This window comes from Polaribacter septentrionalilitoris, assembly GCF_009832745.1.
Lineage (GTDB): Bacteria > Bacteroidota > Bacteroidia > Flavobacteriales > Flavobacteriaceae > Polaribacter > Polaribacter septentrionalilitoris.
In genome coordinates, this window is the sequence record NZ_VRMJ01000005.1 from 1 (window position 1) to 57,671 (window position 57,671).

The following is a 57,671-nucleotide window of genomic DNA, read 5'->3' on the forward strand; positions in this document are numbered from 1 at the left end:
GCTAACAAAATAAGCTATAAAACCGCTAAAAGAAGATTTAAAATGGAACTCAGAAATTTAGCTATTGCCTTGATAGTTCTAAAATGTGAAGGAAATTTAGACCATTTTGAAACCTAAAAAAATGGCCAGAATTTCTTCCGACCATGACTAACTAAATTGTCGGACTTTTTAAATTGCTTGATTTTATATTGATATCATCAAAACATATAAACAGACCGATTTTTGTGAATTTGAATCCACGATAATTTGGTAATATATGTAATGACTTTCCTCATTGTTATTTAATTGATGCATCAAAACTACATAAAATTATTTGATTATTGTATTTTTGATTTTTAAAAAAATTCTATGAGAAATTTAAAAACCAAGGTAATATTCTATTTTATTTTATCATTTTTAGCGCTAAGTTTTACTAACTGTGCTTCGAAAAGTAAGGCTGTAACAACTAAAAAAGAGACTATAAAAATCAATGCAAAAGAATCTATAAATGATAAAAACATCCTTTATCTAGTAGACGGAAAAGAGTTTCCTGCAAAGGATATTAATTCTTTAGATGTTAATAAAATTCACTCAGTTACAGTTATTAAAGGTGAAAATGATATTAAAAAATATACTGACAAAAAGTATGATGGTGTCATTATTATTGTGCTAAAAAAATAATCAGATTCTCAAATTCATTAATTTAAAAATCCTAAAAAAACTAGAGTTTAACACTTACTACGCTTCAATGAAAAAAACATTCTTATACTTAATTTTACTATTATTTTTGGCAGCATGTAACTCTCAAGACAAACGTCCAATAGCAGGAGAATCAGCATATCAAATAAAATTAAATACTAGCTATAAAGATGCTTCAAAATCGCCATTAAAAAAGAAAGATTTAAAGAGTTTTAAAGGGTTAGATTTTTTTCCAATCGATTCCACATTTATTGTAAAAGCTAAACTTACAAAAACAGAAAATGCACCAATATTTGAAATGGCTACAACAACAGATAGAAAGCCATTGTATAAAGAATATGGACTGCTAAACTTTACCTTAAAAGGCATTGATTGTGTTTTAACAATCTATCAAAGTCAAGATGATTTGCGTGATGAAAAATACAAAGACTATTTATTTTTACCTTTTACTGATGACACTTCTGGTGAAGAATCTTATGGTGGTGGACGTTATATGGATGTGATGATTTCTGACATTTCTGATGACAATACCATTACATTAAATTTCAACAACACCTATAACCCTTATTGTGCCTATAACGACAAGTATTCTTGTCCGTTAACACCAAGAAAAAACCACTTAGATGTTGCTATTAAAGCAGGAATTAAGACGTTTAAAAAAGACTAATTACTTCATATTTTTGTTGGTCATGTACAAACCATAAAGTGTACTAAAAACAACTTTATAACCAAAGAAGGTTTTCCATTGGTCACCTGCAAAGTTATTTTGATATAATGCTTTAAAGTCTCCTGAAAAAATTTCTGAAGAGCTATTTATCAATAAAGAGATGATAGTTACGATAACAAAAAAAGGAACAGCTACTTTGGCAAAGTTTATCCAAAACTGTCCGTTTTGTATTTTTTCAAAAAATGTCATTATTTTAATTTTTGATTGTTGTGATGACGATCATGATCGCGTTTAGTTTTAATATCTAATTTTTTTTCAAAAGCCTCTTGTAAATCCACACCTGTTTGATTTGCTAAACATAACACCACAAATAGCACATCTGCCAATTCTTCTCCTAAATCTTTGTTTTTATCAGACTCTTTTTCACTTTGTTCACCATAACGTCTTGCTATAATTCTAGCAACTTCTCCAACTTCTTCTGTGAGTTGCGCCATGTTGGTCAACTCGTTAAAATAACGAACTCCGTGATTTTTTATCCAATCGTCTACTTGTTTTTGTGCGTTTTGTATGTTCATCTTTTTAGGTTTCAAAGTTATAAGGTTCTAAGAAAAAGCAGATACTTGCTCCTCAACTTTTTCCCATTCTTCTAATAAAGTATCTACTTTTGCTTTTTTGGCTTTGTAGGTTTCAAAGAAATTAGGTTTAGATGATACTTCATCATAATTCTGAGCAAGTTCTAAATCTATTTTTTTTATTTCTGTTTCTAAATCAGCAATTTCAGTTTCTATTTTAGAAAGTCTATTATTCAATTTCTTTAACTCTTTTTCCTGCTCTTTTGAAAACTGATAAGCTTCCTTTTTAGAAGTATCTTTATCTTCGGCAACCACAGTTCTTTTTTCAGCATCCCGTAAACTTTCCATTTTATGCTGCTCTAAGAAATAATCGATATCTCCTAAATATTCTTTAATTTCTTTGTCTTTAAATCCGTAAACAGTTGTGGTTAACCCTTGTAAAAATTCACGGTCGTGAGAAACCACTATCAACGTTCCATTAAAATTATTTAACGCTTCTTTCAATACAGTTTTTGAAGCAATATCTAAATGGTTTGTTGGCTCATCCATTATTAATACATTGAATGGCTGTAATAATAATTTACATAAGGCCAATCTGTTACGTTCTCCTCCAGAAAGCACTTTCGCTTTTTTATCTACAGCATCTCCACCAAACAAGAAAGAGCCTAACATATCTCTAACACGCATTCTGTTAGAATCTGTAGCAGCATCTTCCATAATTTCTAATACTGTTTTTTCTGGTGGTAAATATTCTGATTGATTTTGTGCAAAATAACCTACCTCAACATTATGACCTAGTTTTAAATGTCCTTCAAAAGGAATTTCACCCACCATCATTTTTGCTAAAGTTGATTTTCCTTGTCCGTTTTGGCCAACAAAAGCAATTTTACTATTTCTTTCAATCAATAAATCAACCCCTTCTAAAACATCTTTATCTCCATAACTTTTAGACAAATTTTCAGCTTCAACAATAATTTTACCTGGTTCTTTTGAAATTGCAAAACGTACATTCATTGCAGCATTATCATCTTGGTCTACTTCAATCAACTCTACTTTATCTAACTGTTTCATTAGAGATTGTGCCATTGAAGCTTTACTCGCCTTTGCCTTAAACTTATTAATAAGTTGCTGTTTTTGTTTAATTTCTTTCTCTTGATTTTTCTGAGCTTGTAATTGCTTTTCTTTGATTTCTGCTCTTAACAACAAAAATTGTGAATATGGTTTTTTATAATCGTAAATCTGTCCTAAAGAAATCTCAATAGTTCTATTGGTTACGTTATCTAAAAACATTTTATCATGCGAAACTAATACTATAGCACCTGCATAAGATTTTAAAAAGTTTTCTAACCAGATTATAGATTCGATATCCAAGTGGTTGGTAGGCTCATCTAACAGTAAAATATCATTATTTTGTAATAATAATTTTGCGAGTTCTATACGCATTCTCCATCCACCTGAAAAAGTATCTGTTAGTTTATCAAAATCTTCTCTTTGAAATCCTAAACCTTGTAAAATCTTTTCTGTATCTCCTTGGTAATTATACCCTCCTAATAACTCGTAACGTTCTTGAAAGTCTGTTAAATCATGAATCAGTTGAGAATAAGCATCACTCTCATAATCAGTTCTTGTGGCTAATTGCGTATTAATTTCATCTAATTTTAGCTCAATTTCTTTAATTTCTTCAAAAGCTTGGTATGCTTCTTCTAAAATGGTTCTTCCTTGAACAAAATCAATATCCTGACGTAAAAAGCCAATTCTTACATCTTTATCAAAAGCCATTGTACCACCACTACTTTCAATATCTTTAGAAAGCACTTTTAAAAGCGTAGATTTCCCTGCTCCGTTTTTTCCTATTAAACCAATTCTATCCCCTTTATTTAATTTGAAGGTAATTCCAGAAAAAAGATCAGTTCCCATAAAAGAAACCGTTAAATTGTGTACGTTTAACATGAATTGTAATAATTGTTACAGATTAAGAATGGTAAAAAATTTACCTTTGCAAAAATATGTAAATTAAATCTTGTAATGTTAAAAAAAGGAACAAAGCTATATAGTATTGCAAAAGGAAAATGTCCGAGGTGTCATGAGGGTGAATTCTTTAAATATGGCTTTACCTTTAACCCTACAAAAATTACACAATTGCACGATAATTGTCCTAAATGTGATTTAAAATATATGATTGAGCCTTCCTTTTTTTACGGAGCTATGTATGTAAATTACGGTATAATTGTGGCCCTTTTTGTGGCTGTTTTTATTATTTCTAAACTAATTTTAGGTTTAACTATTATACAAAGCTTTGTTGCTATAATAATTGCTTCTCTAGTTCTTGCTCCATTAAACTTAAGGCTTTCTAGAATTATTTGGATAAATATGTTTATCTCTTATCAAAAGATAATTGAGACGACAAAGAAAAAGAACAACTCTAAAAGCTAGCTATTTTAATTTTTTTAAAAAGAAAATCGTTTTATAAAAAACGATTGATGTCGATTTCTTCATCCAATTGTTCTTTATATTCTAAGTGATTGAATAAGTTTTTAGCAACAGTTGGCGCAATCATTACTCCACGAGTTCCTAAACCATTTAAAACACATAATTGCGAGTGTTTTTGATGAACACCAACCAATGGTCTTCGATCTTTTACAGTAGGTCTAACTCCTGCAGTCTGATTGATAATTGTATACGGAACGTTGATTACTTTTTTTAATTTGGCTACTAACTCTTGTTTCCCTTCTTTAGATGGTAAAGAAGTTTTGTCTTTCCAATTAAATGTTGCACCAATTTTATAGTGATGATTTCCTAACGGAAGTACAAAAAGAGTAGATTTTAAGAGAAAATCAATATCTAAGTCTGGTGCGTGTATTGTAATTAACTCTCCTTTGGCTTCGTTTAATGGTAGATGATTAAAAAACGGATTTTCTTTAATACCAAAACCTTCAGCAAATACTATTTTATGACTTTGGATATTATGATAAACAACTGAATTATCAGAAATTTCTAAATTATCATATTTAAATTTCTCGAACTTAATGAGTTCGTTTTCATTGAGGTAATTACGGTAAGCCTTAACCAATTTTAACGTATCAATTCTACCAGTCTGTTTTACATTTCCAAAATTATAATCCGCTAAAACTCCAGGATACTTTTTTGTATCTAATTTGGCCTCTAAATACTTATTTAATTTTGGTTTATCTAAAGCTGCAAACCAATTATTCTGGTCTTCTATAGATTTAAATGATTTTTTAGTAATGAATTTTTCATCAATAGTGATATTCAGTTTTTTTTCTAAGCTTTCATAAAACGGAAGCGCTAATTCTAATTGCCTTTCAGCATTCCAAACAGGCGTAAATCTTTTTAAAATTACAGGATTATAAACACCACCAGCTACCAAAGAAGAAGTTTGAGAGTCATCTTCAAAAACAATAAAACTTTTATTAGCAGTAATCAATTCCTCACAAAATGCCAAACCTGCTAAACCTAAACCAACTATAATATAATCTACTTTCACTTTATAAAAATACTCTTTTTCAACAAAAAAGCATTCCTGAATTAGGAATGCTTTTTTTATATTTTTTTTAGAATATTAGTAATTCCACATGTCCATTTCTTTATTTCTGATATTTTCTTTAATCTTATTTGCTTCTAATAATTGGAATAAAGAATTACCTCTTACGTAATCTGCAATAGCTCTATTGCCATAGATATTTTCTTCTCTAACAATTACAGAACTAAATCTTCTTGCGTTTAATAAATGATCGAAAGAAATAGGTTGTGATGCATTTTTAGGATTAAAGACTTTAGCATCGTGCAACACTTCTCTTGCAGATGGAAAGAAAATCCAAAATAACTCATACAAACTATCATCCTCTATGTCAGCAACTCCAATTGTTTGAACATCTTTACCCATTGGTGCTAATGCCAATAATCTGTACTTTAACTCACCATGGCGTTTATCAAAATACCACATCCCTTTAAGCATGTAACCTTCAACATCTTGCGTTTGTAGTCTTATGGTGTCTGTGTACCCATTTTGTTCTCTGATACTCGTTAATCTTGTGTCAATTTCACTTTTTGTTATTTTAGAAGTGAAAAAAGAATCTGAATACGCATCTTTAATTTTTCCTTGTTTTATTCCTTTGATTAACGTATCAAATAAAGATCTTCTGTCGTTTGAAATATTAGTGGTATCGATTGGAAAATAATAAGGTAAATTTATTTTTTGGTTTAAATCTACAAACTCCCAAACTACTTTAGACCACAATACATCTCTGTCATCAATATATCCATAAGGAATTGGACCATCATTATCTGATGCCAATTGTTGATCGCTTTTCTTTCCGATTTCATCAACAGTTTTAGCATTCAATAAATTTGCTTGCGCATATATTGAGCTACTCATAATTGAAACGAAAATTAATAATAAACAGTTTTTAAACATATTTTATTTTTTTACTTCTAATTTGTTAATTCTATATTAACTGGTAACACTTGTTTAAGATCATATCCATTAGCAGAAGCTTTAATACCGTAAATATTAATGATATCGCCTCTTTTTGCTCTAGATAGCTTTTGTTTGGCTGCAGCAGTTAATTTTGTTCCATTAACTAATATAGTTAATTGACCTGGTACTTTTATTTTAAAGCTTTTTACTTTTATTTTTAAATCAAATTCAAAGTCAGGTAATCCAGCTGCAATTGGTGCATTAGCTAAACCAGATTTTGGCATTCTAACAGTACCATATTGACCACGAACTGACCCCATAGCTGCAGGAATGTCCTTAATTCTAAAGGTAGCCTTAGAGTTTACAGTTTTACCACTACTTAATTTTGCACTTACATTAATTGTGGCAAGATTTCCAGCTCCAGGTCTTATACTATATTTTCCTCTACTCCCTGTTAATTTTCCACCAGAAGCAGAAACATTTAAATTATTATCTCCAACACCTGGCAATGAGACTGATATTGGGTTGTCTAAACCTCTGTAAACCACATTCATTTTATCAGCAGAAACTACAGCATTGCTTGGTTCTGGAATAACAGAGTATGAACTTTCGAAAGGAACTTCTACAGGCTCACCTCCTTGTGTAAATGTTATTTTACCTTTAATATCATGATTTCCTACATTACCAGCTGGCATGTCTACAATAACTTGACCTGCTTCAATGTTATCATAGTCTCTACCATTTAAAATTACTTTATCAGGAACCATGGTAGCATCATAACGTCCAAGAACAATCTTACCTGTAACTTTTTCTCCTGCAAAATATGCGTTCTTATCTAAAGCAACAATACCTTTATAATTAGTTAAGGAAACTTCGCTTTCTAGTTGACCTCCTAATAAAGAATTCAAAATATCAGATTCTGTATTCTTTATATCTGCTTGCATTTGAGTTAAATTTGTTAAAGAAGCAACTAGAGGAAAACCTTTGTAACGGTAATCCAACCATTTAATTGTTTTACCATCTCTATTAGTCTGCTCTTCAGTACTAAATCTATCTTTAATTATTGGTGCAAATTTAGAGTCGGTCCCCAAAACATCTATTAATTCTGTTCTGTAGCTATTGATTTCATTCAAAAATTCTTGTCCTTCTGGAGTATATTTGTCTCCTTTAAAGAAATACTCATCTAAAAAGGAGGTCTTATCCATTGTTTCGTAATCTTTCTTATCTTCAATATCTGCAGTCATTTTATTTTTTAGATCTGCTAAATAAGAATAAAATTCTGACGAAGATTTTTTTATTTTATCTGCTTGAGCTTTTAACGGACCAAACTTTGCAGTTTGCTCTGATGCTTTTGTTGCTAAATTTGCATAAGCTTCATTATTTTTCTCAGTTGTTGAAATATTGTTTACAGTTAACTTTTCATTCATAAAACCAAAAGCAGATAAAACTTCTTTACTCATATTTAAAGCTAACATTGCAATAAATACAAGGTACATTAAGTTTATCATTTTCTGTCTAGCAGACATTTTTCCTGATGCCATAATCTAATTAGTTTTTTAAGTTAATATTCATTTTATATTTAACTAATTAGTTTTTATTCATTGCAGAAAGCATTCCTCCATAGACTGAGTTTAAAGAAGATAGGTTTTGCGCTAAAGATTGCATTTGTTCTTGAAGTTTTTCTGTATTTTGAACAACGGCAGAATTTAAATCAGCTTGTTTACTTGTATTTTCTACTTGAACTTTATATAGATTATTTAAAGACTCCATTTGAACAGCTGCTAGAGACATTTGCTCATTGTATTTGTTTGTAGAGGCAACTGATTCTGAAGCAGCTGACAAGCCTTCTGCAGCCGATTGAAAGTTTTTCATACTATTTCCTAAACTTCCCATTAATTCTGCATCGATATTTGCTTCTTGCAATAAATTATCTAATTTCTGAGACAATAAACCTTCGGCACCTACTTTCTCATCAGAAATAATACCATCTTCTCCTAATTCTGGATATACTTTCGACCAATCTAAGTCATCTTCTGGAGCATCAAAAGCAGATACAGCAAATACCAATGCTTCAGTTACCAATCCTATTGTTAACATCATTCCTCCTGTGATTCCAAAAATTTCAATATGCTGAATTTTGAATAAAGCTCCAATAATTACTACTGCTGCTCCCATTCCGTAAACGAAGTTCATTGTCTTCTTGTAAGATCTTGATTGTGCCATAATTTTTTTTCTAGTTTTTTTTTGTTTTATTTATTTGTTTGAAGTACCAATATAATTTTGAACGGTTCTAAACCCAATGTAACTTCTAGCGGTGTCTGCATATTCATAATCTCTAGAACCTACTTCTAAAAAGTATGCTACATCTTTCCAAGAACCACCTCTTATTATTTTTCTTTTATTTTTTCTATCTTCTACGTTTGGGTTCATTGTTGCTGCCATATAGTAAGAAGATGTATTATAAGCAGTGTTTGTCCATTCAGAAACGTTACCAGACATATTATACAAACCATAATCATTTGCATTAAAAGATTTTGCTTCCATGGTATACAAAGCTCCATCTACAGCATAATTTCCACGAACTGGTTTAAAGTTAGCTAGAAAACATCCTCTGTCACTTGTAGTACTTCCAGTACCCCAGGGATAAGTAGCAAATTCTAAGCCTCCACGTGCAGCATATTCCCACTCAGCTTCAGTTGGCAATCTAAAATCTGGAACAGACGTTGCGTTCTTTTTACTTCTTAAATAATCGTTTTTCTTTTTGGTTCTCCAATTACAAAATGCATTAGCTTGTCCCCAAGTTACTCCAACTACGGGATAATCTCCATAAGATTGATGATAAAAATAATCTTGATGCATTGGGTCGTTATACGAATAATTAAAATCTTTAACCCAGACAGTAGTATCAGGATAAATGTTTAAAACTTCGGTTTTTACAAAATCTTTTCTATTTCCTCCTTGTCTTGCTGCATTATCTCTATCAAACCAAGAATATCTATACTTTAAGAATTTTGTATTGAAGGTTCTAACTCCATCAACAGCTTCTTCTCTTGGAATAAAAAGTGAGTCCATCACCTCTACATAATCGATATCTGGAAACTCATCTTTTTCCCAAATAATTTCTGGTTCCCAATTTAATGGTTTTATAGAATCTAACCCATCTCCCAAACTCCAATAGTTTTCATACATGTATTTTTGATATGCTGTTGCTTCTGTTGTATCTGCAACTGCAAATGCATATTCATGAATTCCTCCAGACAGAGGTGTTCCATCAGGATTAGCTGTCCCAGACATTTCAGCAAACTCTTGTTGATACCCTAATCTGGTTCTTACAATAGAATCTCTTACCCAAAAAACAAACTCTTTGTATTCATTATTTGTTACTTCAGTTTCATCCATATAATATGGTCTTACTGTTACAGTTTTTGTAGGTGAACTCATTGTACCAATCAAATCTTGATCTTGTTTACCCATTGTAAATGAGCCTCCAGGAATTAAGGCCATACCAAAAGGTTTTTCAGAAAACCATTTTTTCTTAGACTTTACTCCTACTAATTCTCCTCTATCATTAGAGCCACAACTGTAAAAAACTGCTATTAAAAGTGCAAATATTGCTGCTTTTTTCATATTCTAATATATCTTTACTAAAAAGTTCGTAAACCTATTATTTTTTTTGCTAAAATACAATGTTGATAATGCATTTTAACGTTATGTTTTTTGATTATTCTGTATCTTACACTAATTTTCTCATCGCTTTATACCATTTTTCTGGTATAATTTGATTTGTAGCCTCAGTGTAATCTCTATATGTACATGGTATTAACGCATGTCTTTTGTATTTATTATCTGATAAAATATTTATCTCCATCCACCATCTTCCAGATTTATTACTTTTGTAAAATACTAAGGGATCATCGTTTTCTAAAAGAACCGTAAACTTCTGATAGTTTTCTCTACCTGAAAACGGATAATCTTTAACACGATAATTTACTCCTTCTATAAAATACCATATCATTTGAGCAACTAAATTTGCAGTTTGGTGGTTGTTATCGTACTTAGAATTGTATTCATAAATCCCAAAAGATGATACTTTATCACTTAAACCAGCATACCTTGATATAGCGCAAATTTCTTCTCCATAAAAACCATTAGGTGAGGCATTATTATTTGCAGGAGCTTCACTTTGTCTTACAGAACCTAAATCTATAGAAACAATATCTGCATTTCTAAAAGCGGGTTCTATATTTTCTAATTCTTTTGCCTTTCCTAATCTGTATGCATCAAAATTCAAACTTTCTAATAATGCTATTTCTTCTTGAGAGTTAAAATAGGTCTGATAGCCTACGTTACAATAATTAAATAGATTATTTGGTTCTTGCATTATAATTTTACTCAAATAGGATTGAGACGTTAACTCATCATCTAAATTACCAATATCAAAACGGCTATCAACAGCAGTAATATTAACAGTTTGCTCTAAAACGTCATAAGCTCTGTAATTGATATAGGTAATGTCTTGACCTCCACCTATTATTATTGGTATAATATTAGTTTTAAGTAAGTCTGTAATTATTTCTTGAACGGCAAAATAAGTGTCTTTAACAGAGTTTCCTTTTAAAACATTACCTAAATCAGCAATTTCTGTCTCCCAGTTTCCTGGAAATAATTGGTATAGTTTTCTTCTAATAAATTCAAGTTGATCACCGCAACCAAAATTATTTTCAGAATTTCTATCTTCTTGAACTCCAAAAATGGCAATTTTTACATTTTGTAAGTCAGGAAAACCTTCTTGAGATGAGTGAAACCGAATTTTTTTTCCTAGGCATAAGGAGGACTGCAACACTAAATGTGCCACAACCGAATCTTTTATAGGGGTTAAAAAATCTTGGTTCATCAATTTTTTTTAAAAAACATATGCAATATAGGAAATACTTATTTCTTTTTAGTAGTTTTTTTTGCTGTTGTTTTTCTTTTGGTAGTTTTTTTCTTTGGTGTTTTAGCTTCAATCATTTTAACAGCTTCTTCTTTCTTCAGTTTTTCAATTTTAGTAGTTTTTGGCAACTCTACCTTAATCTTACCTTTTATAACATTAAATCTTCCCCACCTTGCTTTTTCAACCTTAATTCCAACATCTTCCCAATTATGGATAACCTTATCAATTTCTTTTTGTTTCTTTTCTTCAATTAAAGTAACAATATCATCATCCGAAAGATTATCAAAATCATATTTCTTATTCACGTTGATAAACATTCCATTCCATTTTAAGAAAGGCCCAAAACGTCCAACTCCTTTTTGAACTGGTAAATCTTCATAATGATAAATTGGAGCGTCTGCTTTTTGCTTTGCTACAATTAGCTCTTCTGCTCTTGGCAAATCTACCTCCATAGGGTTTTCTCCTTTATCAAGAGAAACATACATCTTACCAAATTTCACATAAGGTCCAAAACGTCCATTAGAAACAATAACTTCTTCACCTTCATAAGTCCCTAAGGTCTTAGGTAGTAAAAATAACTCTAAAGCTTCTTCTAATGTAATTGTTCCTAAATGCTGATCTTTATTTAAACTTGCAAACTGCTTTTCTTCATCTTCTGGTGCACCAATTTGTGCAATTGGTCCGAATTTACCTAAACGAACCAAAACAGTTTTTCCACTTTGTGGGTGTTTTCCTAAAATACGCTCTCCACTTTCTCTTTCTGCATTTTCTTTTACATCTTCAACATTATCATGAAATTTGGTGTAGAAACTTTTAATCATTTCTGTCCAGTTTTCATCACCTTCAGAAATATCATCAAAAGAATTTTCAACTTTGGCAGTAAACCCAAAATCTAGAATGTTAGAAAAGTTTGCCACCAAAAAGTCGTTTACAATATTTCCAATATCTGTAGGAACTAACTTGTTTTTATCAGAACCTGTTTTTTCTGTTAGAGATTTACTTTTTACTGAACCGTCTACTAAAATTAATTGTTCATATTTACGCTCAACACCTTCATTTTGTCCTTTTTCAATATATCCTCTTCTTTGAACTGTAGAAATTGTTGGTGCATAAGTTGATGGTCTTCCTATACCTAATTCTTCTAATTGTTTTACCAAAGAAGCCTCTGTAAAACGATAAGGCGGACTCGTAAAACGCTGTGTAGCATTAATAAAACTATAATCTAATTGATCATTTACTTTTAAGTTAGGCAACATTCCTGCTTGTTCTTCTTCTTCATTATCAGTTCCTTCTAAATATACTTTTAAGAAACCTTCAAACTTTATCATTTCTCCATTGGCAGTAAATATTTTATCGTTTTTAGAATTTTCAATCTTTACGTTAGTTCTTTCAAGTTGCGCATCACTCATTTGAGATGCTAATGTTCTTTTCCAAATTAAATCATACAACCTATTCTGATCATATTCTGATGAAATAGAATGCATTTTCATATTTGTAGGACGAATCGCTTCGTGAGCTTCTTGAGCTCCTTTTGCTTTCGATTTAAAAACACGTTGTTTACTGTATTCTTTTCCGTAATAATTTACAATTTCTTCTTCAGCTTCATTTCTTGCATCTACAGATAAATTTACACTATCTGTTCTCATATATGTGATTAACCCTGCTTCATACAAACGTTGTGCAACTTGCATGGTTTTCCCTACTGGAAATCCTAATTTACGAGATGCTTCTTGTTGTAGTGTAGATGTTGTAAATGGTGCTGCTGGTGATTTTTTTGCTGGTTTTTTTGTTAAATCAGCTATTGAAAAATCAGCATTTGCACAAGATTTTAAGAAATCTTCTGCTGCAGTTTTAGAATCAAAATTTTTAGGTATGGTTGCTTTAAATTTTTTACCTTCATTATTTTTAAATTCTGCAACAACCTTATAATGTGTCTCTGCCTTAAATTCTAAAATACTTCTTTCTCTTTCTACAATTAATCGCACAGCTACAGATTGCACTCTACCTGCAGATAAACCTCCTTTAACTTTACGCCATAATACAGGTGATAACTCATACCCCACTAATCTATCCAAAACTCTACGTGCTTGTTGCGCATTGACCATATCATAGTCGATATCTCTAGGGTTTTCAACTGCTTTTAAGATGGCTTTCTTAGTAATTTCGTGAAAAACAATACGTTTTGTATTTTCATCTTTTAAGCCTAATTGCTCTTTTAAATGCCATGCAATAGCTTCTCCTTCTCGGTCTTCATCACTTGCCAACCAAACAGTTTCTGCTTTCTTTGCTAAAGACTTTAATTTCTTAACAACAGGTTTTTTATCATCAGAAATAATGTATTTTGGACTAAAATCTCCTTCAACATCAATCCCTAACTCTTTGGATGGTAAGTCTGCAATATGCCCATAACTCGATTCTACTTGAAACTCTTTTCCAAGAAATTTTTCGATGGTTTTTGCTTTTGCTGGTGACTCAACTATTACTAAATTCTTTGCCATTTATCTTCTTTTATCACTGAAAACGCCCTAAATCCGTATGATTTGGGACTGCAAAAGTAGTTAGTTTTTTGGTAAAAAAAATTATTTCTTCAAATTTCAATCAATTATTAACAGAATTACAACATTATTTTTTCTGCCAATTTGTCATAAAAATACAATTTTGGTTGTATCTTTGCCCACCTTCTAATGATAAATTGAAAGATGGAACACGTAGAAAAAATTATCGACGAAAAAATACAAGGAAAAGCACTTGTAACCGAAAATAAAAAAGAAAATACTAAGAAATTATTCATTGAAAGTTACGGCTGTCAAATGAATATGAATGATAGTGAAATTGTTGCTGCTATTTTAGACAAAGAAGGTTACAATACTACTCAGATTTTAGAAGAAGCTGATTTGGTTTTGGTAAATACTTGTTCTATTCGTGAAAAAGCAGAAACTACAGTTAGAAAAAGATTACAGAAATACAATGCTGTAAAACAGGTTAATAAAAAAATGAAAGTAGGCGTTTTAGGTTGTATGGCTGAACGCTTAAAAGAGAAGTTTTTAGAAGAAGAAAAAATTGTTGACTTAGTTGTTGGACCTGATGCCTACAAAGATTTACCAAATTTATTAGATGAAGTTAGCGAAGGTAGAGATGCTGTAAATGTAATTTTATCTAAAGAGGAAACGTATGGAGATATTTCTCCTGTTCGTTTAAATTCTAATGGCGTTTCTGCATTTGTATCCATTACTAGAGGTTGTGATAATATGTGTACTTTTTGCGTGGTTCCTTTTACACGTGGACGTGAGCGAAGTCGTGATCCAAAAAGTATACTCGAAGAAGTTCGTCAAATGGTTGACAAAAACTTCAAAGAGATTACTTTATTAGGACAAAATGTTGATAGCTATCTATGGTATGGTGGAGGTTTGAAAAAAGATTTCAAAAAGGCATCAGAAATGGCACAAGCCACAGCAGTTGATTTTGCGCAGCTATTAGATATGTGTGCTACTGAATTTCCGAAAACTCGTTTCAGATTTTCTACTTCTAATCCTCAGGACATGAGTTTGGATGTAATTCATACCATGGCAAAACATAAAAATATTTGTAAATACATTCATTTACCTGTTCAAAGTGGAAGTAACGCAATGCTAAAAGCCATGAACAGACAACACACTCGTGAAGAGTATATGGAATTAGTGGATAATATTTATAAAATCATTCCAGAAATGGCTTTAAGTCAAGATATGATTGTTGGTTTTTGTGGTGAAACAGAACAAGATCATCAAGACACATTAGATTTAATGGAATATGTAAAATATGACTTTGGATTTATGTTTGCATATTCTGAAAGACCAGGAACCCTAGCTGGAAAAAAAATGGATGATGATGTTCCTGCTGATGTAAAAAAACGTCGTTTAACAGAAGTTATCAACTTACAACAAAAGCACGCATTATATAGAACTCAGCAGCATTTAGGGAAAGTCGAAGAGGTTTTAATTGAAGGAACTTCTAAGAAAGACCCAAATCAATGGAAAGGAAGAAACACACAAAACACCGTTATTGTTTTTCCTAAAGAACATTATAAATTAGGTGATTTTGTGAATGTGAAAGTTGAAGATTGTACTTCTGCCACTTTAATTGGAATTGCAGTGGGGTATTCTGAAAATAATTAAAACTGTTAAAAAAGTTAGAAAGTGGAAAGTAGAAAGTTTAAAAGCAACTTAAGAACTTTTAACCCCTTTAACTTTAAAACTATATAAATGGAAAACATACAAGCAATAAAACAACGTTTTGGAATTATCGGTAACGATATTCACCTAAATCGTGCTTTAGAAAAAGCGGTAAGAGTTGCTCCTACTGATATTTCTGTTTTGGTAACTGGAGAAAGTGGTGTTGGTAAAGAAAATATTCCTAAAATTATTCATTCTTTATCACATAGAAAACACGCAAAATATATTGCTGTAAACTGTGGTGCAATTCCAGAAGGAACTATAGATAGTGAGCTATTTGGTCATGAAAAAGGCGCGTTTACAGGTGCTACTCAAGACAGAAAAGGGTATTTTGAAGTTGCAGATGGTGGAACCATTTTTTTAGATGAAGTTGGAGAATTACCACTAACCACCCAAGTACGTTTGTTGCGTGTTTTAGAAAATGGTGAGTTTATTAAAGTAGGTTCATCTAAAGTATTAAAAACCAACGTTAGAATAGTTGCTGCTACTAATGTAAATATGCGCAGTGCTATTGAAAAAGAAAAATTTAGAGAAGATTTATACTACAGATTAAGTACCGTTGAAATTCACTTACCTCCATTAAGAGATCGTAATGAAGATATTCACTTGTTGTTCAGAAAATTTGCAGCAGATTTTGCTCAGAAATACAGAATGCCAGCTGTTCGTTTAGATGAAACTGCTGTAAAAATATTGTTGAATTATCGTTTCCCAGGAAATATTCGTCAGTTAAAAAACTTAGCTGAACAAATTTCTGTTATTGAAGAAGAAAGAACTATTTCTGGTATAAAATTAAAACAATATTTACCTGATAATAATGGGAATTTACCTGCAGTAGTTGGTGGAAAAAAAGAAAATGATTTTTCTACAGAACGTGACATTATGTATAAGATTTTATTTGATATGCGTAATGACATCAACGACTTGAAAAAGTTGACTTTAGATTTGATGAAAAGCGGAGATGTAGAGGAAGTTCAAGAAGAACATCATCAATTGATAGAAAAAATATACGGAGATCAAGATTCACAAAAAACAAGTATCGAAGTATTGAATATTCCTCAGAATTCATCACCTAAGGAAAAAGATTATGATTTTATTGAGACTATCGAAGAAGACGAATCTTTATCTTTACAAGAGAAAGAAATAGAAATGATTAAAAAATCTTTAGAAAAAAACAACAATAAACGTAAATTGGCCGCTAAAGAATTAGGAATCTCTGAAAGAACCTTATATCGAAAAATTAAACAATACGACTTGTAAGCAATGAAAAAATTAGCATTTATAATTCTATTTTCGATTAGTTCTCTTTTGTTTATTGCTTGTGGAGCTTATTCTTTTACTGGTGGAAGTACAGGTACTGCAAAAACCTTACAAGTTGATTTTTTCCCAAATCAAGCGCCTTTAGTAGAACCAAGTTTAAGTCAGCGATTTACGTTAGATTTACAAGATTTATTTACACGTCAGACAAATTTAACCCCTACAAAATCTAATGGTGATTTATACTTTAGTGGAGAAATTACAGATTACAGAATAACACCAATGAGTGCTTCTGCAAATCAGACTGCAGCGCAAAATAGGCTAACGATTACTGTAAATGTGAGGTATGTCAACAAAACTGACGAGAAAAAAGATTTTGAAAAAAGTTTCTCTTTTTATTCTGATTTTGCCGCTAACGCACAACTTTCTGGTAGTATTCTAGAAACTGCTTTAGATGAAATATTAGAAAGAATTACTCAAGATATTTTTAACGCTTCAGTTGGAGAGTGGTAAAAGAAATTGGAAGTTAAAAATTACAAATTTGAATAGAGATAAATTCATATCAATTTTAGAACAGAAACAAAATATTCAGCAATTAGAAACTGCTGAGTTAAAGTCTGTAATTGAAGAATTTCCATATTTTCAAAGCGCAAGAGCATTATATTTAAAAGGATTAAAAAATCAGGATAGTTTTAAATACAACAACGAGTTAAAACATACTGCAGCATACACTACAGATAGAACTGTTTTGTTTGATTTTATCACGTCTAATAATTTCAATCAAAAAGAAGATATTCATCAACAAATTTCTGAGAAAATATTAGAAGACAAATCTATTCCTTCGATTGAGAAAGAGATAGTTCTAGAAAAAACAATTAATCAAGAGAAAGAAGAAGTAAAACAAGAATTAGAGATTGGAAAACCCATTTCATTTTCATCTTCTGAAGGACATTCTTTTAACGAATGGCTACAACTCTCTGTAAAAAAACCAATAGTTAGAGAAGTCAAAAAGAAGGTAGAATCACCTTCTAAAAAAGAAGATTTAATTGATAAGTTTATCGAAAATAACCCTAAAATAGAACCTCTAGCAAAGACCAAAAATATCTCTATTCCTGTTAAAGAAAACAAACAAGACGCCTCTTTAATGACAGAGACTTTGGCAAAAGTATATTTAGAGCAAAAAAAATATGAAAGTGCGGTTCAAGCATATAGAATTTTAAGTTTGAAATATCCAGAAAAAAGTGGTTTCTTTGCAGACCAAATTAAAAGAGTACAAATTTTACAAAAAAATAAATCATGAGTTATACAGCATTTTTAATCTTAATTTTGATTGTAGCTATCGCTCTAATCTTAATAGTTATGGTTCAAAACCCTAAAGGTGGAGGATTATCTTCGTCTTTTGGAGGTGGTGGAGCACAATCTTTAGGTGGTGTGCAAAACACAAATAACTTTTTAGACAGAACTACTTGGACATTAGCTATTGCAATGTTTGCTTTAATTTTACTAGCAAACTTTGCTATTCCAAGAGGTGGTGATGAAGGTTTTAAATTAGACAACACCTTAGATGGAGTTGAAACTTCTACTCCTGTTGATAACACAACACCATCAACTACTAAAGATAGTATCTAAAGAAACAACAGATAAAAAAAATTAAAATGCCAACGAAAATGACACGTTGGCATTTTTTTTTGGAGAAATTTTCGACTTTAAATTCAATCCAAAGAAAAATTGTCAGTTTCATTGCATTGGCACAATTTCTGACACTTGTTAAAAAGTAAAAATTAATTTATTTAATCAAAAAATTATATAAAAATGAGTTTAAACATTAAACCTTTAGCAGACAGAGTTCTTGTAGAACCTGCTCCAGCAGAAACCAAAACAGCTTCTGGAATTATTATACCAGATAATGCCAAAGAAAAACCACAAAAAGGAACTGTTGTAGCCGTTGGAAATGGTAAAAAAGATGAGCCATTAACCGTTAAAGTTGGTGATACAGTTTTATATAGCAAATACGGTGGTACTGATTTAAAATTAGAAGGTACAGATTACTTAATGATGCGCGAAAGCGACATTTTAGCAATTATTTAAAATTGCTTATAGCTATTAGTATTTTACATATAGCTTACAATAAAACAATTAATTAACTAAGCCAATAACAAATAGTTAAAGGCAAAAAGCTAAATTATAAAAAATGGCAAAAGAAATAAAATTTGACATAGAAGCAAGAGACGGATTAAAACGTGGTGTTGATGCATTAGCAAATGCAGTAAAAGTAACTTTAGGACCAAAAGGTAGAAACGTAATTATTTCTAAATCTTTTGGGGCACCAACTGTAACTAAAGATGGTGTTTCTGTTGCAAAAGAAGTAGAATTAGAGAATGAGCTTGAAAACATGGGAGCTCAAATGGTAAAAGAAGTAGCATCTAAAACCAACGATTTAGCTGGTGATGGAACTACAACTGCTACTGTTTTAGCACAAGCTATCGTTAAAGAAGGATTAAAAAATGTTGCTGCAGGCGCAAATCCTATGGATTTAAAACGTGGTATTGACAAAGCTGTAGAAGCAATTACTGAAGATTTAGAAAAACAAACTAAAAAAGTAGGAAACTCTTCTGATAAAATTCAGCAAGTAGCTTCTATTTCTGCAAATAATGATGCTGTTATTGGCGATTTAATTGCAACTGCTTTTGGTAAAGTAGGTAAAGAAGGTGTGATTACTGTAGAAGAAGCAAAAGGAACTGACACTTATGTAGATGTTGTAGAAGGAATGCAGTTTGACAGAGGTTATTTATCGCCTTACTTTGTTACAGATGCAGATAAAATGATTGCAGATTTAGAAAACCCTTATGTGTTATTATTCGATAAAAAGATTTCTAACTTACAAGAAATTTTACCAATCTTAGAACCTGTTTCTCAATCTGGTCGTCCTTTATTAATTATTGCAGAAGATGTAGATGGACAAGCATTAGCTACTTTAGTAGTTAACAAATTACGTGGTGGTTTAAAAATTGCTGCTGTAAAAGCACCTGGTTTTGGAGACCGTAGAAAAGCAATGTTAGAAGACATCGCAATTTTAACTGGTGGTACAGTAATTTCTGAAGAAAGAGGATTCTCTTTAGAAAATGCAACTTTAGATTTATTAGGTACTGCAGAAAGCATCACTATAGACAAAGACAACACAACTATTGTAAATGGTTCTGGAGATGCTGATAGCATTAAAGCGAGAGTTTCTCAAATCAAATCTCAAATAGAAAGTACAACATCAGATTACGATAAAGAAAAACTACAAGAACGATTAGCTAAATTAGCTGGAGGTGTTGCAGTTTTATATGTGGGTGCTGCTTCTGAAGTAGAAATGAAAGAAAAGAAAGATAGAGTTGATGATGCTTTACACGCTACAAGAGCTGCTGTTGAAGAAGGTATTGTTGCTGGTGGTGGTGTTGCTTTAGTACGCGCTAAAAAAGTATTAGAAAAATTAACTACAGAGAACTTAGATGAAACTACAGGTGTACAAATTGTAAACAAAGCAATTGAGTCTCCTTTAAGAACTATCGTAGAAAATGCGGGTGGTGAAGGTTCTGTAGTTATCAATAAAGTATTGGAAGGCAAAAAAGATTTTGGTTATGATGCTAAATCTGATCAATATGTAGACATGCTTGAAGCTGGAATTATAGATCCTAAAAAAGTAACTCGTGTTGCTTTAGAAAATGCAGCTTCTGTTGCTGGTATGATTCTAACCACTGAGTGTGCTTTAGTAGATATTAAAGAAGATGCTCCTGCTGGTGGTGGAATGCCTCCAATGGGTGGTGGAATGCCAGGAATGATGTAAGCAGCGAATCGCTGTGGATAATTATTTCACTGTTGTGTAAAAATAATTATGTATTCATTTACTTGTTATTTCGACCTTGTGGAGAAATCTCAAAACATAAAAAATCCGTTAGAAAATTTCTAACGGATTTTTTTTACTATTTATTTTAATCTTGATATATTTCTGTAGTATAAAAGGCTGGTATAGAAAACCAATATCCCATAAAAGAATTTGAAGGTTTTAAAAACTGACCTTTTCTAGGTCCTGAAATAGCCTCTCCAAAAATATTCCATTGATTACCTTCATTATCATTGAGTAAAATTTCTGTTCCATCATGTGCATAACTAAACTCTAACAAAGCAGAATTACCTTCCAATAAAAATGAGACTATGAAATCTGAATTCCCAACAACTAAGTAGTTTTCCCCTTCAAAAGAATCTTTAATAATATTTTTTGATTCGAAACTTATAAATCTATAGGATTTTGCATTTCCATTATCAGAAATAATAGCGTGAACTCTTTCTTTTGATGGCAATCTATTATCATTTCTTGAAACTGGAAATAAAAGTATATCATTATTTGTACTATAATCTCCGTAAGGAGATGTACCATAAGATCTAGAAAAGCCTGTGTTTTGTGTTACAACTTTAGAATTTGGATATAGTTTTTTCCAAGTTCCCCAATTCGTCTCAAAAAGCATTATCAAATCTGCTTTTTGATCTATTAAGCTTCCATTTACAGATTTATTTAGAATTTGAGACCAATTACTTTTAGTAGCTCTATCAAAAGGAATTAAATTAGAGTTGTACAACAATCCAGAAACACCAAATGTAGTTTCAACCCCATTAACTATTCTACTCCAGCCAATGCCAGTTCCTGTTAGAGGACAATAAGTAATTGCTACAGAAACATCTCCAACATTATCATTAATAATCTCGTGCCAATCTAAAATTGTATGTGGATAAGCAACAACATTAGTTCCGTTTTTAAAACCAATAACTAAATCTGAATCTTTTAAAAAATTAGATGGTGTTTTAGAAATTTCTATTAATTCAGGATTTACCAATGCAGGAATACCATCTATTCCAGGACCTCCATCTAATACTTCTGCCAAAGGAATACTCCATTCTTCTCTGTTTTCTTGAATAAATTCTAAATCAGGATCTGGATTAAATCCATCTTTATCTGAACTACATCCATACAATGCTATAAAAATTACAATTATTAATATTCTATTCATATTCTAAAATTTTATAAAACGAGTACTCGTTTTCTTTTTGTTTAATTTATATGTGAAACCTACTGTTAATCTTAACGTTGGAGATAATTGTGTACCATCTACATAACTGTAGATGGGTAATTCTATTTTTGAATTAAGTACTATGTTAGATGTTATTTCAGAGGATAATTCAGGTCTTACAAAAACCCACTCTCCTCCTGTATTAGGTAAGTAATTATTATTTATTTTATCTCTTAAGGCCCTTCTATACTTAAAAGTTAGTTTAGGACTAAATAAGGTTTTATACAGTAAAAATTGATCTGAATACCCTAAATTAACTTGTAATTCATTTCCAAATTCATAAGTTGATGTATTGTTTAAATACGAGTCATTAACCCCTGTTAGTCTATAACTAAGGTTTCCAAAAATAAGAGCTGAGGGTTTTGATTTTAATTTCTTAGACAAAGATAACCAGCCTATACCATCAAAAGCTCCACTACCTGGTTGTAAATCTGCAGTTAATTGAATCCCTTGCTTAGAAATTAAATCTGATTTACCTAAAGGTACCTTTGTACCTATTCCTAAATTAAGTAGTGTATTTTCACCTAAAATATTTTGAATGGCATATTTAAACAAAAGAACAGCATCTCCTATACCAGACGTTTCTGTAAAGTTTTCATTTCCAAATTGTCTTATTGTTCTTGTTTGATTTACCCAAGTAAGAAGTAGTTCTGCAGAAAACTTATCTGTAAAAGAGTATGAAGTATTTATTAAAATGGAATTTGTAATTCTCAAGCGACTATTATCTTCTAGTCTTTCTGTTCCAGATTTTAATGTATTTAAATTATTGTAATCGTAATTTAATCCAAAAATCCATGAATTTTTACCTTCATTAGGTAGTCCTAAATTATTAGATAATGGCACACCACCTGAGCAACAAGTTTGTGAATTTGTTTTAAAACATCCTAAAAGAATAATCAAAAGAAAACCATATTTCATGTTTTTTTGTTCGAGTAAAAACAAATTCCTTACAAATTACAAAAAAAACAAATAGAAATTTTCTAACGGATTTTTTTATTACATCATGTATTAGTATAGTGTTACAAGCATATAAATTGCCATAAGAATCATAATGCTATTTTCTATAAACGTAGCTTTAGTCATAGGTAAATTTAAAACAGAACCTAAACAAGCACATTTTATGGTTTTTTTGTCTAACAAGGATTTTATAACTCCAACTGTTGTAATTCCTAAAATAACTAAAGTAGCAAATAAGGCAAATCTAATTTTGTATTCAAACAAAAATAAAAGACCTAAAGAAAGCTCTATGAAAGGATATACAAAAGCATATTTAGGAATTACTTTTGCTAATGGATCATACATTTGAAAACTCATTGCAAAACCTTTTACATCTAAAATTTTAAAGAAGCTAAAAATTATATAAAATAGCCCCATAAAATCTAACATAAAAGCATTGGTTTCCCAAGGATTTATATTCATTAATACTGATGAGACCAAAATATAACCAAAGATTAAAAACAATGGATACAATTGCTCACTTTTAGATTTTTTTTCTTCAAAAGCTACATCAGGTATTTTCTTTTTTTCTTTCTTTTTTGCTATTGTAAATTTTTCTGGCAACGCATTCTGTAAAATTTCAATAGAAACATGAGAACTCATATTAATAGTAGCTTCTTCTTGCTCTAAATTCACAGTTACTTTCTCTATATTTTCTAGTTCTGAAAGTGATTTATGGACAGAAGACCTGCAACCATCACATGTCATTCCAGAAATGTTATAAGTATGTTTCATTTGTATGTTAGTTATTTTTCTTCACCTTCTTCATTTCACCTTGATGATCTAAAATAATTTTATCATCTCTATATTTACAACACGGATGTACAGAGTTGTATGCTTCTAAAGAAGCTGTAATTTTTTTATCTTTCAAAATAACATCATGTCCAACATTTGCAATATTTTGTTGTACAATTCCAACTTCAACTTTACGTTCATCCATAATTAGATTTAATTGATGTGTTTTTGGACTCCAAAGTGCAAATTTTACACCTTTAGTTTTTAAAGCAGCAGTTTCAATTCGTTTTTTACACATTCCGCAAATACCATCAACTTCAAAAGCAACTTTTGCATTTTTCTTCTTTTTAACTTCTTGAGATTGCATAGAAAACCCAATGAATACTAAACTTAATATGAATATAATTTTTTTCATTTTTACTTATTTTTTATAACTGTCACTAAGAATTATTCACTCGAAGTGACAGAATTAATTAATTTTTATTTTATAAAAACCCCACTAATTGGATTAATTTATCTTAAATCGTAAACCTGCATAAATTGCGCGTCCAAAAATAGGTGCGTACACAATTGTAGTATCAAAATTTGAACCAAAAGGATCGTTACTTGCTAAAATAGGATTTTTCTGTTGAACATTAGTAATGTTCTCTCCTCCTACATACATTTCAAACTTTTCAGAAAACACTCTAGTAACTTGAGCGTTTAACAATTGATAAGGATTTGAATATTCTGGCAATTGAAATTGAGCTGGATTTGAACTTGTACTTGGTAATCGTTGTTTACCTATACTATTAAACGTTGCATCAAACCTCCATTGAGAGCCTTTCTCTGTCAGTTCTGTATCGTAAGAAAGATTGGCAAAAAAGCGATTTTGAGGCTGAATAGGTTTCTCAAGATTTCCACTTTTATAGTCTGTAGAGATATCAAAATATTTATAAGCTGTTCTTAGATTAAAACGTTTTGCAAAGTTATAATTTACTTCAACTTGAAAACTATTGGCAATACTTTTTCCATCTAAGTTATAAAAAGAGACTTCTTGTGGATTTTCCCAATCTACAACAACTTGATTTTGAAAATCGGTTTGATAAAAATCAAAAGTGATGTCTCCTTTCTTATCAAACACATTGAATTTCTGCATAAAAGAAACGCCATAATTCCAAGCAATTTCAGGATTCAAACCATAGATATTCCCTCCTTCATTATCAATATTAATTTGTCTAGAACTTGCAAACAATTGCTGGTTTTCTGCAAAAATATTGGCACTTCGTTTTCCTCTTCCAATAGAAGCTCTCAATACACTGTTTTCCCAGGGAACATATCTTAAATGTAAACGTGGAGTAATAAAAGTTCCTAATAAATTATGCGTATCAATTCTTATTCCTGCTGTGAAACTAAAATTATCTAAATTATCATAGGCATATTCAAAAAAAGCTCCTAAAGAATTCTCTTTTCTATTAAAGTCTGATGTATTTACAAACTCATCATAATTGTCATAAGTAAAACTAACTCCTGTTTTAAATTTATTTCTAGTATCACCAATAATAGAATTAAAAATCAAATTAGAATACACACTTTGGTGTTGGATATCATAGACATTCAACCCAAAATAAGAGTCTTGCTGATGATTGCTATACGCAAACTGAAATCCAAAACTTTGGTAAGGTAATTCTGGAAACACATACCCTAATTTTGCAGAAGCATCAATTCTTTTAGTATCAATCTCACTTCCCCAAGCATTTGTTGTTTCCTTATCTACCTTAGGATTAAAATTAAGTTGACCTGTTTGTTTTTCATCATTTAAAAAACGAAAATTTAGAAAACTCACCCAACCTTTTTCTGCGTCTGTGAATTGCCAACGGTTCATCACATTAATTTGATTCGCCAATGGCATATCTAAAAAACCATCAGTATTGTTATCAAATTTTTGTCCTCTATAATTTCCATGAATATACAAACCAGTTTGCCATTTCTCAGAAACTTTTTTGTTGATATGTGTATTCAATTCTAACCTTCCGTTAATAGAAGAATAGGCATTTAGAAAAAATTTATTATCAGAAAAAGGTTTGACCAATTCTGCATTAATTTGTCCAGAAATACTTTCAAATCCATTAACAACAGAACCTGCACCTTTAGAAATTTGAATACTTTCCACCCAAGTTCCAGGCGTAAATGTGAGTCCAAAAACTTGAGATGCTCCTCTTACAGATGGAATATTTTCTTGTGTGATTAACAAATAAGGACTCGTTAAACCCAACATTTGAATTTGTTTTGTTCCTGTTAAGGCATCAGAAAAACTAACATCTATAGACGGATTTGTTTCAAAACTCTCTGCTAAATTACAACAAGCCGCTTTTAGCAATTCTTCTGAGTTCACAGTAAACATATTTGCTGTAACTAAAGTAGACTTAAATGTTGCTTTCTTTTGAGTTCTTACAGTTACTTCTCCTAACTCACCTTCTTGAGTTAAAAAATGATGAATTGGTTTTAAACTTGTAATTGTAACAGTATCCGTTTTATAACCTAAATAACTAACTATTAATTTTTTATATGATTTTTTATAAGGAATCGTAAACCATCCTTTTTTGTTTGTAATTGCACTAACATTAGTATTTAACCAATGTACACTTGCACCTTCTACTCCTAAATTATCTTTAGGGTTATTCTTATCCATAATCATCCCTTTTAAATTGGTTTGAGAAAAGATTACAAAAGGTATAAATAGCAAAAAGCTAGTTATGAAATGTTTTTTCATTGTTTTTGATTTTAATAATTAAACTTCAGTTTCTCATTATTTTGAGACTGCTTGAGTGTTAATTATTAAATCAAATTAAAAAAGATTGGTATAAAACCTGAAAATCTTTGAGATTATCTGGTGGTGGAAAGTCTTTATAAATGCTTTTATCAGATTTTTTTTCCACAAATAAATCGTGATAAGAAATGGTAAAGGCGACTAAAAATTGTTGTTTTTGAAAATTGAAATCGTCAGGAGAGGTTTGTTGCAATTCATCTTGCCCATCTATTTGATGAACTTCATCTTTACAACATTTCTTTATGACTTTCTCCATATTCATTCCACAATCATCTGCATCACCTGTAAAAGAAACATCCATTAAAAACTCGCCACAATAATGTTTTTCTACGGTAAAAGAAAACGTAGAAAACAACACTAAAAGTGCTAGTAAAATTGATACTATTTTAGAAAATGTTTGTTTCACAGTTGCAAATTTACGATTTGTAATTTTAAAATGATGTTAAATTATCTATTGCTTAGTTTTTGATAGTAAAAAGCTGGAAGTAGTAACAATAAAAACAATGGATGAATGATAAATCTTCTAATGTAAAAAGGCAATAAATATCCATCTTCAAAATCATTTTTTAGGAGTAACACAAAAGTTACAATTAAAATCATGAAAGCTAGCATTAAGAAAAATCCTGAAAACTTTAAGTAATCTTTTCTTTCAAACAAAACCCATATAATTCCTAGGGTTACTAGTGAGTTTAAGGTATATCTAAATAACATATTTACAACCAATCTCCAAGTATCTAACACAGGCAAATACATGTAGAGATAGTCATTTTTAAAATATGCAATTAATGGATCGTAAAAAAGAGTATTCCCATAGCCTCTTATTGCAAATAAGGTCATAAATAAAATAACCAAAAGTATTATTTTAATGTAGGTATTCATTTTTTATATTTCGAAAATTTGTTAACCCAAATTACCCAAAGTAAAAAAACTGTTCCGTAGATTATTCCTGGAAAAATAATATCGTGTAAAACTCCTATTTGGTTAGGATATTTATAAATCATTACTGTTAAGAGAGAAATTCGTAATACGTTAATCACATAAATAAAAACACTACCAAATAAGAGGTATAATACTGTGGCTTTTATAGATCCAGAAAAAGCAACAACAAAAGCCATGAACAAAATGATGACACTTATAGAATTACAACCTTCAATAACTCTTGCTGTATATTCCCCTTCTATAATCAATTTCATAGAAACCTCTTTATCATGCTGAACAGTTTCTACATTATATCCAAAAAACGTTAACACATCAACAGTTTGATCTGCAACCTTTTTAGTTATAGAAGCTGATTTAAAGTTGTCTTCTTTTTGCTGAGAGTTTTCTAAATAGTAAGAATAAATTGCAAACAAAATAAAATAAGTAACAAAAAACTTAATTAAAAAAAAGATGATGTTTTTATGTTTTTTCACAATAAATTTTGATTTAATTTTGCAACTTATTACAGTAACGAATATACAAAATGAATATAGATATTTTACAAGGCCAAGTTGATAATATTATTGCCACAGAAATAACAACATCAGAAAAATTACAAAACATTTGCGATTTATTAGAAAGTAAAATTTCTTATTATGATTGGGTAGGTTTCTATTTTAAAAACGGTGATAAAAATGAACTAAAATTGGCACAATATACTGGTGAAGAAACTGAGCATACAATTATTCCATTTGGAAAAGGTATTTGCGGTCAAGTTGCTGTGAGTAATGAGAATTTTATAGTGCAAGATGTTAGCGAACAAGACAACTACATTTCTTGTGGTTGGAAAGTAAAATCAGAAATTGTAATCCCTATTTTTGTAAATGGAGAAAACATAGGTCAAATTGATATCGATTCTCACACAGCGAATCCTTTTACTAAAAAAGACGAAGAACTTTTAGAATATATTTGTAAAAAAGTTTCATTGATTCTATAATTAATTGTTTTTTACGAGATTTTTTATATATTTGTTACCATATTATACGATTATTAATTTAATTCTAACATCATTAATCCCTTAAATAATGAGAAAAGAACATACTACCTCATCAGTTGCATCAGGCAACTTATCACAACAATTTAATTCTGAAAAACAGTCTATTTTAAATCAATTTATGAATTGGTTTAGAAATTTTGTTGAAAATGCAGAATAATTTTTTGTTTATTTTTTAATTTTTAAACCCCTAAATTATGAGAAAACAACCCTCCAGCATTTTGCTGAAAATGCTTCCGTTTTTGCATAAGAAGCAAGACCGAAGAACACCAAGAGACTACTCAACTCTGGTAGAACACTTTAAAACCAAAATTCAAGTGGAATAGTTGTTAACTATTTACTGTTTTTGTTACTATCTTTTTATTGCCTTGAAAGAATGCTTTTCTTAAATTTGCAAGCTTAATAAGACAACTGGAAATGAGTACTTCAAAAACAATTAAATCCGCATTAATTTCGGTATTTCACAAAGATGGTTTAGAACCAATTGTGAAAAAATTAAATGAGTTAAACGTAACCATCTACTCTACAGGAGGAACAGAAAGGTTTATTAAAGATTTAGGAATAAATGTGATTCCTGTAGAAGATGTTACGTCATATCCATCTATTTTAGGCGGACGTGTAAAAACGTTACACCCAAAGGTTTTTGGAGGTATTCTAAACAGACAAGACCATGATGGTGATGTTGCTGAATTAGCAGAATACAATATTCCACAAATAGATTTGGTTATTGTTGATTTATATCCTTTTGAAAAAACAGTTGCCTCTGGTGCACCTGAACAAGATATTGTTGAAAAAATTGATATTGGTGGAATCTCTTTGATTAGAGCTGCTGCGAAGAACTTTAAAGATACTTTTATTGTTTCTTCTATGGAGCAGTATGATGATTTTTTAACCATTATTTCCGAAAATAACGGAGAAACAACCATAGCACAAAGAAAGAAATTTGCTGCAAAATCTTTTAATATTTCTTCTCATTATGATACTGCTATCTTCAACTATTTTAATGAAGATGAAGTAGTCTACAAGGCAAGCGAACAAACTTCTAAAGTTTTACGTTATGGAGAAAACCCACACCAAAAAGGATATTTCTTTGGTGATTTAGAAGCAATGTTTGACAAGTTACATGGTAAAGAATTAAGCTATAACAACTTATTAGATGTTGATGCTGCTGTAAATTTGATTCAAGAATTTAAAGGAGAAGCACCAACTTTTGCCATTTTAAAACACAATAACGCTTGTGGTTTTGCTCAAAGAGAAACTATAAAAAAAGCATATGTAGATGCTTTAGCAGGAGATCCTGTTTCTGCTTTTGGAGGTATTTTAATAGCAAATACAGAAATAGATGCAGATACTGCAACTGAAATTCACTCTTTATTTTGTGAAGTAGTCATTGCGCCTTCTTTTTCTGATGAAGCTTTATCTATCTTAAAAGGAAAAAAGAACAGAATTATTTTAATTCAAAAAGATGTTGAATTACCAAAAACAACTGTTAGAACTTGTTTAAACGGAAATTTAGTTCAAGACAAAGACAATATTACCGATAAGTTAGAAGATTTAAAATACGTAACTAACAATAAACCATCTGAAAATGAGTTAGATGATTTACTATTTGCTTCTAAGTTGTGTAAAAACACAAAATCTAATACCATTATTTTAGTTAAGAATAAGCAATTATTAGCTGGTGGAACAGGACAAACAAGTAGAGTTGACGCACTAAACCAAGCAATTGAAAAAGCAAATTCTTTTGGTTTTGATTTAAATGGATCAGTAATGGCAAGTGATGCCTTTTTCCCATTCCCTGATTGTGTTGAAATAGCAGATAAAGCAGGTATTAAAAGTGTTATTCAACCTGGTGGATCAATCAAAGACCAATTAAGTATAGATTATTGTAACGAAAATAATTTATCAATGGTAATGACAGGAACAAGACACTTTAAACATTAATAAATTATATGCAATTCACAGACAGAATTTTAGTAAGTTTGTAATAATGCATCAAAAATAATATAAGAAATATATTTTATGGGTTTTTTCGATTTTATGACGGAGGATATTGCGATTGATTTAGGAACCGCAAACACATTAATAATTCACAACGGAAAAGTGGTTATTGATAGTCCGTCTATTGTTGCTCGAAATAGAATCTCTGGTAATATTATTGCTATTGGTAGAGAAGCCAATTTAATGCAAGGAAAAACCCATGAAAATATAAAAACCATTCGTCCTTTAAAAGATGGAGTAATTGCAGATTTTGAAGCGTCAGAACAGATGATTAAAGAGTTTGTAAAGCAAATTCCATCTATAAAAAAGAAGCTTTTTCCACCTGCTTTACGTATGGTAATTTGTATTCCATCAGGAATTACAGAAGTTGAAAAACGTGCAGTTCGTGATTCAGCAAAACATATGAATGCGAAAGAAATTTATTTAATTTACGAACCAATGGCTGCTGCAATTGGTGTTGGTATCGATATTATGGAACCAAAAGGAAACATGATTATTGATATAGGTGGTGGAACAACCGAAATTGCTGTAATTGCTTTAGGAGGTATTGTTTGTGATCAATCTGTAAAAGTTGCTGGTGATTTATTTACAAGTGACATTATGTATTACATGCGTACACAACACAACTTACATGTTGGTGAAACTACTGCAGAAAAAATTAAAATTCAGATTGGTGCTGCAACCGAAGATTTAGAAACTCCACCAGAAGAAATGTTAGTTCAAGGTAGAGATTTATTAAGTGGAAAACCAAAACAAGTACAGGTTTCTTTTAGAGAAATAGCCAAAGCTTTAGATAAATCTATCTTGAGAATTGAAGATGCTGTCATGGAAACTTTATCGAAAACTCCACCAGAATTAGCAGCTGACATCTACAATACAGGAATCTATTTGGCAGGAGGAGGCTCTATGCTAAGAGGTTTAGACAAGCGTTTATCTCGTAAAACAGACTTACCTGTTTACGTCGCTGAAGATCCTTTAAGAGCTGTAGTTCGTGGGACAGGAATTGCTTTAAAAGAATTAAACAAATACAAAAATGTATTAATGAAGTAGTAAATTAGAAAGTAATTTAAAGGATGCAGCAGATTATCTATTTTTTCCAGAAATTTAAATATTTTCTGTTCTACCTATTTTTAACAATACTTTCATTTGTATTTACTTTTACCAATCTAAACTTTCATAAAAGCAAATTTGTAAATTCTGCAAATAGCATTACTGGTGGTTTATATACTCAAATTTCTAATATCTCTGAATATCTTTCATTGAAAGAAGAAAACAAAAGACTATCAGAAGAAAATACACGTTTAAAAAATCAGATCGAAAAAACTACTCTTCGTTTAAGTAGCGATTCTATTGTTATTGATTCATCAAAATATCATCAAAAATACACTTTTACTAATGCTAAAATTATTAAAAATGATTTTACCAAAGCATTTAACTTTTTAACCATTAATAGAGGTAAAAAAGACGGAATAACAAAAGAAATGGCAGTAATTAATAGTCTTGGAATTATTGGAATTACTGATAATACTTCGAATTCTTACGCCAGAGTTCAATCGATTTTAAATAAAAACAGTAAAATAAACGCAAGATTAAAAGGCAACACTTCTTATTTTGGCACTTTAGAATGGGATGGTAATAAATATACTACTGTACAATTGTATGATATTCCAAGACAAGCTCCATTAAAAATTGGAGACACTATAGAAACAGGTGGAAAATCTACAATTTTCCCAGAAGGTATTCCAATAGGAACTATCTCTAAACTTTATAAAGGCACTACCGCTAACAATAAAATGGATGTAAAACTTTTTAACGACATGAGTAACCTGGGTTATGTAAAAGTTGTAAAAAGTTTAGACAAAAAAGAAATACAATCATTAGAAATTACTAAAGATGAATAGTACATTAAGAATTATATTACTGTTTATTCTAATTTTATTTCTACAAGTATTTATTTTAAATAATATAAACTTTTTAGGATATATTAATCCGTATTTATACATCGCTTTTGTATTTTATTATCCTTTAAAAGAAAAAAGATTTACAATTTTATTCTTAAGTTTTCTTTTAGGCTTATTGGTCGATTTCTTCTCAGATTCTGGAGGAATTCATGCATTTTCCTTACTCACTATTGCTTACCTCAGAGTATTCTTTATCAAACTATACTTTAAAAAAGTTCCTGTTGATTATCCATTTTTTAAACTGAAAGCCGAACCTTTTGGAAAAGTTTTTAACTATGTGGTAACTTTAACATTGATACATCATTTTATCTTATTTTCTTTTAGTAATTTTAGTATTCAAAATTTTACTGATGTTTTGTCAAACACTTTATTTTCTGGCATATTCACATTAATTTTATTTTTTTTAAGCAGCTATATTTTTATTAAAGAAGAATAATGCAAAGAAGTTTTTTACTTTACATTTTAATATCTATTGTTGGCATAATTTTTATAGGAAGATTATTTCAGCTACAAGTGATACGTGGTGCCAATTACAATCCAATTAGAAATGCATCTGTAAAAGTAGTCTATGACTACCCTGAACGTGGTTATATTTATGATAGAAAAGAAAAATTATTAGTAGCTAATGAGTTGTCTTATGATGTAATGATTCAACCTAATCAAGTAACTCCATTAGATACATTAGAATTCTGCAACTTGCTTAAAATTGATAAATCAGACTTCTTAAAAAGATTTCAAAGAGCTGAAAGATATGCTTCTTATTTGCCTTCGGTTTTCTTAAAGCAATTGGCAAAATCAGATTTTGCTTTTCTTCAAGAAAAATTACACAAATACAAAGGTTTTTACATTCAGAAGAGAATCATAAGACAATATCCAATTAAAGCTGCAGCAAATGTATTAGGTTATATTGGTGAAGTTAATGAAGCACTTGCAAAAAAAAGTGATTATTATCAGCAAGGTGAATTGCTTGGTAAAGATGGTGTTGAAAGACAATATGAAGACCTATTAAGAGGTGAAAAAGGAAAGAAATACCTTCAAAGAAACAACTTAAATAAAATTACAGGGTCTTACCTAGAAGGCAAATACGATACATTACCAGTAAACGGTAAAGACTTAACATTAACTTTAGATATTGATTTACAATTGTATGGCCAACAATTAATGTCTGGAAAAAGAGGTGGAATTGTAGCTATTGAACCATCATCTGGTGAAATTTTAGCGCTTGTAACCTCTCCTACTTATGATCCTAATATGTTGGTTGGTAGAAAAAGGTCAAAAAATTCTGTAATACTATTTAATGATACAATTAGTAAACCTTCTTACGACAGAGGTCTTTTAGCTGCTTATCCTCCTGGTTCTCCTTTTAAAATGATGAATGCTTTAATTGGTCTTCAAGAAAATGTAATTAATGAACAAACACACTTTTACTGTTACAATGGTTTCAAATACGGAAGATCTAAAGATGCTTTTATGGGATGTCATTGCGGAATTTATGCAAAACCCATTAAACTTAAAACAGCCATTGCTAAGTCTTGTAATAGTTATTTCTCTAATACATACAAAAGAATTGTAGAAAAAAACAACAATCCTTCTAAAGGTTTAGACAATTGGAACAAACATGTCACTAGTTTTGGCTTAGGGGATTATTTAGGGTATGATTTACCAGCAGGTAGCCCTGGATTAATTCCGGATGGAAAATATTATGACAACATATACAAGTATTCTTGGAGTGCATCTACAAATATATCTAATGCAATTGGTCAAGGAGAAATATTAACTACTCCAATTCAGTTGGCTAATTTTACAGCAGCCATTGCCAACAAAGGACATTTTTATACTCCTCATATCTTAAAGAAAGTAAGTCAGAAACCCATTGATAACGAAAATTATGTAACTCCTAAAAAAACAACAATTCAACCAAAATATTTCGAACCAGTTATCCAAGCAATGCATGAAGTATTTAAAACCGGTACTGGAAGATGGAGCCAAGTAAAAGGAATTGATATTTGCGGAAAAACAGGTACAGCAGAAAATTTTGCAATTATTGATGGTCAAAAAATACAGTTACCAGATCATTCTATTTTAGTTGCTTTTGCTCCGAAAGAAAATCCAAAAATCGCATTGGCCATTTTTGTTGAAAATGGAGGTTATGGTTCAACAATTGCTGCACCAATAACTAGCTTACTAATTGAAAAGTATTTAAACGGAGAAATCTCCGCTAAAAATAAATACAGAGAGCAAAACATGTTAAACCTTAGTTTAAATGATATTTACGATAAACTAAATCAAAAACCAGAAGAAATTGCGTCAGGAACGAAATAATATTTTTGCTGATATCGATTGGATTTTAGTTATCCTTTTTGCCATACTTATTGGCTTTGGATGGATGAATATTTATGCAGCTTCAAAAACTTCAGAAGATTTTGAACTACTCAGTTTCTCAACAAAATATGGTAAACAATTTATTTTTATCTGTTTAACCATTCCCTTAATTGTTTTTATACTGTTTTTTAACTCCAAATTTTACGAACAATTTGCGAGTATTTTCTATATTATTTCCTTGATTTCATTAATAGGGTTATTTGTATTTGGTAAAGAAATTAATGGAGCAAAATCATGGTATAACTTTGGTGTTTTAGGGCTTCAACCCTCAGAATTTGTGAAAGCATTTACTGCATTAGCTGTCGCAAAACTATTAAGTGACAGGCAGTATAATTTAAAACTCATTAAGAATCAAATTAAAGCATTTATCATTATTTTTCTTCCAGCTGTATTAATTACATTACAGCCAGATGCAGGTTCTGCATTAATTTATTTAGCTTTCTTTTTTGTATTAAATAGAGAAGGGTTAACCTTAAACTACATCATTTTTGGTTCACTATTAATTCTAATTTTTATTCTAACTATTCTATTTGGAGTTAAATCAATCTCAATTGTACTTTTTACTTTATTAACTTTTGCTACTGCCTATTTCATATATAAAGGTGGAAAAAGGTTTCTAAGATTTAATTTTCTTAAAATAATAGTAATTTACATTGTTACAGGGCTCTTTTTATTTTCTACTTACTATGCCTACAATAACGTCTTTAAACAACATCATAGAGATAGATTTGAAATCTTATTAGGCATAAAAAAAGACAATAAAAATATTGGATACAATTCGTATCAATCAGAATTAACTATTAGCTCTGGAGGATGGACTGGAAAAGGGTTTTTAAAAGGTGATATTACTAAAGGTAATTTTGTTCCAGAACAACATACAGATTATATTTTTAGTACAGTTGGTGAAGAATGGGGGTTTTTAGGATGTTCAATAGTAATCATACTATTTACCTTAATGCTTTTTAGAATTATATATTTAGCAGATACTCACACAAACAAATTCGGACGAATATATGGTTATGGTGTGGCCTCTATCCTATTTTTTCACATTATAGTTAATATTGGAATGGTTATTGGCTTATTACCAACTGTTGGAATCCCTCTACCTTTCTTTAGTTATGGAGGTTCTTCTCTCTGGGGATTTACAATCTTACTCTTTATATTTATAAGGTTAGACGCACATAAAAACTACGACTGGTAGCTTTTAAAGCAAAAAAACTCTGAATAAATAAATATTCAGAGTTTTAAATAATAAATTTTTGTTCAAAAATTACAAAGCAGCTACGTGCTTAGCTAATTTAGATTTTAAATTTGCAGCTTTGTTTTTGTGGATAATGTTATTCTTAGCTAACTTATCTAACATAGAAATAACGTTACCTAATTTTCCTTCTGCTTCCTTCTTGTCTTCAATGGTACGTAAGTCTCTTACAGCATTTCTAGTAGTTTTATGCTGATATTTATTACGTAACCTCTTAGATTCGTTACTTCTGATTCTTTTTAATGCTGACTTATGATTTGCCATAATTTTACTTCTTGTGTTTTTATTAAAACTTTGTAGTCCGTACGGGAATCGAACCCGTGTTACCAGGATGAAAACCTGGCGTCCTAACCCCTAGACGAACGGACCATAACAATTAAATATCTCTCAATTGCGGATGCAAATATACAACGTTTTTAAAACTCTGCAATATTTTTTTAAAAAATTTTAAAAAATTAATATGCCTTTGCAAAAAGCACCCTTTTTGTAGATGGTTTACCAGTTAAAACGCAGGCTCCAACCTCTTCTTTAGCATCATTTGGTATACATCTTATAGTAGCTTTAGTATATTCTTTAATTCTATCTTCTGTTTCTTCTGTCCCATCCCAATGGGCTGAAACAAAACCACCTCTTTTTATTGCTTTTTTAAATGCTGCAAAATCATCTACAACTGTAGTGTTCTCTTTTCTATAATCTATTGCTTTTTGAAATAAGTTATTCTGAATTTCTTCTAAAAGATGTTCAATAACAACTACAGCATCATTTTGATTGACTGTTTGTTTTTCAAAAGTATCTCTTCTTGCTATTTCTAAAGTTCCGTTTTCTAAATCTCTGTTACCTATTGCAATTCTAACAGGAACTCCTTTTAATTCATATTCTGCAAATTTTGCTCCAGGCCTAAAAGTATCTCTGTTGTCAAACTTCACGGATATTCCTTTTTTGCGTAACTCTTTTACAATTTCATCAACTTTTTTTGAAATAGCTTCTAATTGTTCTTCTCCTTTATATATAGGAACTATTACAACCTGAATTGGCGCTAATTTTGGAGGCAACACTAAACCTTTATCATCAGAGTGTGTCATAATTAAACCTCCTATCAAACGAGTTGAAACTCCCCAAGAAGTTGCCCAAACATATTCTTGCTTTCCTTCTTTTGATGTAAACTTGACATCAAAAGCCTCTGCAAAATTTTGTCCTAAAAAGTGACTTGTACCTGCTTGTAATGCTTTTCCATCTTGCATTAATGCCTCAATAGTATAGGTATCTTCTGCTCCTGCAAAACGCTCGCTATCAGATTTTACTCCTTTGATAACTGGCATTGCCATAAAATTTTCTGCAAATTCTGCATAAACATCTTGCATTTGTTTTGCTTCAACAACTGCCTCTGATTTTGTAGCATGTGCTGTATGGCCTTCTTGCCATAAAAACTCTGCTGTACGCAAAAACAAACGTGTTCTCATTTCCCAACGTACAACATTTGCCCATTGATTAATTAATAATGGTAAATCTCTGTAAGATTGAATCCAGCCTTTATAAGTGTTCCATATAATAGCTTCAGATGTGGGTCTTACCACCAACTCTTCTTCTAATTTTGCTTCTGGATCAACTCTCAATTTTCCTTCTCTATTTGGATCATTTTGCAAACGATAATGAGTAACAACAGCACATTCTTTGGCAAAACCTTCTGCATTTTTTTCTTCTGCTTCAAACAAACTTTTTGGAACAAATAAAGGAAAATAAGCATTCTGATGTCCTGTTTCCTTAAACATTCTATCTAATTCTGCTTGCATTTTTTCCCAAATTGCGAAGCCATAAGGTTTGATAACCATACAACCTCTTACTGCAGAATTTTCAGCTAAATCAGCTTTTACCACCAATTCATTATACCATTTCGAATAATCTTCTGCTCTTTTTGTTAAATGTTTACTCATGATTAAAAGTTTGGCACAAATATTGCAATTTCTTAAAGTGAAATTTCTGTTAAAAGCAATATTTGTATTTACAAAAACGGAACAAAATTAGTATATTTAAAAGAGTTTTTAGCAAGAAAAGACAATAAAATAGTATTCATCAAAATCTCATCATTATGAAACAAGTAAACATAAAATCTAGATTACATCAATTAGCATTGCTATTTGCTGCAAACGCTTTACTTATTTCATGTGGTACCTATCAGAACGTAAATTATGGAGATGGTATATATGATGATAAACCTATAGTTCAAGATACCAGAGAAACTCAAAAAGTTATTGTGGTAGATAAAGATGAATATAACAACTACCAAAACAATTATTTTTTAAGAAAGCTAGACAGCTTAGAAAGGTTTAATAACAACGATATATTTACAGATGTTGATGATTATAACTCTGTAGACACAATTTATATAGACGAAGACAATAATACAAACTACAACCCTAATCAACCCTGGGGGTATAATGACAACAATGATGTTGTTGTAAATATAAATCCGTATTGGAATGATCCATGGTTATGGAATAATGGATGGAATAATTGGGGCTTTAACAATTGGGGTTGGGGATTCAATAATTGGGGTTGGGGATTCAATAATTGGGGTTGGAATAACTGGGGTTGGAATAATTGGGGCTTCAGAAATCGATTTTGGGGTGTAAATCCTTATTGGCATCCTTACCATAACTTTGGATGGCAAGGTGGTTTTATAGCAGGCTGGGGTTGGAACAACCGTTTCTTCAACAATAGATATAACAGATTTTATACAAATAGGTCCTACGGAAGAAGAACTACTTATAACAGTACTTACAGAAGAAATAACAGTATAAATTTTAGGAATAGAAGTACTACAAGTAGAAGAAGTTCTACAACCAATACACAATCCACATCAAGAAGAAGTTCTTCCACAACTTACCCTACAAGACGAAGTTCTACAACTAGAAGAAGTTCCACAACAACAAGAAGAAGCTCATCTTCAAGAGGTTCTAGTAGTACAAGAAGAAGCTCATCAACGAGAAGAAGTGGTGGCAATAGAAGTAGCGCTAGTATAAATAATACAAGTAGCAGAAGAAACACGAGACAGGTTGTTGTTGTAAGAACGTCTTCAAACTCTAATGTTAACAGAAATTCTTATACCCCATCTAACAGAAGAAACACAACTTCTGCTAGAAGTTTTTCAAGGTACATCACTCCAAAATCAAGTTCTTCTACAAGAAGAACAACAAGTAGAAGTACTAATTACAAACCTTCTAGAACAAGGAGTTCTTCAAATACGAGAGTAACAAGAAGTTCTTCTACAAGAAGCAGTTCTAGTAGATCTTCTGCAAGGAGCAGTAGAAGTTCTTCTTCATCAAGAAAAAGAGGGTAACAATAAAATAAGTCTTTAGATTACAAAAACTTTAATATGAAAAAAATTACAGCAATAGCGATTTTATTCGCAGTGACGTTTACATCCTACGCTCAATCTTTAGGATACCAAGATTTAGGAGTACTTTTCTCTCAAGATGATCTAAATGGGTCAGCACGTTTTACATCTATGGGTGGTGCATTTGGTGCTTTAGGTGGCGATGTTTCAGTTATGAATATTAACCCAGCAGGTATTGCGGTTTTTAACAATAGTGTTTTTTCAGGAACTTTTAACTCCAGAAACACTAATATCATGACTACTTATGGTAATCAAAACCTTGAAAGAAATACATTAGGCTCTCAAAATGAGTTTTTTAATCTTTCTCATGCTGGCGCTGTGTTAGTTTTTGATTCTGCATATAATTCTGAATGGGGTAAATTTGCACTTGGCGTTAATTATAGAATAACCAAAGACTTTACAAATTCATTTTTAGCTCAAGGTAATAGTGGAACCGCTACTTTCACTGAATTCCCTTTAGACAACAACAACCCAGCTATTGTTTATGATATTGCTGACGAACAAAGGTTCACAAATAATTATAATGGAGAAATTTCTGAGTTTAATGTTGCATTTTCTTCAGTTCACCAAAACAAACTTTACCTAGGTATTGGATTCAACTTTTACAATTTAGATTTTAGTCAACAATCGCAATTGACAGAATTTAATAGCGATGCCAATGGTAATACTCTTGACGCTAATTTTTATCAAGAAAACATTACTACAGGAAGCGGTTTTTCTGCTAACGCAGGGTTTATTTATAAAGCCCATAAAAATTTTAGATTTGGACTTTCTTACCAAACTCCAACTTGGTTTTCAGAAATTTTTGAAATAACAAATATTACTGATAATGATGGTTTTAACGGAGATACAGAGATAGTTGTTAGTAATGACAATAGAATTTATGATAATACTGCTGGTGGTTTTTTTCCATCACAAGAATTACTATACAGATTAAAAACTCCAAGCAAATTAACAGCGAGTGCTGCATTAATTTTTGGTAAAAATGGTTTATTAAGTTTTGATTATATCAACAGAAACTACCAAAATATGAGGTTAACCAATGATGTTTTTACTCAAGAGAACCAGTTTTTTCAAAATGAGTTAAGAAACACACATTCTTATAATATAGGTACAGAATGGCGTTTGAATAGGTTTAGCGTACGTGGTGGATATCGATTTGAACAAAACCCAGATAAAGTAGCTTTAGATTCTGATAATTTAAAAGGATATTCATTGGGTGCTGGTTATAACTTTGGAAGTTTTAAATTAGATTTTTCTTACAGTGACAACAATCAAACAGGAGTTTACAATTTTTATTCAGGATTTAATGTGAATCCTGCTGAATTTCAAATTGATAATAAAACAATTACAGCAACAGTAACTTTAAATCTTTAATCTAAAAGTTATGCTGAAATCCTTATGAAAAAGTGATCCATTTTTTCATATGGATTTTTATTTAACAAATTTAAAACAGTACTATTTATCTTTTTTGCCGTAATTTTGCAACTTAATTTTTAGAAAGATGCAAGACGTAAAAATTACAATTCAAGAAACTACAAACAACACTATTGTAAAGTTTAATAGCAACAAGATTTTAATTAATGGTGGAAGCTATGAATTCTCAAATATAGATGAGGCCAAAAACTCTCCTTTAGCGCAACAACTATTTTATTTACCTTTTGTAAAAAAAGTTTTTATTACTGCTAATTTTATCGCCGTACAACGTTTTGATATTGTAGAATGGATAGATGTTCAAGAGGAAGTTGCTACACAATTAGAATCGTATTTAAGTGATGATGGAATTGTCGTAAACGAAGAGCCAAGATCAAAAAAAGAAGCTATTGAGGTTTATGCAGAGGTTACTCCAAACCCTGCTGTGATGAAGTTTGGTACTAACAAATCTTTAACGCAAACTGATGTTGAGTATAAAAACATTGAGGAAGCTAGCAAATCATCGCCTCTAGCACAAGCTATTTTTAATTTTCCTTTTGTAAAAGAAGTTTTTATTTCTGATAATTATATTTCTATTACAAAATATGATATGGTAGAATGGAATGAAGTTTTTGCAGAAGTAAGAACATTTATTCGCGAATATTTGGTTGCTGGTAAAACCATCATTCATGAACTACCAAATCAAGAAAAAACTAAAAATTCAGACAAAGTAAAACAACCTAAAGTACAACTAGAAGGTATTTCTGCACAGATTGTAGACATCTTAGACGAATATATTAAACCTGCAGTAGCTGGTGATGGAGGTAATATTGCATTTAGATCTTATGATGAGCAAAACAAAGTGGTAAGCGTTATTTTACAAGGCGCTTGTAGTGGTTGCCCTTCTTCTACTGCAACTTTAAAAAACGGTATTGAAAACTTACTTAAAGAAATGCTTCCAAATCAAATTAACGAAGTGGTTGCTATTAACGGATAAGAATGTCAGCAGAAAAAATAAATCCATACAAAGATTCTAAACTTGGTAAAAAGGAACAAGTTGCTCAAATGTTTGACAATATTTCTGAAAATTATGACGGATTAAACCGTGTAATTTCTCTTGGAATTGACGTGAAATGGCGTAAGAAAGTAGTTCAAATTGTTGGAAAAAATAACCCAAAACAAATTTTAGATATTGCTACAGGAACTGGTGATTTAGCGCTAATGATGGCTGATTTAAATCCGGATAGAATTGTAGGTTTAGACATTTCTGAAGGAATGTTAGCCGTTGGAAAACAGAAAATATTAAAAGCCAATTTGTCTGACAAAATAGATATGATTGTTGGTGATTCTGAAGCTATGCCCTTTCAAGACAATACTTTTGATGCAATTACAGTTTCTTTTGGCGTTCGAAATTTTGCAAACCTTAATAAAGGAATTAAAGAAATTGCAAGAGTTTTAAAACCAACAGGGGTTTTAGTTATTTTAGAAACTTCTAATCCTACTAAATTTCCCTTTAAACAAGGCTATAAGTTTTATACTAATTTTATTTTGCCTATAATTGGAAAACTTTTTTCAAAAGATAAAGTGGCGTATTCATATCTTTCTGAATCTGCCAATTCTTTTCCTTTTGGAGAAGCTTTCAACAATATTTTACAAAAAAATGGGTTTACAAGTACAGAAGATAAACCTGTAACTTTTGGAGTTGCTACAATATACACAGCGCATCAATAAATTATGAAAAATAGAATTTTAATCTTAAGCTTTTTTATTTTAACTACTTCTGCTTTTTTTGCTCAAAGAGATAAAGTTGAATACTTACCTAGTTTCGATAAAAGAAAAATTCACTACGGATTTTACTTAGGGTTAAATCAAAATGATTTTAAGTTTAGCCTAAGAGAAAACACCAATGTTCCTGATGCTTATATTACCGCTAAACCAGAAATAGGTTTTAATGTTGGTTTAATTGTTGATTTAAGATTACATAAAAATCTAAATCTTCGTTTAGAACCGGGTTTAATGACCAATTCAAAGAAAATACACTTCAATCATTTAACAGCACAAGATAGCGTAAGAGATATCAGTTCTACATATTTACACGTTCCTTTAGTTTTTAAATTTAGTACAGATAGATACAACAATATTCGTCCTTATGTTTTAGGAGGCGTATCTTACAACTATAACTTTTCTAGTAACGAAGCCAATCAAGACGATAATTCTGCAGGTCAGTTTAGAATGAAAACTCATAACTTTATGTACGAAGTTGGTATTGGTGTAGACATTTACTTGTATTTCTTTAAATTCTCACCATCTATCAGAGGTATTTTTGCATTTAACAATGAAATTAAATACGATGATGATATAAATAGTAAGTGGACTGCTCCAGTAAACTTTATGGGAACCAGAGGTATATTCTTGAACTTAGCCTTTGAATAACTAAAAGATAGGAAGTTTCATAAGCAAAAGGCAACTGCTAGCGCTTTAATCTAGACCTCTCCTAAACTCACTTAACAAAATCGCTGTTGCTGTTGCTACATTTAAACTTTCAGTTTCTTGAGTGTCTCCAAACCTTGGTATCGAAATACTATTATTTACCAGCTCTTTTACCTCATCAGAAACTCCATTTGCTTCATTACCCATAACTAAAACCCCATCTCTTGGCAGTAAAGTTTTGTAAATATTTTCACCATTCATATCAGCAATAAATTTTGGTAAATTAGTTGCTGCTAGATACTCAATAATATCTACGTAATGAATTGATATTCTTGTTAAAGACCCCATACTTGCTTGTACAACTTTTGCATTGTAACAATCTACTGTATCTTTAGAACAAATCAACTCTTTTATACCAAACCAATCACACAAACGTATAATTGTACCTAAATTTCCAGGGTCGTTAATAGCATCTAAAACAAGAACAAAACCTTTATCATTTATTTTGTTTTGTTCTGGGATTTTGAATAATCCCAATACTGTATTAGGATTCTTTAAGTTACTTACTTTTTTCAAATCAGTATCAGAAATACAAACCAATTTATCTTTATCAATATCTTCGTTTACAAATTTATTAGTATGGAAAAGAGTATGTAACTGAAAATTCGAATTCAAAAATTCATTGACTACTTTTACACCTTCAACAATAAATAAATTGTGCTTTTGTCTATACTTTTTCTGCGATAAACTTGTTATTAATTTTAGTTGATTCTTTGAGATATTCATTAATTAACTGTTATTGGAAATAAACCGTTGAAAAATACTATTTTTGAAATTGATAGCATTGCTAAATTAATGAAAAAACTTACTTTTTATTTTTTTGTCTCTCTAATACTAGCTTCATGTAACTCCACAAAGCATGTTACTGAGGATGAACACATGCTTACACAAAACTATATTTTTGTAGACAGTGTAAGAGATAAAAGTAGTGAATTACAGAAATATATTCTTCAAAAACCCAATGCTCGTTTTTTAGATCTACCTTTTGGTTTATACGTACATAACTTTGGTAATCATGATAAACCTAAGACTCCGAGCGAATGGGGGAAAAAAAATTCCAGGTCTTACAACTTTATCAAAAGCATTTTTTCTGAAAAACAAAGCATTGCTTATGCCAATTCTTTTATTGGTTTAAACAATTGGTTTTTAAATTATGAAGCACCTGAAATCATTAACCAAAGAAAGGTAAAACAGACTGCAGATAATCTCTGGGCATACTATAAAACTAAAGGTTATTTTAAATCTAAAGTAGATACTGTTGTTAATCTATATGATGATAAAAAAGCTACTGTAGAGTACCATATAACCAAAGGAAAAGCCACACTTTTAGATACTATAAAGCTAAATATTAAATCGAAAGTTTTAGATACTATTTATAATAATTCAGAGTCAACTTCTTTATTGAAAAGTGGTGATCAATACAATGACCAAACCTTTAGAGATGAAGCCAGTAGAGTGGTAAAACTTTTTAGAAATAAAGGTATTTACAACTTTACAGAATCTGCTTTAGGTTTTTATGTAGACTCAACTAGAGCAGATTACAAAACCAATGTTAATTTTGTAATTTCAGCAAATAGATTGATTGAACAAGGAGGGAATTATGTTCCTGTTCCTTTTAAAGTTCATAAAATCTCTAAAGTAAACATCATTACAGATTATTCTTTTATTAAAAGAAATGAAACTATTACAGATTCTCTACATTATAACGGAATAAACTTTTTAGCTTATGATAAAGTGAAGTACAACCCTAAATATTTATCACAATCAATCTTTTTAAAACCTAATGAAGTATATAAAGATACTTTAAGAAACTTAACTAGAAATCATTTAAAAGGACTCAAAAATTTTAAATCTACCAATATAGAAATTATACCAATTTCAGGAACAGACAATGAATTAGAAATGCGTGTAAAGCTAGCTCCAATAGAAAAATACACATTAGGTTTAGAAACAGAGCTTACCCACTCAAACATTAGAGAAATAGGTACATCAGCAAAATTTTCCATTACCAATAGAAATACATTTAGAGGTACAGAGTTGTTAAAATTATCTTTTTTAGGTTCATACTTTAACTCAAATAATGGTCCTGGTTGGGAAATTGGTGCAGATGCCTCTTTAGAAATACCAAGATTTGTAGCACCTTTTGGATTAGGTAAGCTTGTACCCAAAGAAATGTCTCCAAGAACACTATTTTCAGTAGGTACTAGTTTTCAGAAAAATATTGGTTTAGACAGACAAACTTTTACTTTTTTATCTGATTATAGATGGCAATTTAACTCAAAAAAAACAATTCAGTTAGAAGTTTTTAATACACAATACATTAAAAATCTGAATATTGGAAGTTACTTTAACATTTATAATTCAGAATTTTCAAATCTCCAATCTATAGCAACTACCTACGACAATACTACTGGCTCTAACTTTTCACCTCTTTCTAATAACTTGGAAAACCAAGTTAGTAATGCATTAAATTTCATGAATAATTTAGCAGGAAATAGCACTTTTAGAACAAGTAATCCAGAAGAATACAACACAGCTCTTAATATCTTAAATCGATATAATATTATTACATCAGATTTTTTAATTCCAACTTTAGCCTACACTTTTACTTACAATAACCAAGCCAACTTTAAAGACAATAACTTTTCTTTTTTTAGGATTCGTTTCGCAAATTCTGGAAATATTTTAGGCTTAATATCCAATAAAAAGAATGCTAATGGTAAAAAAACCTTTGCAGATATTCCTTTAGCTCAATATTTTAAAACAGATATAGAATATAAGAAGTTTTGGGATGTTGGCTTAAGTTCTGTATTTGGGTTTCGAACTTTTTTAGGAGCTATTATTCCTTACGACAATTCAGATATTCCTTTTACAAAAAGTTACTTTGCAGGAGGTTCAAACGATATCAGAGCGTGGCAAACTTATGAGCTAGGACCAGGTAGCAGAAATACAGGTCTAGAATTTAATATTGGTAGTTTAAAATTTTTAACCAGTGCAGAATACCGTTTTCCTGTTTTTGGGAAATTAAAAGGAGCGCTTTTTGTTGATGCTGGAAATATTTGGGACATCTCTAATACTGAATTTGAAGATTCAGATGCTCGTTTCAACAACTTTTCATCATTAAAAGATATCGCTATAGGTTCCGGATTTGGAGCTAGATTAGACTTTAGTTTTTTAATTCTTCGTTTAGATGTTGGTTTTAAAACATACGAACCTTATTTGAACGGAAACAAATGGCTACAAAATTTTAATTTAAGTAGTGCCGTTTACAATATTGGTATCAACTACCCCTTCTAAAACTACGAAAAGTCTATAACGTTTTCGTTATTTTATATAAAGAATCACCCTTATTTTTAGTACTTTTGATGATAAATTAATGATAAAACACTAAAAATGAGTCATAATATAAAACCAGGTGTAGCAACAGGTAAAGAAGTTCAAGAAATTTTTAACCTTGCTAAAGAAAAAGGATTTGCATTACCAGCTGTAAACGTTACAGGTTCTAATACAATTAATGGAGTTTTAGAAACTGCAAGAGATTTAAACGCTCCTGTAATTATTCAATTCTCAAATGGTGGCGCACAATTTAACGCAGGTAAAGGTTTATCAAACGATGGTCAAAAAGCCGCTATCGCTGGTGGTATTGCTGGCGCAAAACACATTCATGAATTAGCTGTAGCTTACGGAGTTCCTGTAATTTTACATACAGATCATTGTGCTAAGAAATTATTACCTTGGATTGATGGCTTATTAGATGCATCAGAAAAACATTTTGCAGAAACTGGGAAACCTCTATATAGTTCTCACATGATTGATTTATCTGAAGAACCTATCGAAGAAAATATCGAAATTTGTAAAGAATACTTAGCTCGTATGAGCAAAATGGGTATGACTTTAGAAATTGAATTAGGTATTACTGGTGGAGAAGAAGACGGTGTTGATAATTCTGATGTTGATGCTTCTAAATTATACACACAACCAGAAGAGGTTGCTTATGCTTACGAAGAGTTATTAAAAGTTTCACCTCAATTTACAATTGCAGCAGCTTTTGGTAATGTTCATGGTGTTTACAAACCAGGTAACGTTAAATTGACTCCAAAAATCTTGAAAAACTCTCAAGAATACATTTCTAAAAAGTACAATGTACCTCATAACACAATCGATTTTGTTTTTCATGGAGGATCTGGTTCAACTTTAGAAGAAATTAGAGAATCTATTGGTTATGGTGTTATAAAAATGAACATTGATACAGATTTACAATTTGCATTTACAGAAGGAATTCGTGATTATATGCAAGGTAAAGCTGATTACTTAGCAACTCAAATTGGTAATCCTGAAGGCTCTGATCAACCAAATAAAAAATATTACGACCCAAGAAAATGGTTACGTTTAGGTGAAGAAACATTTAAAGAGCGTTTAAAACAAGCATTTTCTGACTTAAACAATGTAGATACGTTATAGTCTCTATCATTTTTATAAATTTAAAAGCATTTTGATTTTTATCAAAGTGCTTTTTTTATGACATTACTTTACTCAAAAGAACAGTTTAACAAAAAATCTTTTACATTTGTATTTCTATTTCTTTCTCAAAAAAAGAAATCAACCTAAAAAACATAACAACAACTATGGCTTGGTTTAAAAGAACAGATAAAGGTATTCAGACCTCTACAGAAGATAAAAAAGACACCCCTAAAGGTTTATGGTATAAGACTCCTAGCGGAAAAATCATAGACACAGAAGAATTAAAAAGAAACCTATATGTAAGTCCAGAAGATGGATACCACGTAAGAATTGGAAGTAAACATTATTTCGAATTATTTTTTGACGAAAATAAATTCACTGAATTAAATGAGAAATTAACTTCTAAAGACCCTTTAAAGTTTGTAGACACAAAAAAATATCCTGATAGATTAAAAGCAGCACAAGAAAAGACAAAACTAAAAGATGCAGTTAGAACTGCAGTTGGTAAATCTTTAGGGAAAGACTTGGTAATTGCTGCTATGGATTTTTCTTTTATTGGTGGTTCTATGGGATCTGTAGTAGGAGAAAAAATTGCGAGAGCAATCAATTATTCAATAGAGAATAAAATTCCTTTTTTAATGATTTCAAAATCTGGTGGTGCAAGAATGATGGAAGCTTCGCTTTCTTTAATGCAATTAGTAAAAACATCAGCAAAGTTAGCTCAATTAGCAGATGCTAAAATTCCATACATTTCTTTATGTACAGATCCAACAACAGGTGGTACAACAGCTTCTTATGCCATGTTAGGTGACATTAATATTGCTGAACCAAATGCACTAATTGCGTTTGCAGGACCAAGAGTTGTAAAAGACACTACTGGAAAAGAATTACCAGAAGGATTCCAAAAATCTGAATTTGTATTAGAGCATGGCTTCTTAGACGCTATCTACGAGCGTAAAGATTTAAAAAAGCAAGTCAATTTATATATTGATTTGATTCAAAATATTCCTGTCAGAAAAAAGGAAGCAGTATCATAATAAAAAAAGCTAGCAATTGCTGGCTTTTTTATTTCAATAACTTTCTAAAAAGAAAGAGATTACATCTTTAGGTTATAAAAAATAATCATATATTTGCAGCTTCAATGAAAACATCATTGATATACATAAAAATCATTTAAATAATATTGGCATGTACTTAACAAAAGAAATTAAAGAAGGAATCTTCGAAAAACACGGTAAAGGAAAGAATGATACTGGTTCTTCAGAAGGACAAATTGCGTTATTCACACACAGAATCAATCACCTAACAGGACACTTAAAACAAAATCGTAAAGATTTTAACACAGAGCGTTCGTTAGTAAGAATGGTAGGTAAACGTAGAAGTTTATTAGACTATTTAAAGAAAACAGATATTGCTAGATACCGTGCAATTATTAAAGAATTAGGAATTAGAAAATAATTCTCATTTAAAAAAGAGGCTCTATAAACGTGCCTCTTTTTTATTTTTACAAAGTATTTAATTCTGCCTAACAAACAGAATCAAAATAAAAGTTAATATCAATTAACTCTCATTCTTGTTAAAGCAAGAAAAAAAATCAAAAGAACTAACAATCCTTTTGAATTTCCATTGGAAAAACACACAACAACTACAACACAACAACAAACAAATTAAAAATTTAGAATTAAAATTTTATGATTCCAAAAGTATTTAGAGAGGTCATTGACCTTGGAGATGGAAGAACCATCTCATTAGAAACCGGTAAATTAGCAAAACAAGCGCACGGTTCAGTTGTTGTTCAATCAGGTAAATGTATGTTATTGTGTACAGTGGTATCAAACTATCATCAAGCAGATGTAGATTTTTTACCATTAACTGTAGATTACAGAGAAAAATTTGCTGCTGCAGGACGTTATCCTGGAGGTTTCTTTAAAAGAGAAGCAAGACCAAGTGATGGAGAAGTATTAACAATGCGTTTAGTAGACCGTGTTTTACGTCCATTATTCCCAAAAGATTACCACTCAGAAACTCAGGTTATGATTCAGATGATGTCTCATGATGATGATGTTATGCCAGATGCAATGGCTGGTTTAGCGGCTTCTGCTGCTATTCAGTTATCAGATTTACCATTCGAATGCCCTATCTCTGAAGTAAGAGTAGCAAGAGTAAATGGTGAATTCGTAATCAACCCAACAAGAGCTCAATTAGAGGAAGCTGACATTGACATGATGGTTGGTGCTTCTGCAGATTCAGTAATGATGGTAGAAGGTGAAATGGATGAGTGCTCTGAAGAAGAAATGGCAGAAGCTATTAAAGTGGCACACGAAGCAATTAAAGTACAATGTGCTGCTCAAGTTGCTTTAGCAGAAGCTTTCGGAAAGAAAGAAGTTCGTGAATACGAACCAGCAATTGAAAATGAAGAATTAGAAGCTAAAATTAAAGAATTAGTATACGATAAAACGTATGCAATTGCAAAAGCAGGTTCTGCAAAGCATGAAAGAAGTGCTGCATTTAGCGAAATTAAAGAAGAAGTTGTCAACTCTTTCTCTGAAGAAGAGCAAGCTAAATTTGGTAAACTTATTGGAAAATACGTTGCAAAAGCGCAAAAAACTGCAATTCGTGATTTAACTTTAAAAGAAGGTTTACGTTTAGACGGTCGTAAAACTACAGATATTAGACCAATTTGGTGTGAGGTAGATTATTTACCATCTACTCATGGTTCATCAATTTTTACAAGAGGTGAAACGCAAGCATTGGCAACTGTAACTTTAGGAACTTCTAGAGAAGCAAACCAAATAGATATGCCATCTTTTGAAGGTGAAGAAACATTCTATTTACACTATAACTTCCCTCCTTTTTCAACTGGAGAAGCACGTCCAATTAGAGGAACGTCTAGAAGAGAAGTTGGTCATGGTAATTTAGCGCAAAGAGCATTAAAAGGAATGATTCCTGCTGATTGCCCTTATACAGTAAGAGTGGTAAGTGAAGTTTTAGAATCTAATGGTTCTTCTTCTATGGCAACTGTTTGTTCTGGAACAATGGCATTAATGGATGCTGGTGTACAATTAAAGAAACCTGTTTCTGGTATTGCTATGGGATTAATTTCTGATGGTGAAAACTACGCAGTTTTATCTGATATTTTAGGTGATGAAGATCACTTAGGTGATATGGACTTTAAAGTGACTGGAACTGCAGATGGTATTACTGCTTGCCAAATGGATATTAAAATCAAAGGATTAAGTTACGAGATTTTAGTAAACGCATTAAAACAAGCAAGAGATGGTCGTTTACATATTTTAGGTAAATTAACTGATACTATAGAAACTCCAAATAATGATGTAAAAGCTCATGCTCCTAAAATGATTACCAGAAGAATCCCTAACGATTTAATTGGTGCATTTATTGGTCCAGGTGGAAAACACATTCAAGAATTACAAAAAGAAACAGAAACTACTATTGTAATTACAGAAGACCCAGTAACTGAAGAAGGTATCATTGAAATTTTAGGCACAAAACCAGCAGGAATGGATGCTGTGATTGCTAAAATTGAATCAATGTTATTCAAACCAGAAAAAGGTTCTGTTTACGAAGTAAAAGTAATTAAAATGTTAGATTTTGGTGCGGTTGTAGAATACACAGAAGCTCCAGGAAATGAAGTTTTATTACACGTTAGCGAATTGGCTTGGGAACGTACAGACAATGTTTCTGACGTAGTGAAACTAGGTGATGTTTTAGATGTAAAATACTTTGGTATAGATCCTAAAACACGTAAAGAAAAAGTTTCTAGAAAGGCATTGTTAGAAAAACCAGAAGGTTGGACTCCAAGACCTCCAAGAGATAACAATCGTGGAAGAGACAACAGAGGTAGAGATAATCGTGGACGTGATAACAGACGTGATGATCGTAGACCTAGACAAGATAGAAAAGAAGATTAATTTCTTTTTAAATTGATATGAAAATCGCCAATATTAATTGGCGATTTTTTTATGCTTTTTTGTTTCTTTGTGAAACTTAATGAAGATTCAAAAAATAACTTATCTATCTCTAGGAACCAATCAAGGAAACAAACTAGAAAATCTACAAAATGCTATCAACGAAATAGATCATAAAGTTGGAGCAATTCAAAGTATTTCTTCTATATACAAAACACCATCTTGGGGTTTTAGTGGAAATGATTTTTATAATATTTGTATTAAAGTCACCACCTACCTAGCATCAGAAATCTTAATAAAATCTCTTTTAGAAATTGAGAATGAATTGGGAAGGGTTCGTTCTTCAAAGCTGGGTTATCAAAACAGAAACATTGATATTGACATTCTATTATTTGATGATGAAATTATCATTTCTAAAACGTTAACAGTACCTCATCCTAAAATGCTTCAACGCAAATTTGTGATAATTCCACTAGCGGAAATTGCACCATCCGTAATTCACCCAGTAACAAAACAACAGATTTTTATATGCGCCAAAAGTTGTGATGATAATTCAAAAATTACAATTATTGATGAAAAATTAACAAGACCTGTTCATCTATCAGAAAAGTACAATTATATCGCTATAGAAGGTAATATTGGTGCAGGAAAAACATCATTAGCTAATATGATTTCTGATGATTTTAATGCTAAATTGGTACTAGAAAGATTTGCAGACAATCCTTTTTTACCAAAATTCTACAAAGATCAAGAACGGTTTGCTTTTCCTTTAGAGATGAGTTTCTTGGCAGACAGATATCAACAACTAACCGATGATTTGGCACAGTTTGACTTATTTAAGAACTTTATTGTATCAGATTATTATATCTTTAAATCGTTAATATTTGCTCAAATCACTCTACAAAAAGATGAATATAAGCTATATAGAAAAATGTTTGATATTATGTATAAAGAAATTACAAAACCAGATTTATACATTTATTTATATCAAAATACAGATCGGTTATTAGAAAATATTAAAAAAAGAGGCAGAAATTATGAACAAAGTATTGAAGCATCGTACCTCAAAAAGATTCATAATGGATATAAAAACTTTATTAACACAGAAAAAAATCTGAATTCAATAATTATAGATGTCTCAAAATTAGATTTTGTTAATAATTACAATGATTACAATTACATTCTAAATAAAATAAAGCATTTTTAAAAAAAAAATGATACTTTTGCGGGAAATAATTCCCCCAATTGTTTCAAACAGAAAATTATACTTAAAAAAATGAGGAGAATTTTTTTACTAATATTATTTAGCACATTTCTTGTTGCTAAATCTTTCAGTCAATTTACTACAGACGAAATTACATACGGAAATAGAATCGATTTAGAAAACAGCAATAGTTGGGCTGTTGGTGGTGGATTTAGCAATTTTATAATGCATGGAGATTTACGTTCTATTGGTACTGGTGATGATACCAATTATCTAAACTTTGGAGCCTTTGCCTACGTTGATAAAATGTTTAATCCTTTATTAGGTATAGAGTTTAAAGCTAGCTATTCTAAAATATCGGGGGGAGCTCAGTACTTTTCTACAACTTCAGGCTATGAAATTTTATACACCAAAGATGATGCAGGTTTAATTCAAGACAATTCTTACTTTGAAGGTGTTGCTTTTGGTGGGGAAATCAATTTGATATTTAGTTTTACTAACTTATATCAAACCACTGCTAGTAAATGGCATGCTGCTGGTTACTTTGGTGTTGGTTGGCATCAATATGACACAAAGCTATCAGAAAGAATTGATGGTGCACCAGACAGAGTATTAGTAGATTTTGGTAACAACCCTGCAAGAAATAGTGTTAGTTATGCAAGTTCTATTTATTTATCTGGGCAATTTGGTTTAAAAAGAAGATTAAACAAACGTGTTGACTTAGAGTTTAGAACTGGAATGTATTTCAACTATGAAGATCATTTAGACGGGGCTATTTCTAACAAGCAAGATTGGGAAACATTCTTTGTTTCTAGTATAGGTGTTGCTGTTAAATTAGGTAAGAAAAAAGTATTTACCATTTGGGGTGATGAAAATGGAGGTACAGATCAATTTAAAATTGTTGATACAGATAACGATGGTGTAATGGATCAATTAGATATTGAACCAAATACACCTGCTGGTGTAATGGTATATGGTAATGGTAAAGCTGTAGATTCTGATAAAGATGGTCTACCAGATTATAAAGATAAATGTCCTTTAAAATACGGACCAATATCAAATCAAGGTTGTCCGTTAAACACAGATGCTGATGGAGATGGCATCATGGATGGGGAAGACTTGTGTCCTAATACACCTGGTGTAATAGAAAACAAAGGTTGTCCTAAAAAAGATACAGCTGGTCCTACTAATGTTACTCAGCAAATTGGATTATTAGCTGCAAGTATTTACTTTGACACAAATAGTGATAGAATTAAATCTATCTCTTTTGCAACAATTGATAAGATTATCAACTTAATGAAGCAAGTACCTGATGTGAAATTTGTTATTGAAGGACATACAGATAATAGAAATAGTGACAGATACAACTTGTACTTATCTCAAAGAAGAGCTGCTAGTGTAAGAAAATACATGATCAAACAAGGAATATCAAACTCTAGACTTGAATCTAAAGGTTATGGTGAATCTAGACCTAAGTTCTCTAATGATAATGCAGGTGGTAGACAGTTAAACAGAAGGGTAGAAATTAAACCAGTTGGTTCATTAGATTAATACATAAATTAAATCTACATATTAAAAGAGCTGCCAAAATTTGGCAGCTCTTTTCTTATTGTAAATAAATGGAACTTAACTTAGTCCTTATATATTCTAAATTAACGAAATATACTATTCAAAAAAATAATTATTATTTAATAGCATCACTACCTGAGAGAATATCTATTTTTAAAAGTATCTTGAGAAATAAATAGTTTAGTTCATAAAATTCATATTTAGCTTAAAATTGTAACATTTAAGTAAAAACAAGATTTGCCAAAGTAAAAGTTTCAATAAGCAGTTGGTTTTAAATTTAATACAAGCTAATTAATAGAAATAAAAAATCCTTCTAAATTTAGAAGGATTTTTTAGTATTAAATTTTAAAAATATTATTTTTTTAGCTCTAATTTTTCTGCAAAATAATCACAAAAATCACGCATAGTAGCACTCATTTTTTGATCATCTGTAGCACGTTCAAATGTATCTGCCATAGATACTAGGGTTTGATGATAAAACTGTTTCATTTCATCTACGGGCATGTCTTTAGTCCAAAGATCCATTCTTAGCGTATCTTTCTTTTTATGATCCCATACAGAAATCATAATAGACTTAGAAGCTTCATTTTCTATACCTCCATCTTTTGCAGTCCAAGAAATTTCTTCAGGCACTTTATTTTCATCTAAACCTACTTTGAATTTTATTTCTGAATTGTGTTTTACTGACATTATTTTTTGGGTTTATATTTAGATTTCTTGAATAAATCTTCGGGTTTTATTTGTATTAATTTTTGCAAAGATACATCATTATGCTTCATATAAGATTTTACAATTTGCCAACCAATCCAAACTCCAATTCTTCCTGGAGAGTTTTTATCAGCTTCTAAATAAAATTTAGAAAAAGGGGCATTGTCTAAAAATCGTTTATTTAATTTTATATCTGTACTGAACAGTAATTTACGTTCAATAAAATACTTCCATACTTGTTCTTCATTTTCAATCACCCAATTTAGCTCATCAATTTGATATCCTATTTTTAATTTGTCTGATATATTTGGTAAATATTTGTCTAATACAAACATTTTTTTTCCTTCATATATCATTTTATTAATGAAACTTCGATCTCTATTTGGCAAAAATTGCGTTTCTATGATTGATTGTGCCACATCAACAATAATATTGTCTTTAGTATTATTTTCTTTAATGTATTTTGGGTAATCAGCATAGAATTTATGTTCTTTACCTAAGTAAACATCCAACGAAATAAACAATAAACTATCTGCATAAATTACTCGACTATCATAATCGATATTAGTTAACATCGTAATAACATTTGGAGCTTTAAAATTTGTATTATAATATTTTATATGTTTAAATAATGACGATATTTGACTCTTTAATTTAGAAATATCCTGAAATACTTTTTGAGTTTCAGTAAATAACTCTTGTTCATCTTTATCGTTAATTTTTGCTATCGCTAAACTATCTGAAAATTGTTTGGGAAATAAATAGGGATATTTTGCTTTTACTTTTGGTAATGTTTTTTTATTTGCAGAGTAAAAATCTAGATCATACCTTTTTATAGAATAATCTATAGTTATATCAGAAACATTAATATGGTCTAATTTTTTATCAGAACAAGAAAAAAACAAGCATAAAACTATGATTACTGTAAAAAAAAATCTCATATTCTTTGTATCTTAGTATCTCAATTTAAGAACGACAAAATTACTAAAATAGTTTATCAATGAATACTGAAAAAGTTGCAAAACACATCATACAATGGTTAAAAGAATATGCTGAAAATGCAAAAGTAAAAGGTTTTGTTGTTGGTGTTTCTGGCGGAATAGATTCGGCTTTAACATCTACATTATGTGCTGAAACTGGATTGCCAACTTTATGTGTAGAAATGCCTATACACCAAGCAGAAAGTCAGGTTTCTAGAGCAGAAGAGCATATAAAACAACTTAAAGAACGTTTTACAAATGTTTCTGATGTTCGAGTTGATTTAACAACAACCTTCGAAACTTTTAAAACTGCTGTACCTACTATTGATGATAAAGCTAAAGTAGATTTATCTTTAGCGAATACTAGAGCTAGACTAAGAATGTCTAGTTTGTATTATTTAGCAGGTATAAATAATTTTTTAGTTGCAGGAACTGGAAATAAAGTAGAGGATTTTGGAGTTGGATTTTACACTAAATATGGTGATGGAGGTGTTGATTTGAGTCCGATTGCAGATTTAATGAAATCTGAAGTATATGAATTAGCAGCATTTTTAGGGGTACCAAATTCTATTCAGAAAGCTCAACCAACAGATGGTTTATTTGGAGATAGTAGAACTGATGAAGATCAACTTGGAGCTTCTTATGATGAATTAGAATGGGCTATGAAAATGCAAGAGAAAGGAAAAACTCTTGATGAATTTGAAGGCAGAAAACAAGAAGTTTACAAGATTTACACAAGATTAAACGCTATTAATCAACATAAGATGCTACCAATACCAGTTTGTGAAATACCAAATGAACTAAAGTAAAACTAATTCTTTTAATACAAGAAAACCCTAATTTTACATGAAATTAGGGTTTTTTTTGTATTATTTTCTTGGTTAGAACTTATAGCAGATTCGCTGCTACCATCATTTTTTTGATTTTCATATATGCTCTTTTCTTTGATCCTTTAGAAATTTCAAAAGGCAATAAAATGAACAGTTGGAAAATTTTTAATAATTGTAAAGTTTTTTTCATAGGTGAGGATTTTTCTTTTCATTTGAGGTTGCAATATATAAAAAAAAAATTTAATCGATAAATTAAACACTAGGTGAAAACACCTGATTTTATAATTTAATAATATTAGACCACTCTATTTAGCTTCTCAAACAGCCTCATTTTTAGGCTTGTATAATTTTTAATAACCTCTAAATCTATTGCTATTGCTTGGTCTTGTGTGGCTTCCTTCATCAATTCATCTATCTTCTCACCAATTAAAATTCGTCTTAAATTAAAGACAGCATCATTAACCGCTTTTTCAAGTACTTCAAGATCACTTGTTACAAAAATATTTTGTCCTTCCCAATCACTCAATTGTCGATTTGGGTTTTCTTTATCCATTAAAATAGAAGTTACAATATTGGCTACATCTGTATCTTTATGGTTGACAAAATCGTTAATATTCAGTTTATCATTTTGATTTAACTGATGAATAATTTCTATATATATGTTTTGAAAAACTTCATTAGAAAACTCTATTTCATCATCTTGTAAATGCAAATAGAT

55 protein-coding genes and 1 tRNA gene (1 of these 56 running past the window's edge) are annotated in these 57,671 nt (G+C 30.6%); 31 read left to right on the forward strand and 25 right to left on the reverse strand.

Translation table 11 applies throughout. From position 1 onward, the window contains the following. Window positions 1–348: 348 nt before the first annotated feature. Window positions 349–660, forward strand: a complete 312-nt coding sequence (locus FP421_RS00470) for a hypothetical protein (protein ID WP_159946501.1) — start codon at window positions 349–351, stop codon at window positions 658–660. Window positions 661–727: 67 nt separating this feature from the next. Further along, window positions 728–1,345, forward strand: coding sequence for a DUF1684 domain-containing protein (locus tag FP421_RS00475; RefSeq protein ID WP_159946503.1), 618 nt, complete (start codon window positions 728–730; stop codon window positions 1,343–1,345). On the opposite strand, the gene FP421_RS00480 is transcribed toward FP421_RS00475, so the two are convergent. From FP421_RS00480 to FP421_RS00490, 3 genes are read right to left on the reverse strand one after another with little or no spacing between them, the layout of a single operon-like run. After that, window positions 1,346–1,594, reverse strand: a complete 249-nt coding sequence (locus FP421_RS00480) for a hypothetical protein (protein WP_159946505.1) — start codon at window positions 1,592–1,594, stop codon at window positions 1,346–1,348. After that, window positions 1,594–1,920, reverse strand: a complete 327-nt coding sequence (locus FP421_RS00485) for a nucleotide pyrophosphohydrolase (RefSeq protein ID WP_159946507.1) — start codon at window positions 1,918–1,920, stop codon at window positions 1,594–1,596. Before FP421_RS00485 ends, FP421_RS00480 begins: the two co-directional genes overlap by 1 nt. A gap of 27 nt (window positions 1,921–1,947) precedes the next feature. After that, entirely contained in the window at window positions 1,948–3,867 is a 1,920-nt protein-coding gene (locus FP421_RS00490; protein WP_159946509.1) for an ABC-F family ATP-binding cassette domain-containing protein, read from the reverse strand. Between the two features lie 75 nt (window positions 3,868–3,942). Here FP421_RS00490 and FP421_RS00495 point away from each other — a divergent pair, with 75 nt between their 5' ends. Next, window positions 3,943–4,350, forward strand: coding sequence for a DUF983 domain-containing protein (locus tag FP421_RS00495; protein WP_159946511.1), 408 nt, complete (start codon window positions 3,943–3,945; stop codon window positions 4,348–4,350). A gap of 31 nt (window positions 4,351–4,381) precedes the next feature. Here FP421_RS00495 and FP421_RS00500 read toward each other — a convergent pair whose 3' ends face one another. The 7 genes from FP421_RS00500 to topA form a co-directional block, all read right to left on the reverse strand. After that, complete coding sequence (locus FP421_RS00500) at window positions 4,382–5,422, reverse strand: NAD(P)/FAD-dependent oxidoreductase (protein WP_159946513.1); 1,041 nt, start codon at window positions 5,420–5,422, stop codon at window positions 4,382–4,384. Window positions 5,423–5,497: 75 nt separating this feature from the next. Then, entirely contained in the window at window positions 5,498–6,352 is an 855-nt protein-coding gene (gene porN / locus FP421_RS00505) for a type IX secretion system ring subunit PorN/GldN (protein ID WP_159946515.1), read from the reverse strand. 17 nt (window positions 6,353–6,369) lie between these two features. Next, entirely contained in the window at window positions 6,370–7,896 is a 1,527-nt protein-coding gene (gene porM / locus FP421_RS00510; RefSeq protein ID WP_159946517.1) for a type IX secretion system motor protein PorM/GldM, read from the reverse strand. A gap of 46 nt (window positions 7,897–7,942) precedes the next feature. Then, entirely contained in the window at window positions 7,943–8,578 is a 636-nt protein-coding gene (porL, locus tag FP421_RS00515; protein WP_159946519.1) for a type IX secretion system motor protein PorL/GldL, read from the reverse strand. Between the two features lie 30 nt (window positions 8,579–8,608). Continuing rightward, complete coding sequence (porK, locus tag FP421_RS00520; RefSeq protein WP_159946521.1) at window positions 8,609–9,982, reverse strand: T9SS ring complex lipoprotein PorK/GldK; 1,374 nt, start codon at window positions 9,980–9,982, stop codon at window positions 8,609–8,611. 106 nt (window positions 9,983–10,088) lie between these two features. Further along, window positions 10,089–11,249, reverse strand: a complete 1,161-nt coding sequence (locus FP421_RS00525) for a formimidoylglutamase (protein WP_159946523.1) — start codon at window positions 11,247–11,249, stop codon at window positions 10,089–10,091. Between the two features lie 38 nt (window positions 11,250–11,287). After that, entirely contained in the window at window positions 11,288–13,786 is a 2,499-nt protein-coding gene (gene topA / locus FP421_RS00530) for a type I DNA topoisomerase (protein WP_159946525.1), read from the reverse strand. Window positions 13,787–13,987: 201 nt separating this feature from the next. Between topA and miaB the strand changes: the two genes are divergently transcribed. The 7 genes from miaB to groL all read left to right on the forward strand — a co-directional run bounded on the left by miaB (window position 13,988) and on the right by groL (window position 20,582). Further along, a complete protein-coding gene (gene miaB / locus FP421_RS00535) occupies window positions 13,988–15,442 on the forward strand; it encodes a tRNA (N6-isopentenyl adenosine(37)-C2)-methylthiotransferase MiaB (protein WP_159946527.1) in 1,455 nt (484 codons plus the stop codon). An 87-nt stretch (window positions 15,443–15,529) separates the two neighbouring features. Further along, on the forward strand, window positions 15,530–16,756 hold the full coding sequence (locus FP421_RS00540; protein WP_159946529.1) for a sigma-54 interaction domain-containing protein: 1,227 nt from the start codon (window positions 15,530–15,532) through the stop codon (window positions 16,754–16,756). 3 nt (window positions 16,757–16,759) lie between these two features. Then, window positions 16,760–17,266, forward strand: coding sequence for an LptE family protein (locus tag FP421_RS00545; RefSeq protein WP_159946531.1), 507 nt, complete (start codon window positions 16,760–16,762; stop codon window positions 17,264–17,266). Between the two features lie 28 nt (window positions 17,267–17,294). Beyond that, the gene (locus tag FP421_RS00550; RefSeq protein ID WP_159946533.1) at window positions 17,295–18,053 is read left to right on the forward strand and encodes a hypothetical protein; all 759 of its coding nucleotides are present in this window, start codon (window positions 17,295–17,297) and stop codon (window positions 18,051–18,053) included. Then, window positions 18,050–18,382 (forward strand): preprotein translocase subunit SecG, encoded by a 333-nt coding sequence (gene secG / locus FP421_RS00555; protein ID WP_159946535.1) that lies wholly within the window; start codon window positions 18,050–18,052, stop codon window positions 18,380–18,382. The genes FP421_RS00550 and secG overlap by 4 nt, the downstream gene beginning before the upstream one ends. Before the next feature lie 183 nt (window positions 18,383–18,565). Further along, on the forward strand, window positions 18,566–18,841 hold the full coding sequence (locus FP421_RS00560) for a co-chaperone GroES (RefSeq protein WP_159946537.1): 276 nt from the start codon (window positions 18,566–18,568) through the stop codon (window positions 18,839–18,841). A 103-nt stretch (window positions 18,842–18,944) separates the two neighbouring features. Next, window positions 18,945–20,582, forward strand: coding sequence for a chaperonin GroEL (gene groL / locus FP421_RS00565; protein WP_159946539.1), 1,638 nt, complete (start codon window positions 18,945–18,947; stop codon window positions 20,580–20,582). A gap of 145 nt (window positions 20,583–20,727) precedes the next feature. On the opposite strand, the gene FP421_RS00570 is transcribed toward groL, so the two are convergent. The 8 genes from FP421_RS00570 to xrtF form a co-directional block, all read right to left on the reverse strand. Next, window positions 20,728–21,801 carry a DUF3179 domain-containing protein gene (locus FP421_RS00570; protein ID WP_159946541.1) on the reverse strand — a complete coding sequence of 358 codons (1,074 nt, stop codon included), beginning with the start codon at window positions 21,799–21,801 and terminating at the stop codon, window positions 20,728–20,730. 3 nt (window positions 21,802–21,804) lie between these two features. Next, window positions 21,805–22,779, reverse strand: a complete 975-nt coding sequence (locus FP421_RS00575) for a hypothetical protein (protein WP_159946543.1) — start codon at window positions 22,777–22,779, stop codon at window positions 21,805–21,807. Window positions 22,780–22,869: 90 nt separating this feature from the next. Continuing rightward, window positions 22,870–23,592, reverse strand: a complete 723-nt coding sequence (locus tag FP421_RS00580) for a heavy-metal-associated domain-containing protein (protein ID WP_159946545.1) — start codon at window positions 23,590–23,592, stop codon at window positions 22,870–22,872. 7 nt (window positions 23,593–23,599) lie between these two features. After that, on the reverse strand, window positions 23,600–24,007 hold the full coding sequence (locus FP421_RS00585; RefSeq protein WP_159946547.1) for a heavy-metal-associated domain-containing protein: 408 nt from the start codon (window positions 24,005–24,007) through the stop codon (window positions 23,600–23,602). Between the two features lie 93 nt (window positions 24,008–24,100). Beyond that, on the reverse strand, window positions 24,101–26,344 hold the full coding sequence (locus FP421_RS00590; protein ID WP_159946549.1) for a TonB-dependent receptor: 2,244 nt from the start codon (window positions 26,342–26,344) through the stop codon (window positions 24,101–24,103). Between the two features lie 70 nt (window positions 26,345–26,414). Then, window positions 26,415–26,807, reverse strand: a complete 393-nt coding sequence (locus tag FP421_RS00595) for an HYC_CC_PP family protein (RefSeq protein ID WP_159946551.1) — start codon at window positions 26,805–26,807, stop codon at window positions 26,415–26,417. Between the two features lie 41 nt (window positions 26,808–26,848). Next, the gene (locus tag FP421_RS00600; RefSeq protein ID WP_159946553.1) at window positions 26,849–27,280 is read right to left on the reverse strand and encodes an exosortase F system-associated membrane protein; all 432 of its coding nucleotides are present in this window, start codon (window positions 27,278–27,280) and stop codon (window positions 26,849–26,851) included. Next, window positions 27,277–27,813: an exosortase family protein XrtF gene (gene xrtF, locus FP421_RS00605; protein ID WP_159946555.1), complete on the reverse strand. Its 537-nt coding sequence runs from the start codon at window positions 27,811–27,813 to the stop codon at window positions 27,277–27,279. The genes FP421_RS00600 and xrtF overlap by 4 nt, the downstream gene beginning before the upstream one ends. A gap of 50 nt (window positions 27,814–27,863) precedes the next feature. On the opposite strand from xrtF, the gene FP421_RS00610 reads away from it, so the two are divergent. The 8 genes from FP421_RS00610 to rodA all read left to right on the forward strand — a co-directional run bounded on the left by FP421_RS00610 (window position 27,864) and on the right by rodA (window position 35,918). Further along, the gene (locus tag FP421_RS00610; protein WP_159946557.1) at window positions 27,864–28,316 is read left to right on the forward strand and encodes a GAF domain-containing protein; all 453 of its coding nucleotides are present in this window, start codon (window positions 27,864–27,866) and stop codon (window positions 28,314–28,316) included. Between the two features lie 88 nt (window positions 28,317–28,404). Beyond that, window positions 28,405–28,533, forward strand: a complete 129-nt coding sequence (locus tag FP421_RS15250; RefSeq protein WP_262885933.1) for a hypothetical protein — start codon at window positions 28,405–28,407, stop codon at window positions 28,531–28,533. A 257-nt stretch (window positions 28,534–28,790) separates the two neighbouring features. Beyond that, window positions 28,791–30,317: a bifunctional phosphoribosylaminoimidazolecarboxamide formyltransferase/IMP cyclohydrolase gene (purH, locus tag FP421_RS00615; RefSeq protein ID WP_159946559.1), complete on the forward strand. Its 1,527-nt coding sequence runs from the start codon at window positions 28,791–28,793 to the stop codon at window positions 30,315–30,317. A 78-nt stretch (window positions 30,318–30,395) separates the two neighbouring features. Then, complete coding sequence (locus FP421_RS00620; RefSeq protein WP_159946561.1) at window positions 30,396–31,424, forward strand: rod shape-determining protein; 1,029 nt, start codon at window positions 30,396–30,398, stop codon at window positions 31,422–31,424. 23 nt (window positions 31,425–31,447) lie between these two features. Continuing rightward, window positions 31,448–32,275 (forward strand): rod shape-determining protein MreC, encoded by an 828-nt coding sequence (gene mreC / locus FP421_RS00625; RefSeq protein ID WP_159946563.1) that lies wholly within the window; start codon window positions 31,448–31,450, stop codon window positions 32,273–32,275. Continuing rightward, window positions 32,268–32,771, forward strand: a complete 504-nt coding sequence (gene mreD, locus FP421_RS00630; protein ID WP_159946565.1) for a rod shape-determining protein MreD — start codon at window positions 32,268–32,270, stop codon at window positions 32,769–32,771. Before mreC ends, mreD begins: the two co-directional genes overlap by 8 nt. Beyond that, window positions 32,771–34,657 carry a penicillin-binding protein 2 gene (gene mrdA / locus FP421_RS00635; protein ID WP_159946567.1) on the forward strand — a complete coding sequence of 629 codons (1,887 nt, stop codon included), beginning with the start codon at window positions 32,771–32,773 and terminating at the stop codon, window positions 34,655–34,657. The genes mreD and mrdA overlap by 1 nt, the downstream gene beginning before the upstream one ends. Then, complete coding sequence (gene rodA, locus FP421_RS00640; protein WP_159946569.1) at window positions 34,638–35,918, forward strand: rod shape-determining protein RodA; 1,281 nt, start codon at window positions 34,638–34,640, stop codon at window positions 35,916–35,918. The genes mrdA and rodA overlap by 20 nt, the downstream gene beginning before the upstream one ends. A 69-nt stretch (window positions 35,919–35,987) precedes the next feature. On the opposite strand, the gene rpsT is transcribed toward rodA, so the two are convergent. The 3 genes from rpsT to proS all read right to left on the reverse strand — a co-directional run bounded on the left by rpsT (window position 35,988) and on the right by proS (window position 37,906). Next, the gene (gene rpsT / locus FP421_RS00645) at window positions 35,988–36,239 is read right to left on the reverse strand and encodes a 30S ribosomal protein S20 (protein WP_159946571.1); all 252 of its coding nucleotides are present in this window, start codon (window positions 36,237–36,239) and stop codon (window positions 35,988–35,990) included. A 33-nt stretch (window positions 36,240–36,272) separates the two neighbouring features. Beyond that, window positions 36,273–36,344: transfer RNA gene (locus FP421_RS00650), tRNA-Glu, on the reverse strand. Window positions 36,345–36,430: 86 nt separating this feature from the next. Next, window positions 36,431–37,906, reverse strand: coding sequence for a proline--tRNA ligase (proS, locus tag FP421_RS00655; protein ID WP_159946573.1), 1,476 nt, complete (start codon window positions 37,904–37,906; stop codon window positions 36,431–36,433). A gap of 155 nt (window positions 37,907–38,061) precedes the next feature. Between proS and FP421_RS00660 the strand changes: the two genes are divergently transcribed. The 5 genes from FP421_RS00660 to porT all read left to right on the forward strand — a co-directional run bounded on the left by FP421_RS00660 (window position 38,062) and on the right by porT (window position 43,215). After that, window positions 38,062–39,312, forward strand: coding sequence for a hypothetical protein (locus tag FP421_RS00660; RefSeq protein WP_159946575.1), 1,251 nt, complete (start codon window positions 38,062–38,064; stop codon window positions 39,310–39,312). A 36-nt stretch (window positions 39,313–39,348) separates the two neighbouring features. Beyond that, window positions 39,349–40,746, forward strand: a complete 1,398-nt coding sequence (locus tag FP421_RS00665; protein ID WP_159946577.1) for an OmpP1/FadL family transporter — start codon at window positions 39,349–39,351, stop codon at window positions 40,744–40,746. Between the two features lie 127 nt (window positions 40,747–40,873). Continuing rightward, window positions 40,874–41,779: a NifU family protein gene (locus tag FP421_RS00670; RefSeq protein WP_159946579.1), complete on the forward strand. Its 906-nt coding sequence runs from the start codon at window positions 40,874–40,876 to the stop codon at window positions 41,777–41,779. 2 nt (window positions 41,780–41,781) lie between these two features. Beyond that, entirely contained in the window at window positions 41,782–42,513 is a 732-nt protein-coding gene (gene ubiE / locus FP421_RS00675; protein WP_159946581.1) for a bifunctional demethylmenaquinone methyltransferase/2-methoxy-6-polyprenyl-1,4-benzoquinol methylase UbiE, read from the forward strand. Between the two features lie 3 nt (window positions 42,514–42,516). Further along, window positions 42,517–43,215: a type IX secretion/gliding motility protein PorT/SprT gene (porT, locus tag FP421_RS00680; RefSeq protein WP_159946583.1), complete on the forward strand. Its 699-nt coding sequence runs from the start codon at window positions 42,517–42,519 to the stop codon at window positions 43,213–43,215. Window positions 43,216–43,260: 45 nt separating this feature from the next. Here porT and FP421_RS00685 read toward each other — a convergent pair whose 3' ends face one another. Further along, complete coding sequence (locus tag FP421_RS00685; protein ID WP_159946585.1) at window positions 43,261–43,998, reverse strand: TrmH family RNA methyltransferase; 738 nt, start codon at window positions 43,996–43,998, stop codon at window positions 43,261–43,263. Window positions 43,999–44,067: 69 nt separating this feature from the next. Here FP421_RS00685 and tamL point away from each other — a divergent pair, with 69 nt between their 5' ends. From tamL to FP421_RS00720, 7 genes are all read left to right on the forward strand, one after another. Next, on the forward strand, window positions 44,068–46,569 hold the full coding sequence (tamL, locus tag FP421_RS00690; RefSeq protein WP_159946587.1) for a translocation and assembly module lipoprotein TamL: 2,502 nt from the start codon (window positions 44,068–44,070) through the stop codon (window positions 46,567–46,569). Between the two features lie 96 nt (window positions 46,570–46,665). Next, window positions 46,666–47,733 carry a class II fructose-bisphosphate aldolase gene (gene fbaA, locus FP421_RS00695; protein WP_159946589.1) on the forward strand — a complete coding sequence of 356 codons (1,068 nt, stop codon included), beginning with the start codon at window positions 46,666–46,668 and terminating at the stop codon, window positions 47,731–47,733. A 164-nt stretch (window positions 47,734–47,897) separates the two neighbouring features. Continuing rightward, window positions 47,898–48,770, forward strand: coding sequence for an acetyl-CoA carboxylase, carboxyltransferase subunit beta (accD, locus tag FP421_RS00700; RefSeq protein ID WP_159946591.1), 873 nt, complete (start codon window positions 47,898–47,900; stop codon window positions 48,768–48,770). Between the two features lie 151 nt (window positions 48,771–48,921). Then, on the forward strand, window positions 48,922–49,191 hold the full coding sequence (gene rpsO / locus FP421_RS00705; protein ID WP_159946593.1) for a 30S ribosomal protein S15: 270 nt from the start codon (window positions 48,922–48,924) through the stop codon (window positions 49,189–49,191). 233 nt (window positions 49,192–49,424) lie between these two features. Further along, entirely contained in the window at window positions 49,425–51,665 is a 2,241-nt protein-coding gene (locus FP421_RS00710; RefSeq protein WP_159946595.1) for a polyribonucleotide nucleotidyltransferase, read from the forward strand. 79 nt (window positions 51,666–51,744) lie between these two features. Beyond that, window positions 51,745–52,869: a 2-amino-4-hydroxy-6-hydroxymethyldihydropteridine diphosphokinase gene (gene folK / locus FP421_RS00715; RefSeq protein ID WP_159946597.1), complete on the forward strand. Its 1,125-nt coding sequence runs from the start codon at window positions 51,745–51,747 to the stop codon at window positions 52,867–52,869. A 69-nt stretch (window positions 52,870–52,938) separates the two neighbouring features. Continuing rightward, window positions 52,939–54,417, forward strand: a complete 1,479-nt coding sequence (locus FP421_RS00720; RefSeq protein ID WP_159946599.1) for an OmpA family protein — start codon at window positions 52,939–52,941, stop codon at window positions 54,415–54,417. Between the two features lie 372 nt (window positions 54,418–54,789). On the opposite strand, the gene gldC is transcribed toward FP421_RS00720, so the two are convergent. Continuing rightward, window positions 54,790–55,125: a gliding motility protein GldC gene (gene gldC, locus FP421_RS00725; RefSeq protein WP_159946601.1), complete on the reverse strand. Its 336-nt coding sequence runs from the start codon at window positions 55,123–55,125 to the stop codon at window positions 54,790–54,792. Further along, the gene (gldB, locus tag FP421_RS00730) at window positions 55,125–56,084 is read right to left on the reverse strand and encodes a gliding motility lipoprotein GldB (protein WP_159946603.1); all 960 of its coding nucleotides are present in this window, start codon (window positions 56,082–56,084) and stop codon (window positions 55,125–55,127) included. Before gldB ends, gldC begins: the two co-directional genes overlap by 1 nt. Before the next feature lie 59 nt (window positions 56,085–56,143). On the opposite strand from gldB, the gene nadE reads away from it, so the two are divergent. Next, entirely contained in the window at window positions 56,144–56,932 is a 789-nt protein-coding gene (gene nadE, locus FP421_RS00735) for an NAD(+) synthase (RefSeq protein ID WP_159946605.1), read from the forward strand. A gap of 316 nt (window positions 56,933–57,248) precedes the next feature. Here nadE and dnaG read toward each other — a convergent pair whose 3' ends face one another. Further along, window positions 57,249–57,671, reverse strand: partial view of a DNA primase gene (gene dnaG / locus FP421_RS00740; RefSeq protein WP_159946607.1) — the end only. It continues 1,587 nt past the right edge of the window; the window shows 423 of its 2,010 coding nt (coding positions 1,588–2,010); its start codon lies beyond the right edge, outside the window; the stop codon is at window positions 57,249–57,251.

Bases quoted from the DNA above. Each gene is read 5' to 3' on its own strand.
- porL (WP_159946519.1), bottom strand. From the start codon at position 8,578: ATGGCACAATCAAGATCTTACAAGAAGACAATGAACTTCGTTTACGGA.
- FP421_RS00600 (WP_159946553.1), bottom strand. From the start codon at position 27,280: ATGAATACCTACATTAAAATAATACTTTTGGTTATTTTATTTATGACC.
- FP421_RS00485 (WP_159946507.1), bottom strand. From the start codon at position 1,920: ATGAACATACAAAACGCACAAAAACAAGTAGACGATTGGATAAAAAAT.
- porM (WP_159946517.1), bottom strand. From the start codon at position 7,896: ATGGCATCAGGAAAAATGTCTGCTAGACAGAAAATGATAAACTTAATG.
- FP421_RS00620 (WP_159946561.1), top strand. From the start codon at position 30,396: ATGGGTTTTTTCGATTTTATGACGGAGGATATTGCGATTGATTTAGGA.
- FP421_RS00560 (WP_159946537.1), top strand. From the start codon at position 18,566: ATGAGTTTAAACATTAAACCTTTAGCAGACAGAGTTCTTGTAGAACCT.
- porN (WP_159946515.1), bottom strand. From the start codon at position 6,352: ATGTTTAAAAACTGTTTATTATTAATTTTCGTTTCAATTATGAGTAGC.
- FP421_RS00575 (WP_159946543.1), bottom strand. From the start codon at position 22,779: ATGAAATATGGTTTTCTTTTGATTATTCTTTTAGGATGTTTTAAAACA.
- tamL (WP_159946587.1), top strand. From the start codon at position 44,068: ATGAAAAAACTTACTTTTTATTTTTTTGTCTCTCTAATACTAGCTTCA.
- FP421_RS00480 (WP_159946505.1), bottom strand. From the start codon at position 1,594: ATGACATTTTTTGAAAAAATACAAAACGGACAGTTTTGGATAAACTTT.
- FP421_RS00490 (WP_159946509.1), bottom strand. From the start codon at position 3,867: ATGTTAAACGTACACAATTTAACGGTTTCTTTTATGGGAACTGATCTT.
- FP421_RS00720 (WP_159946599.1), top strand. From the start codon at position 52,939: ATGAGGAGAATTTTTTTACTAATATTATTTAGCACATTTCTTGTTGCT.
- folK (WP_159946597.1), top strand. From the start codon at position 51,745: ATGAAGATTCAAAAAATAACTTATCTATCTCTAGGAACCAATCAAGGA.
- gldC (WP_159946601.1), bottom strand. From the start codon at position 55,125: ATGTCAGTAAAACACAATTCAGAAATAAAATTCAAAGTAGGTTTAGAT.
- gldB (WP_159946603.1), bottom strand. From the start codon at position 56,084: ATGAGATTTTTTTTTACAGTAATCATAGTTTTATGCTTGTTTTTTTCT.
- FP421_RS15250 (WP_262885933.1), top strand. From the start codon at position 28,405: ATGAGAAAAGAACATACTACCTCATCAGTTGCATCAGGCAACTTATCA.
- FP421_RS00590 (WP_159946549.1), bottom strand. From the start codon at position 26,344: ATGAAAAAACATTTCATAACTAGCTTTTTGCTATTTATACCTTTTGTA.
- porK (WP_159946521.1), bottom strand. From the start codon at position 9,982: ATGAAAAAAGCAGCAATATTTGCACTTTTAATAGCAGTTTTTTACAGT.
- FP421_RS00685 (WP_159946585.1), bottom strand. From the start codon at position 43,998: ATGAATATCTCAAAGAATCAACTAAAATTAATAACAAGTTTATCGCAG.
- porT (WP_159946583.1), top strand. From the start codon at position 42,517: ATGAAAAATAGAATTTTAATCTTAAGCTTTTTTATTTTAACTACTTCT.
- ubiE (WP_159946581.1), top strand. From the start codon at position 41,782: ATGTCAGCAGAAAAAATAAATCCATACAAAGATTCTAAACTTGGTAAA.
- FP421_RS00610 (WP_159946557.1), top strand. From the start codon at position 27,864: ATGAATATAGATATTTTACAAGGCCAAGTTGATAATATTATTGCCACA.
- FP421_RS00670 (WP_159946579.1), top strand. From the start codon at position 40,874: ATGCAAGACGTAAAAATTACAATTCAAGAAACTACAAACAACACTATT.
- FP421_RS00660 (WP_159946575.1), top strand. From the start codon at position 38,062: ATGAAACAAGTAAACATAAAATCTAGATTACATCAATTAGCATTGCTA.
- miaB (WP_159946527.1), top strand. From the start codon at position 13,988: ATGGAACACGTAGAAAAAATTATCGACGAAAAAATACAAGGAAAAGCA.
- FP421_RS00495 (WP_159946511.1), top strand. From the start codon at position 3,943: ATGTTAAAAAAAGGAACAAAGCTATATAGTATTGCAAAAGGAAAATGT.
- fbaA (WP_159946589.1), top strand. From the start codon at position 46,666: ATGAGTCATAATATAAAACCAGGTGTAGCAACAGGTAAAGAAGTTCAA.
- FP421_RS00545 (WP_159946531.1), top strand. From the start codon at position 16,760: ATGAAAAAATTAGCATTTATAATTCTATTTTCGATTAGTTCTCTTTTG.
- FP421_RS00470 (WP_159946501.1), top strand. From the start codon at position 349: ATGAGAAATTTAAAAACCAAGGTAATATTCTATTTTATTTTATCATTT.
- FP421_RS00665 (WP_159946577.1), top strand. From the start codon at position 39,349: ATGAAAAAAATTACAGCAATAGCGATTTTATTCGCAGTGACGTTTACA.
- mreC (WP_159946563.1), top strand. From the start codon at position 31,448: ATGCAGCAGATTATCTATTTTTTCCAGAAATTTAAATATTTTCTGTTC.
- accD (WP_159946591.1), top strand. From the start codon at position 47,898: ATGGCTTGGTTTAAAAGAACAGATAAAGGTATTCAGACCTCTACAGAA.
- FP421_RS00710 (WP_159946595.1), top strand. From the start codon at position 49,425: ATGATTCCAAAAGTATTTAGAGAGGTCATTGACCTTGGAGATGGAAGA.
- mreD (WP_159946565.1), top strand. From the start codon at position 32,268: ATGAATAGTACATTAAGAATTATATTACTGTTTATTCTAATTTTATTT.
- purH (WP_159946559.1), top strand. From the start codon at position 28,791: ATGAGTACTTCAAAAACAATTAAATCCGCATTAATTTCGGTATTTCAC.
- FP421_RS00475 (WP_159946503.1), top strand. From the start codon at position 728: ATGAAAAAAACATTCTTATACTTAATTTTACTATTATTTTTGGCAGCA.
- topA (WP_159946525.1), bottom strand. From the start codon at position 13,786: ATGGCAAAGAATTTAGTAATAGTTGAGTCACCAGCAAAAGCAAAAACC.
- rpsT (WP_159946571.1), bottom strand. From the start codon at position 36,239: ATGGCAAATCATAAGTCAGCATTAAAAAGAATCAGAAGTAACGAATCT.
- FP421_RS00585 (WP_159946547.1), bottom strand. From the start codon at position 24,007: ATGAAAAAAATTATATTCATATTAAGTTTAGTATTCATTGGGTTTTCT.
- nadE (WP_159946605.1), top strand. From the start codon at position 56,144: ATGAATACTGAAAAAGTTGCAAAACACATCATACAATGGTTAAAAGAA.
- FP421_RS00540 (WP_159946529.1), top strand. From the start codon at position 15,530: ATGGAAAACATACAAGCAATAAAACAACGTTTTGGAATTATCGGTAAC.
- FP421_RS00570 (WP_159946541.1), bottom strand. From the start codon at position 21,801: ATGAATAGAATATTAATAATTGTAATTTTTATAGCATTGTATGGATGT.
- proS (WP_159946573.1), bottom strand. From the start codon at position 37,906: ATGAGTAAACATTTAACAAAAAGAGCAGAAGATTATTCGAAATGGTAT.
- FP421_RS00525 (WP_159946523.1), bottom strand. From the start codon at position 11,249: ATGAACCAAGATTTTTTAACCCCTATAAAAGATTCGGTTGTGGCACAT.
- FP421_RS00580 (WP_159946545.1), bottom strand. From the start codon at position 23,592: ATGAAACATACTTATAACATTTCTGGAATGACATGTGATGGTTGCAGG.
- rpsO (WP_159946593.1), top strand. From the start codon at position 48,922: ATGTACTTAACAAAAGAAATTAAAGAAGGAATCTTCGAAAAACACGGT.
- secG (WP_159946535.1), top strand. From the start codon at position 18,050: ATGAGTTATACAGCATTTTTAATCTTAATTTTGATTGTAGCTATCGCT.
- groL (WP_159946539.1), top strand. From the start codon at position 18,945: ATGGCAAAAGAAATAAAATTTGACATAGAAGCAAGAGACGGATTAAAA.
- mrdA (WP_159946567.1), top strand. From the start codon at position 32,771: ATGCAAAGAAGTTTTTTACTTTACATTTTAATATCTATTGTTGGCATA.